Source organism: Paraflavitalea devenefica, assembly GCF_011759375.1.
Classification (GTDB): Bacteria; Bacteroidota; Bacteroidia; order Chitinophagales; family Chitinophagaceae; genus Paraflavitalea; species Paraflavitalea devenefica.
Genome location: NZ_JAARML010000007.1, coordinates 288,358 through 346,028 on the forward strand (window position 1 = coordinate 288,358; position 57,671 = coordinate 346,028).

45 protein-coding genes (2 of these 45 only partly in view) are annotated in these 57,671 nt (G+C 46.5%); 19 read left to right on the plus strand and 26 right to left on the minus strand.

Features of this window, described 5'->3' with window-relative positions:
• From HB364_RS30045 to HB364_RS30060, 4 genes are all read left to right on the plus strand, one after another.
• A protein-coding gene (locus tag HB364_RS30045) for a ligand-binding sensor domain-containing protein (protein WP_167292137.1) crosses the window boundary here: on the plus strand, positions 1 to 393 show its end. 588 nt of this gene lie to the left of the window's left edge; the window shows 393 of its 981 coding nt (coding positions 589-981); its start codon lies beyond the left edge, outside the window; its stop codon occupies positions 391 to 393.
• Between the two features lie 327 nt (positions 394 to 720).
• Positions 721 to 1,557: an AraC family transcriptional regulator gene (locus tag HB364_RS30050; protein ID WP_167292138.1), complete on the plus strand. Its 837-nt coding sequence runs from the start codon at positions 721 to 723 to the stop codon at positions 1,555 to 1,557.
• Positions 1,558 to 1,670: 113 nt separating this feature from the next.
• Complete coding sequence (locus HB364_RS30055; protein WP_167292139.1) at positions 1,671 to 3,332, plus strand: DUF4932 domain-containing protein; 1,662 nt, start codon at positions 1,671 to 1,673, stop codon at positions 3,330 to 3,332.
• Positions 3,333 to 3,453: 121 nt separating this feature from the next.
• Complete coding sequence (locus tag HB364_RS30060) at positions 3,454 to 4,566, plus strand: Fic family protein (RefSeq protein ID WP_208420146.1); 1,113 nt, start codon at positions 3,454 to 3,456, stop codon at positions 4,564 to 4,566.
• An 80-nt stretch (positions 4,567 to 4,646) separates the two neighbouring features.
• Here the strand turns inward: HB364_RS30060 and HB364_RS30065 are convergent, their stop codons facing one another.
• From HB364_RS30065 to HB364_RS30120, 12 genes are all read right to left on the minus strand, one after another.
• Positions 4,647 to 5,828: a hypothetical protein gene (locus tag HB364_RS30065; protein ID WP_167292140.1), complete on the minus strand. Its 1,182-nt coding sequence runs from the start codon at positions 5,826 to 5,828 to the stop codon at positions 4,647 to 4,649.
• A 128-nt stretch (positions 5,829 to 5,956) separates the two neighbouring features.
• Entirely contained in the window at positions 5,957 to 7,411 is a 1,455-nt protein-coding gene (locus HB364_RS30070; protein WP_167292141.1) for a Gfo/Idh/MocA family protein, read from the minus strand.
• A gap of 26 nt (positions 7,412 to 7,437) precedes the next feature.
• Entirely contained in the window at positions 7,438 to 8,118 is a 681-nt protein-coding gene (locus HB364_RS30075) for a 3-keto-disaccharide hydrolase (protein ID WP_167292142.1), read from the minus strand.
• A gap of 12 nt (positions 8,119 to 8,130) precedes the next feature.
• The gene (locus tag HB364_RS30080; RefSeq protein WP_167292143.1) at positions 8,131 to 8,463 is read right to left on the minus strand and encodes a hypothetical protein; all 333 of its coding nucleotides are present in this window, start codon (positions 8,461 to 8,463) and stop codon (positions 8,131 to 8,133) included.
• A gap of 22 nt (positions 8,464 to 8,485) precedes the next feature.
• Entirely contained in the window at positions 8,486 to 9,415 is a 930-nt protein-coding gene (locus HB364_RS30085) for a DUF6772 family protein (protein WP_167292144.1), read from the minus strand.
• Between the two features lies 1 nt (position 9,416).
• Positions 9,417 to 11,987: a sodium:solute symporter family transporter gene (locus tag HB364_RS30090; RefSeq protein WP_167292145.1), complete on the minus strand. Its 2,571-nt coding sequence runs from the start codon at positions 11,985 to 11,987 to the stop codon at positions 9,417 to 9,419.
• Between the two features lies 1 nt (position 11,988).
• A complete protein-coding gene (locus HB364_RS30095) occupies positions 11,989 to 13,092 on the minus strand; it encodes a sialidase family protein (protein WP_167292146.1) in 1,104 nt (367 codons plus the stop codon).
• A gap of 4 nt (positions 13,093 to 13,096) precedes the next feature.
• Entirely contained in the window at positions 13,097 to 15,262 is a 2,166-nt protein-coding gene (locus HB364_RS30100) for a beta-L-arabinofuranosidase domain-containing protein (RefSeq protein ID WP_167292147.1), read from the minus strand.
• Between the two features lie 7 nt (positions 15,263 to 15,269).
• Positions 15,270 to 16,433: a sialidase family protein gene (locus HB364_RS30105; protein ID WP_246228659.1), complete on the minus strand. Its 1,164-nt coding sequence runs from the start codon at positions 16,431 to 16,433 to the stop codon at positions 15,270 to 15,272.
• Between the two features lie 3 nt (positions 16,434 to 16,436).
• Positions 16,437 to 18,251 (minus strand): RagB/SusD family nutrient uptake outer membrane protein, encoded by a 1,815-nt coding sequence (locus HB364_RS30110; protein WP_167292148.1) that lies wholly within the window; start codon positions 18,249 to 18,251, stop codon positions 16,437 to 16,439.
• A gap of 23 nt (positions 18,252 to 18,274) precedes the next feature.
• The gene (locus tag HB364_RS30115; RefSeq protein WP_167292149.1) at positions 18,275 to 21,430 is read right to left on the minus strand and encodes a SusC/RagA family TonB-linked outer membrane protein; all 3,156 of its coding nucleotides are present in this window, start codon (positions 21,428 to 21,430) and stop codon (positions 18,275 to 18,277) included.
• Between the two features lie 338 nt (positions 21,431 to 21,768).
• Positions 21,769 to 22,446: a FadR/GntR family transcriptional regulator gene (locus HB364_RS30120; RefSeq protein ID WP_167292150.1), complete on the minus strand. Its 678-nt coding sequence runs from the start codon at positions 22,444 to 22,446 to the stop codon at positions 21,769 to 21,771.
• A gap of 217 nt (positions 22,447 to 22,663) precedes the next feature.
• On the opposite strand from HB364_RS30120, the gene HB364_RS30125 reads away from it, so the two are divergent.
• From HB364_RS30125 to HB364_RS30140, 4 genes are all read left to right on the plus strand, one after another.
• The gene (locus HB364_RS30125; RefSeq protein WP_167292151.1) at positions 22,664 to 26,953 is read left to right on the plus strand and encodes a T9SS type A sorting domain-containing protein; all 4,290 of its coding nucleotides are present in this window, start codon (positions 22,664 to 22,666) and stop codon (positions 26,951 to 26,953) included.
• A 102-nt stretch (positions 26,954 to 27,055) separates the two neighbouring features.
• The gene (locus HB364_RS30130) at positions 27,056 to 30,196 is read left to right on the plus strand and encodes a sensor histidine kinase (protein ID WP_167292152.1); all 3,141 of its coding nucleotides are present in this window, start codon (positions 27,056 to 27,058) and stop codon (positions 30,194 to 30,196) included.
• A 68-nt stretch (positions 30,197 to 30,264) separates the two neighbouring features.
• Complete coding sequence (locus HB364_RS30135) at positions 30,265 to 30,900, plus strand: response regulator (protein ID WP_167292153.1); 636 nt, start codon at positions 30,265 to 30,267, stop codon at positions 30,898 to 30,900.
• A 196-nt stretch (positions 30,901 to 31,096) separates the two neighbouring features.
• Positions 31,097 to 32,233 carry a hypothetical protein gene (locus tag HB364_RS30140; protein ID WP_167292154.1) on the plus strand — a complete coding sequence of 379 codons (1,137 nt, stop codon included), beginning with the start codon at positions 31,097 to 31,099 and terminating at the stop codon, positions 32,231 to 32,233.
• Positions 32,234 to 32,319: 86 nt separating this feature from the next.
• On the opposite strand, the gene HB364_RS30145 is transcribed toward HB364_RS30140, so the two are convergent.
• Both HB364_RS30145 and HB364_RS30150 read right to left on the minus strand, forming a co-directional pair.
• Positions 32,320 to 33,714: a sigma-54-dependent transcriptional regulator gene (locus HB364_RS30145; protein WP_167292155.1), complete on the minus strand. Its 1,395-nt coding sequence runs from the start codon at positions 33,712 to 33,714 to the stop codon at positions 32,320 to 32,322.
• Positions 33,711 to 36,236: a tetratricopeptide repeat-containing sensor histidine kinase gene (locus HB364_RS30150; RefSeq protein WP_167292156.1), complete on the minus strand. Its 2,526-nt coding sequence runs from the start codon at positions 36,234 to 36,236 to the stop codon at positions 33,711 to 33,713. Before HB364_RS30150 ends, HB364_RS30145 begins: the two co-directional genes overlap by 4 nt.
• Before the next feature lie 227 nt (positions 36,237 to 36,463).
• On the opposite strand from HB364_RS30150, the gene HB364_RS30155 reads away from it, so the two are divergent.
• The 5 genes from HB364_RS30155 (at position 36,464) to HB364_RS30175 (ending at position 41,940) form a co-directional block, all read left to right on the plus strand.
• Positions 36,464 to 37,825, plus strand: coding sequence for a TolC family protein (locus tag HB364_RS30155; protein ID WP_167292157.1), 1,362 nt, complete (start codon positions 36,464 to 36,466; stop codon positions 37,823 to 37,825).
• An 11-nt stretch (positions 37,826 to 37,836) separates the two neighbouring features.
• Positions 37,837 to 38,886, plus strand: coding sequence for an HlyD family secretion protein (locus HB364_RS30160; RefSeq protein WP_167292158.1), 1,050 nt, complete (start codon positions 37,837 to 37,839; stop codon positions 38,884 to 38,886).
• A 6-nt stretch (positions 38,887 to 38,892) separates the two neighbouring features.
• Positions 38,893 to 40,497: an MFS transporter gene (locus HB364_RS30165; RefSeq protein ID WP_167292159.1), complete on the plus strand. Its 1,605-nt coding sequence runs from the start codon at positions 38,893 to 38,895 to the stop codon at positions 40,495 to 40,497.
• Between the two features lie 60 nt (positions 40,498 to 40,557).
• A complete protein-coding gene (locus HB364_RS30170; protein WP_167292160.1) occupies positions 40,558 to 41,301 on the plus strand; it encodes a hypothetical protein in 744 nt (247 codons plus the stop codon).
• A gap of 105 nt (positions 41,302 to 41,406) precedes the next feature.
• Positions 41,407 to 41,940, plus strand: coding sequence for a hypothetical protein (locus HB364_RS30175; protein WP_167292161.1), 534 nt, complete (start codon positions 41,407 to 41,409; stop codon positions 41,938 to 41,940).
• Between the two features lie 11 nt (positions 41,941 to 41,951).
• Here the strand turns inward: HB364_RS30175 and HB364_RS30180 are convergent, their stop codons facing one another.
• The 3 genes from HB364_RS30180 to HB364_RS30190 are packed head-to-tail and all read right to left on the minus strand — an operon-like array spanning position 41,952 to position 44,397.
• Positions 41,952 to 42,131, minus strand: a complete 180-nt coding sequence (locus HB364_RS30180) for a hypothetical protein (protein WP_167292162.1) — start codon at positions 42,129 to 42,131, stop codon at positions 41,952 to 41,954.
• Between the two features lie 3 nt (positions 42,132 to 42,134).
• Complete coding sequence (locus tag HB364_RS30185; protein WP_167292163.1) at positions 42,135 to 42,815, minus strand: hypothetical protein; 681 nt, start codon at positions 42,813 to 42,815, stop codon at positions 42,135 to 42,137.
• A gap of 28 nt (positions 42,816 to 42,843) precedes the next feature.
• Complete coding sequence (locus HB364_RS30190; protein WP_167292164.1) at positions 42,844 to 44,397, minus strand: hypothetical protein; 1,554 nt, start codon at positions 44,395 to 44,397, stop codon at positions 42,844 to 42,846.
• A gap of 167 nt (positions 44,398 to 44,564) precedes the next feature.
• Here HB364_RS30190 and HB364_RS30195 point away from each other — a divergent pair, with 167 nt between their 5' ends.
• Positions 44,565 to 44,855, plus strand: coding sequence for a GlsB/YeaQ/YmgE family stress response membrane protein (locus HB364_RS30195; RefSeq protein WP_167292165.1), 291 nt, complete (start codon positions 44,565 to 44,567; stop codon positions 44,853 to 44,855).
• A gap of 26 nt (positions 44,856 to 44,881) precedes the next feature.
• On the opposite strand, the gene HB364_RS30200 is transcribed toward HB364_RS30195, so the two are convergent.
• On the minus strand, positions 44,882 to 45,238 hold the full coding sequence (locus HB364_RS30200) for a DUF6223 family protein (RefSeq protein ID WP_167292166.1): 357 nt from the start codon (positions 45,236 to 45,238) through the stop codon (positions 44,882 to 44,884).
• A 206-nt stretch (positions 45,239 to 45,444) separates the two neighbouring features.
• Here HB364_RS30200 and HB364_RS30205 point away from each other — a divergent pair, with 206 nt between their 5' ends.
• From HB364_RS30205 to HB364_RS30215, 3 genes are all read left to right on the plus strand, one after another.
• Entirely contained in the window at positions 45,445 to 46,461 is a 1,017-nt protein-coding gene (locus HB364_RS30205) for a sensor histidine kinase (protein WP_208420147.1), read from the plus strand.
• Positions 46,458 to 47,165: a LytR/AlgR family response regulator transcription factor gene (locus tag HB364_RS30210; RefSeq protein WP_167292168.1), complete on the plus strand. Its 708-nt coding sequence runs from the start codon at positions 46,458 to 46,460 to the stop codon at positions 47,163 to 47,165. Before HB364_RS30205 ends, HB364_RS30210 begins: the two co-directional genes overlap by 4 nt.
• A gap of 133 nt (positions 47,166 to 47,298) precedes the next feature.
• Positions 47,299 to 47,736, plus strand: coding sequence for a hypothetical protein (locus HB364_RS30215; protein ID WP_167292169.1), 438 nt, complete (start codon positions 47,299 to 47,301; stop codon positions 47,734 to 47,736).
• Between the two features lie 221 nt (positions 47,737 to 47,957).
• Here HB364_RS30215 and HB364_RS30220 read toward each other — a convergent pair whose 3' ends face one another.
• The 8 genes from HB364_RS30220 to HB364_RS30255 form a co-directional block, all read right to left on the minus strand.
• On the minus strand, positions 47,958 to 48,575 hold the full coding sequence (locus HB364_RS30220) for an Nmad2 family putative nucleotide modification protein (protein ID WP_167292170.1): 618 nt from the start codon (positions 48,573 to 48,575) through the stop codon (positions 47,958 to 47,960).
• Complete coding sequence (locus HB364_RS30225; RefSeq protein ID WP_167292171.1) at positions 48,576 to 49,064, minus strand: TIR domain-containing protein; 489 nt, start codon at positions 49,062 to 49,064, stop codon at positions 48,576 to 48,578. It abuts the gene before it with no gap.
• A complete protein-coding gene (locus HB364_RS30230) occupies positions 49,065 to 50,060 on the minus strand; it encodes a nucleotide kinase domain-containing protein (protein ID WP_167292172.1) in 996 nt (331 codons plus the stop codon).
• Between the two features lie 14 nt (positions 50,061 to 50,074).
• Positions 50,075 to 50,959: a nucleoside triphosphate pyrophosphohydrolase family protein gene (locus HB364_RS30235; RefSeq protein ID WP_167292173.1), complete on the minus strand. Its 885-nt coding sequence runs from the start codon at positions 50,957 to 50,959 to the stop codon at positions 50,075 to 50,077.
• An 89-nt stretch (positions 50,960 to 51,048) separates the two neighbouring features.
• Positions 51,049 to 51,549, minus strand: a complete 501-nt coding sequence (locus HB364_RS30240; protein WP_167292174.1) for a TIR domain-containing protein — start codon at positions 51,547 to 51,549, stop codon at positions 51,049 to 51,051.
• Between the two features lie 25 nt (positions 51,550 to 51,574).
• Entirely contained in the window at positions 51,575 to 52,171 is a 597-nt protein-coding gene (locus HB364_RS30245; RefSeq protein ID WP_167292175.1) for an SLOG domain-containing protein, read from the minus strand.
• Positions 52,153 to 53,334, minus strand: a complete 1,182-nt coding sequence (locus HB364_RS30250; protein WP_167292176.1) for a toll/interleukin-1 receptor domain-containing protein — start codon at positions 53,332 to 53,334, stop codon at positions 52,153 to 52,155. Before HB364_RS30250 ends, HB364_RS30245 begins: the two co-directional genes overlap by 19 nt.
• Positions 53,335 to 53,405: 71 nt before the next feature.
• Positions 53,406 to 53,948 carry a toll/interleukin-1 receptor domain-containing protein gene (locus tag HB364_RS30255; RefSeq protein WP_167292177.1) on the minus strand — a complete coding sequence of 181 codons (543 nt, stop codon included), beginning with the start codon at positions 53,946 to 53,948 and terminating at the stop codon, positions 53,406 to 53,408.
• A 1,695-nt stretch (positions 53,949 to 55,643) separates the two neighbouring features.
• Between HB364_RS30255 and HB364_RS30260 the strand changes: the two genes are divergently transcribed.
• Together HB364_RS30260 and HB364_RS30265 are read left to right on the plus strand one after the other, a co-directional pair.
• Complete coding sequence (locus tag HB364_RS30260) at positions 55,644 to 56,849, plus strand: leucine-rich repeat domain-containing protein (RefSeq protein ID WP_167292178.1); 1,206 nt, start codon at positions 55,644 to 55,646, stop codon at positions 56,847 to 56,849.
• A 200-nt stretch (positions 56,850 to 57,049) separates the two neighbouring features.
• Positions 57,050 to 57,671, plus strand: partial view of an alpha/beta fold hydrolase gene (locus HB364_RS30265; RefSeq protein ID WP_167292179.1) — the 5' portion only. It continues 377 nt past the right edge of the window; only the first 622 of its 999 coding nucleotides appear in the window; its start codon is at positions 57,050 to 57,052; the stop codon falls past the right edge of the window.

Sequence of the window (57,671 nt, forward strand, 5' to 3'; positions counted from 1 at the left end):
GACGGCAAAGCTTTTAAGAGCGTTTGGTCTATAATCGAAGATAAAAAAGGTAATATTTTGTTCGGTGACGATGATGGCCTTTGGCGCTACGACGGCAGTACCTTTACCAATTTTACGAAGAGGGGTGCTTTATCTATGATTGAAGACAAAAAGGGAAACGTCTGGACTGTTTCTGGATTACCTGGTAGCAGAAGTTGGGTACTTTCCCGTTATGATGCAAAGTCCTTGTCCAATGAAAAGCCCACTGTAACTAACGTAAAGTTAAGAGAAGACGCTTTTTTTACGGTTTTTGAAGCTTATGATGGTAGTATTTGGGTGGGCACTGGGGAGGGAGTGTATCGTTATGATGGAAAGACCTTTACAGACTTTAAAAGTAAAGAGGGTCAGAAATAACGTGTATAGCCGACAATTTTAAGATGGAATTATTCTTCAGGCAGTACATTTTTCAACATCGACTAGTGGCCGACATTTTTACTCGGTGGACTTTTAATCACTAATACATAATTTACTACATCGAGCCTGAAGGTCTTCGCGGTCTTCAGGCTTTTTTTATTCCTACATTTTTTCGTTTTACACTACTTCACATTTTTTTCTGTTCAAATATTTGTTTTTGACTTAGAATACGCTCCTTGGGAATCCTACGATCTTTCCCTATATTACAGGAGTAAAAAGAATCTAAAAACAGCTGCATGCTGGCAGGTTGACATCAACAAGGCTCCCATGAACATTTCCATCAAGTACCCGGCCGTCAAAGCACTACAGGAACTGGGCCTGTACTATATATTTTCTACACAAAAAGCTTCCGAAAACTTCCACTACCAATCATTACCCGCCACCAATCTCTGCTTATCTGTTTATAAGGCCAACACGATCTCAACGCAGCTCTCCCGCACCGAAAATCATTGCTTCATACAGGCCGGCAGCAAAGTGCATAGCCGGCTCTGGGGTTTTCACAAGAAGCCGTTTGATGTGGTCGTTGAGGGCGAAATGGACCAGGTATCGGTGATCATCCAGGCCGGTGGGCTCCGGCGTTTTACCCGCATACCCTATGCGGAACTGATGCCCGAAACCGATGTAATGGGGATACTGTTCGGACGTTTGGGCAGCGAGCTCACAGCCAGGCTTTTTTCCACGGACCGGCTGGCCGACCGCGTTCAATTATTGGACCAGTTTCTTTTGAACGCCCTGCAGGATAGCAATGGGCAGCACCCCATAGATCGTTTTTTGTTGCACCTCGGTGCGCAAAGCCCCTACTCCCGTGTAGTGTCGTTGGCCGCAACGGAAAACAAAGACACGTCAACGCTGTACCGGCATTTTAAACAGTATGTAGGCCAGTCACCCAAAGAATACCTGAAGGTGGTCAGGTTCCGGAAAGCGCTGCGCGCGTTGCAGCAAAAAAACTATCTAAGCCTTACCCACCTGGCGCACGATCTGGGCTATTACGATCAATCTCATTTTATCAGGGATTTTACGCTATTCGCCGATTACAACCCGGGCCTGATCCCTAAGATCGCCACCGTCATCCAGGAAGAATTGATCCTGATCCCCCGCGGGTAAAAATGCATGATTTTTACAATTCCTGCCCCTATCAATAGGTTACATTTGCGCCCGGTGTTCGGTTGACCGTACTCCCGGTGCCGGCACTTTTACCTATTCAAAAAAAGTTTAGCATGAATTACTTCAGGAAGCTGATGCCCATGATATGTTGTTTGGCTTTTTCCTTACAGGCATTTTCGAACCCAGGTCCGCGGGAACGATTCAAATCATTCAGGCTCGAGTATGGCGGCGTTGCCTTTAGTGTCGATCCGCGTATTGAGTTGTACCAGGCCGTAGTCCTTGCCTCGGGCATGCCGCTTACCAATTATGTGGATATAGACTATAAGGTGAAGGTCGATCAGGAGATGTCCAAATACAAAGCCCATCCCCTGTTCAGTTTTTCGCAACGCCAGCTTAAAACCGGCAACCTCTTCAATACGATCGACGGGCCCATCTGGTTCATATTACATCTCACGAATAATTTTGACTGGCGAACCGACCTTACTTATGAGCGGCGCAATGATACTAAGATCGATTCCTTTCGCTTGTTGTTAAAGCAATTTGTCGAAGAGACGGGCTATATCCGTTTTTTCAACAGCAATGAAGCGTTTTATACTATCTGCCTCAACAACCTGCAATTTAACCTGGAGGATTTCAAAGAAAAGGAACGGGTGCTCAACTATTATGGGGTAAAGCAACAAGAGCAGGTGCAATTCAACCTGATCCTGAATTTCTTTGGATGGGGCAATTTCGGTCCCAGGCTGCGTACTTCCAAAGGAAGGGAATTGTATGCAGTGATCGCACCACAGAAGAGTTACATACGTATACCTACCTTCGACCATGCCAGGCTGTACAACCTCATCTGGCACGAGTTTGGGCATTCCTTTGCCAATCCGGCTGCGGAGAAGCAGCCTTATGCCGACCAGTTGCAGGCCCTGTCGCATTTGCATGAACCGATAAAAGAATCGATGCGTGCACAAGCGTATGCAGAATGGAGTGCTGTAGTAAAAGAGCATTTAACGGAGGCCGTAGCTTGCCGGCTTGCTGCACAAAAGTTTGGCGAAGCCTTTGCCGAGCAGAATTATGTCAGGATCGACAAGGGACGAAAGTGGATCTATTTGTATCCCATGCTGGAGGCCTTGAAGGAATACGAAGCGAACCGGGCCACCTATCCTACCCTGGAAGATTTTATGCCACGTATCGTGGAATGCCTCCGGAAAGTGACGCCCGCCGATATCGCCCAGTGGCTGGCAGCGGTAGAAGCCATCCGTAAGCCTGATGTCGGCAAGATGCCGCAGATTGGCGACATATTCAGTAAGGACAGCGTATTGATCATTCTTTCTTCCCATGAAAGCGATACGGCCGCAGACGCCCGGCTCAAAACATTTATAAAAGGCTTCATCGGAAGGATCCCTGAACTGTCCAGGGGTACCACGATTACTGACGCCGAAGCAAAAAATTATGATCTGAGCCTGTACCATCTTTTTGTAGTGGGTACACCTTCCGGCAATGCTGTTATGGAAAAGGTATTACCGCAATTACCCGTTCAGCTCAGCGAACAGGGTGTCATCGGCGAAAAAATGTATGCCGGTAAGGGCTATGCCCTCCTCGCCGGCTGGGTGAACCCCTGGAACACCCAAAAGGTGATGACGGTGATAACGGCTTTGCACCCCGATGACCTGCTGAATTTCAACCGCGCGCCCTTTGGTGGATCGAACTATCATATCCTCAAAAATCTCATCACCTACAAAACAGGCGACTATAAACGGAGTGGGCTGATCTGGATGTGTGAGTAGCTGATGACAATACGTTTTGAATGGGAGGCAGCTTCTGTTGATGCGCCCATGAGCCGAATAATCACCATAATCGGCTCATTTTTTCACTATATTTGAGCCGAATAATCGTTATAATCGGCTCATGATACGCTATAATTGGCAACAAAAAGACTGGCCTAACTTTTCCTACAGCCTCGAAGCAGTTGAGGATGAACTCTTTATATTTTCTGAAAAAACAGGCCATATCACGGGTATACTAAAGGCTTTGCCAGAAGAAATGCAGCTGGAGGCCATTATTGACATGATGGTAACAGAAGCAATCAAAACTTCAGAAATAGAAGGCGAATACCTGAGCCGCAAAGATGTTCTTTCTTCTATCAGAAAAAACTTGGGCCTGGTGAGCAGCTCTGAATATATCAAGGATAGAAAAGCCGCAGGGATTGGAGAGCTTATGATTGATGTGCGTAATACCTATCAGGAAGAACTCACGCAAGAAAAGTTATTCGCCTGGCACAAGATGCTATTGCCTGTGAGTGAAGGAATGGAAGTAGGCACATGGCGTACGCACGAAGAACCCATGCAAGTTATTTCCGGGGCAATGGGTAAGCAAAAAGTCCATTACGAAGCGCCGCCTTCGGCACGCGTGCCAAAAGAAATGGAACAATTTATCACCTGGTTCAATGAAACCGCACCGGGTGGCAGGAAAGAAATCAAAAAAGCACCTGTACGTTCAGCTATTGCACATTTGTATTTTGAAACTATTCACCCGTTTGAAGATGGCAATGGCCGTATTGGCCGGGCCATTGCGGAGAAGGCTTTATCACAAGGTATAGGTCGCCCGGTCCTTCTCAGCTTGTCCCGCACAATAGAGGCAAACAAAAAGGCTTATTACGATGCCCTTCAGGAAGCGCAAGGGTCTAATGAGATCACAGCATGGATACATTACTTTATAAAGACCACACTGGATGCGCAGACAGAGGCAGAAGAACAAATTGATTTTACGCTAAGAAAAGTGAAGTTTTTTGATCGCTTCAGGAACCGGCTTAATAACCGGCAGTTTACGGTCACTAAAAGGATGCTGGAAGAAGGGCCAAAAGGCTTTGAAGGCGGTATGAATGCCAGTAAATACGGGTCTATTGCAAAAGTCTCCAAAGCAACAGCTACAAGGGATTTGCAAGAGCTTCTTGAAATAGGCGCTTTTGTACTGTTTGGAGAAAGCGGAGGCCGCAGTACCAAATACAAGGTCAATCTTTAATGGTAATAGTTACATTTTGCCGGCATATACCGCCAATACTTCGAGCAACATCAAGGCCGCACAGGTGGCAGCATTAGCCTTTATTTGCGATTGCGCAGCAGGCCATTGGGCTGCAGGTAAATAAAGCCTTCCCGGTTATCCAGTATCACATTGAAGTATTTTAAGAGTTGTATACCCAGTTGCTGATGGTAGCCTGAATTGGGATCAGGTGGGCGGACAAAGGCGGTAACATTATCAAATGTTATCCCGTTGATCGCTACTTGGGGCACCTCCACAGTGACACGCTTTCCCTGCCTGCCTTTTTTGAATTCACTGAGCCCGGTTTTCTTCATAAAGCCATCAGTCAGGCTGCAATAACCAAAATGACCGGTATCGAACATGAACCAGGCAGGATAGGTGCTGTCCTTTACGATCACTGCTGCCCGGATAAAAGGTATGATCCCATAGTCCAGGAATATCTCATGCCTGGTATAAGTAGTCGCAGTGGCCGGCAACTGGTCATGGATCACCAATACTTGCCGGTCGTAATTGATCTCTACAATTTTGCCCAGGAACAAACTATTCCCCACCAGGCCATCCTGTCTTCTTAAATTATTAGCTTCTGTAAACCGCAGACTGTCCCACTGCAGATGTCCAATTTGCAGGGTATTATACCGGCTGGCGGGGACCCGGTTGGTGCCATCGGAGTTGGTAAGGATGTCAACATCATCAAAGTTCATAGCAACTTTGTTGACACTTCCTTTATTTATAATATTCCCCATGCAACCCAGATCAAGCTGGTAATATAATGGGCGGGAGCCGTTGACGCTGGCATTAAAACGGATCTTATCATCACTGTCTATTGCGAAAGGTATGGTATCACTGGCGCCAATGCAGGGTGCACATAGCCGCTTATAATGCACCTGGTTCCGGTAAAGGGCATTGATGCGGGTATAACAACTGTCTTTATCGTTCAACAGAATAATAAAATCGTATTGCCTGCCGTATTGCACACGAAAGGAAATAGAATCCTTATCGGTAATAAAGCAAACTTCATGATCCTTTTCCGGCAACTCAACATAGTATACATCGGGCTTTTTGTCGGGCATGATATACCAATACCCTTTTTTATTATGTACACCATCTTTAATGGTGACTACTTTGGAACTGGCTTTAATAACAGGCAAAGATTGGGCGAAACCGGCTGCTCCTGGTAACAGCAGGTAAGCACAGAGCAACACGAAAATGGCCGGGCAAGGGGTTACTATTTTATTAGATTGCATGCCCCTTACTTTCTTAAACTATGCCAGCTTTCATTCTATTGTTTATTAGCCGGTTATTAAGAGAATACAAAATACATTTGTTCGAAAATGAACACCCTTTGTTCGCTTTTGAGTGATGCAGAGTCTCATCATACACCCAGCGACCATCCTTGACGGTATTGCCGTTTCACAAACTGGTTCACTTCATCGAAGTTCGTCACCCGCATGTTTTGGCTATCCCACAACAGTGTGATGTTACTGCCCGGGTAATCGAATCCTTTTCCATTGGCTTTGGGCACGCGGATACCAGCGCCACGGATGGCCAGGTTGGCCATCAAAAGCGCTTCCGTCAGCGGACCGGCTATTTCAAAAGGAGAACTTACCTCCTTCTTTCCAGGCCCTGCCAGGCAAGCCTCCACCCATTGGGCATAGTGCCCTTCAGCACCGTTGGGAACACGTTCCAATTTTTGCTTCACCTGCACCTGTTCGTTTCTTGATAAAGGCAACAAGCGGGGATTGGCCCCGTAGGTACCGGTCATCATTTTACCTTTTGTGCCGATATACAAAGTACCGTTGCCGCCATCGCCAAACAATTCACCGGGCGCCAGTTCATCCGGACGTTCAGGCCGGATACCACCATCCATCCAATGAACTTTAACCGGCCCTTTCGTTTTATCTGTTTTGGGGAAGGTTAAGGTAACATGACTGGAAGGGGGACAGCTTTCGGGAAAGTACCCGCGTTTAAATTCGTCCACATAAACGCTACCAACGCTACACTCCACATCGGTAGCATAACCCAGGTTCAGCATACGGAACGGAGCTTCCAGCAGGTGGCAACCCATATCGCCGAGGGCCCCGGTACCATAGTCCCACCAGCCACGCCAGTTGAAAGGCACCAGCTTATCTACATACTCCGTATAAGGCGCTGTTCCCAACCACAGATCCCAGTCAAGCTCCTGCGGAACAGGCGCTTTGGTTTGCGGCCATTGAATGCCTTGCGGCCACACAGGACGGTTTGTCCAGGCATACACGGTATGCACGTGACCAATCAAACCGGCATCATACCATTCCCGGAGCTGACGCACACCATCCCCGGAGGCACCCTGGTTGCCCATTTGCGTAACTACCTTATACCGCTTCGCTGCATCCGTAAGCACACGGGCTTCATAGATATCATGCGTCAATGGCTTCTGCACATATACGTGCTTCCCCAACTGCATCGCAGCCAGGGCCTGCACAGCGTGGTTATGATCGGGCGTAGAAACTGATACGGCATCAAAATGCTTGCCCTCCTTCTCCAATAGCTCCCGCCAGTCTTTATAATACTTTGCCTGGGGGAAGGCCTTTCGGGTAGCAGCAGCCCGGCGGTCATCTACATCGCACAAATAAGCAATGTCTGCTTTGCCGCTTTTATAAATACTGCTTATATCCGTCTCCCCTTTCCCGCCAATACCAATACCGGCCACCAGCAGGCGGTCACTGGGCGCCAGGAAACCTTTCCCGCCCAGCACATGCCGTGGTACGATCATAAAACCGGCAGCCGCCACAGCAGTATTCCTGATAAAATCCCTTCTGGAGTTTTTTGCTTTTATTTTTTCAGACATAGCGTTGAGTTTTGAAGTATGTAAGCTTATAATCTTCTGATCTTAATATTTCTGAACCATACCCTGTTGCCATGGTCTTGCAAAGCAATATGACCTGACTTGAATTGTCCGTAACCAGGCATGGCAGCGAATTTGCTTTTTGCTACCAGTTGTTTCCACGCAGTGCTTCCCAATTGATAATCCTGCACCTTCTTACCATTCAGCCAGTGTTGCACATGGCCATGCTGCACTTTTAGAACAAACCTGTTCCATTCACCCGCTGGTTTTACGGCAGCAACAAGCGGTGGTTGCAGATCGTAGTTGGCCCCTGCCTTATGGGTACCCTCCAGCCCTTTTACCGCATCAGGATGTCTTTCATCATCCAGTATCTGGCACTCAGGTCCTGTTTCATACACAGTTTTATAGGCAGCATCTTCCGATACATGAAAGAGCACACCACTGTTACCTGCTTCGGATATCTTCCAGTCGAGCTTTAATTCAAAATCCTCATACTCCTCTTTGGTGACGATATAACCACCACCCTTCTTTGTTAAAGTGAGGGTACCATTTTCGATGATCCATTCAGGGGGCAGATAATCTTTCTTATATCCACGCCAATGTGTTGTGGAAGTACCATCGAACAATACTTCCCACTTACCTTTTGGGGGGAGGAATGCAGTAGCTGTAAACAGCATTATACCCATGCTTAACACGGTTATTTTTTGCATAATTAAAGAACATTATGATTTAAGATGAAGTTGTACAGAAACCTTTATTTCAGCATCAGGGCCAACAATGTCGCCGTTCACGCGCAGCCAGTTACCGAAATGCTTCACCTTACAGAAATAGTGTCCCGGCCCGGTTATTTCGGGAAACGTGGCGCCTTCTTTTATCCAGTTAATACCGTCGGGCGAAATTTCCACGTGGGCTTTCAGCGTAGCTACCCCTTTTATGTCTTCCACGATCAGGAAGAAAATAGCCTCCGAAGCCCATCCCGCCTCCATGGGGTGCGATGTGATCTTTTCTTTAAAATAGAGTCTGCGCTCTACAGCAGATGCTTGAAAATGTCTCATAGTATCTTTTTCCTTTTTCTAATTATTCAGCAGAAACAACAATTGAATCAGCATACAAAAACACCCTTCTGTCGGTATCATTTTCTACCCAGATGCTGGGATTGAACAAACCCTTAATACGGGCATACGGTGCGGTGAGTGTAGGTTTCATTCCCCGCAGGTTGAATACCCTGCTGCCGGATTGCAGCTCTACGTATTCTCTCTTTTCGGTATCAATCAACAATCGCAGGTAACTCCAGTTGATCTTGTCATCACTTTCGTTATAACACAGGTCCTGGTAGCCGTCAGGGATAAATTCAAAACCATCCGTTGACCCATCCGGATAACGTTTTCCATACCACATCGCGTCAATACCCATCTTACACCAATCATTTTCCACGCCGTAAGCCCATTCCACATCGCTTACTTCCTTTGCTTTGAATACCTGCCAGCGGCGCACCATTTCACCATTGACAGCATTCACATAGCGGGCGCCAATAAAGTACCGGTAGTCATCATCCTGGATATCGAAGAAAATGCCAAAAGCGCGCATGGCCTGTTCACTGAGCCCCTGGCGGTCCTGCTCGGGCGTATAGGCGTACCACATTTCAAATTGCCGCAGCCCTTTCGGAAGATGGGTAGTAAGCCGCTTGATCCCATGCGACAAGCTGCCGGGAGCAGGTGCCTCGGTATAGGAATTGGCCACAGGCCGTGTAGATAGTTTCAGGGAATAAGTGCCATCCATAGATCCATGTGTTCCGGAAAACCGGAAGCTGGCGCTGCTCAGCATCAGTGGCCCCCACTGCGTTTTATCTACCTGACTATACCTTAAAGTATTGAAATCCTTGCCTACATAATTAGGATGGAGGTCCATCCAACCGTTCAGCCCTTTGTCAAAATCATCGTAACAAATTATCTTCTGCAAAGGCTGGTATTTACTAAGCCCCGCGTCAAGCGCAACGATACGTTCCATATTATTTATCTTTTAAATTGTCGTTCATGGTATAATAAGTAAGACCCTGAAGCCCTCTTCTGCCGGGAATAATACAACTGGCCAAATAACCGATCACATAACAGCTTAAGAAACCAACAGCGCTGTACAGCCAGAAATTCAGTGGCGTGAATGTTTTGACAAAATAGAGGATGATGCCGCTGCTGAAAGCACCGATCAGCACGCCGTTGGCGTTAGCCTTTTTGGTAAAAATGCCAAGCAGAAAGAGCGCTGTAGAAGCGCCGATAAACAGACCTGTAAGCTCCTGGAAAACATCCAGTATAGAATTGATATCCAGGAACACCAACGCGATGGAAAGTCCGGTGGCAAAAGCACCAAGAACAACCGTCGTTATTTTTGCCACGCGGGTAATTTGACTCGTTGTAAGATCCTTTCTGTACCTCGAATAAAAATCGGTGGTGAATATCGTGGCCACACTGTGCATGGAACCTTCGAGGGCCGACATGGAAGCTGCAAAAATAGCGGCAATGATCAATCCACTAAGCCCTGCGGGCGCTTGCTGTGCAATAAACATGGGCAGTATCCCATCCGTCGCAATAGATGGATTGAGTTTACCGGGATGCTGCTTATAAAATACATACAAGGCCGTTCCCAGGCTATAGATCACGATTGCCCAGGGTATCGAAACAGCCACATCGGCCCATACACTGCGCTGCGCCTGCTTAAGGCTGCGGGTTGTCATATAACGCTGTACCACGGCCTGATCACTGGTAAGATTGCCAAGGCGAATGAAAATATTCCCAATAAGGATAACGAATAAGGTTGACGAAGTAAAGCCCCAATCGGCCTGTCCCAGGCTAAACTTCTGATCGGCTATGCCGGATGAGAAAAAATCACTAATGCCGCCATTAAGATTCATTACAGCAAGGATAATACACACCACCGCTCCGCCAAACAGCAGGATGGCCTGCGCCACTTCTATCCATATTACCGCCTCTATCCCTCCCATCACGGTATAAACGGTACTCAGTACGCCCATGATCAGGATACAGGTGATCGTATCGAGCGGAGTAACCGCAGCCAACGCCAGTGCAGGCAAATACAATACAAGCCCCATTCTGGCGAGCTGAAACAGCACGAATACACAGGCAGCAAATAATCGTGCACCTGGACCGAACCGTGCTTCCAGGTAATGGTAAGCACTGGCAACATTCAATTTCCTGACAAAGGGGATATAAGCACGGGTAACGATAGGCACCGCAATGAACCAGGTAAATACGCCGGCAAAATAAGCCCAGTTCACCGCATAGGCTTTTGCAGGGATGCTCATAAAACCGATAGCACTCACCTGTGTAGCCATAATACTGATCCCTGCTGCCCAGAAAGGGATATTCTTGCTTCCAAGAAGATAGTCGCTTGATGCTTTCTTTTTTATAGAGAAAGAATAACTGATAAGGGCCAGGATCAACAGGTAAAGTACCAGCGTGCTATAATCTATCCACCCAAACTTGCTTTTTTGCTTCGCTGTTTGAATAGTAGCAACCTGGATCTGGGGCGTGCGAACGCCCGGTCTTAGTTCTCCACCCACCAGCATCAGCTTATTGTTCCAGCGTAGGGCGGTTGCTCCTGCCACACCTGTTGGCACATTGTCGGGCTTTATCCAGGTGTTGGTAATGGTATGATAGGCCAGCACATCTTTCACCATATGGTAATTGTCCTGCTGCGCGATAGCTATATCCGCATCATGTCCATCTGAACCACTAAAGAGTACAATATGGGTTTGCCCCAGCGCCATGGAAGCACTAAAAAAAGCAGGGCGTGGCAGGCTGTTAATTTCCTTCCATTGTTTCCTTTTTACATCAAATACAAAGGCGTCTTTCAGGTATCCTTCAGCGCCCTTGCCACCGGCGAGGTAAATGCAATCGTATTCACCGTTACTCTGTGCCACCATAGCGGCGCCAAATCTGGCGGCACCGGGCCAGGTGGGCATCACCTTCCAGGTACCAACGCCCCTGTTGCCTTCTTCTGCAAACTCCAGTGAATAAAACGCTTTTTGTGGCGTGTTATCAGTGAGCTGACCACCTCCCACAAAAATATTTTTTCCGCACCGGGCTGCTGATGGAGACGATAAAGGAACCGGCAGTTTCGGGAAGGATGAATCGATCTCCACCCTGTTGGTGTTCACATCCCAACTCATCAGGAACACCCGGTCGGTAGCTGTTACTCCATTGGTACCGCCGATCACCAATAAGCCATTGCCCCAGGGCACCACCGCAGCATTGCTCACCGGACAGGGTAACCGTCCCACTTCACGCCAGTTCATCCTATCGGGATCTGTAGCCACGTAAATTTTATCATTCACCAACTTCTTCCCGCCCTCCTGTATCCGCCGGTTAAAATGGCTACCGCCCGCTACCACGAGGGCGCCATTGCTGATGCCAGTGATCGCATGGCTCAGCCCCTGCTCAACAGGAAGCGCAGCCGGCTTGTCCCACAAGAACCAACGGTCACTGTTTTGAGCCAGCAGTTTCTTCGGACCGGCAATGAAAACCAGGCATACCAGGCAGGCGTATCTTATAAACTGTAAGGGCATGTTATTTAGTGTTGGTTTGAAGCCATGTAAGATTGAACCGGGCCAGAGACACGGCCTGGGGCATATGTTCTGTACCGCCATGCCCGTAAAGACATACAATCGTTTTATTCCGGAGCACTACAAGGTCTGAATAGGTGGCGCCACCCGCTTCCAGCAATCGGCTGATGGGCCATGTTTTTCCTCCATCCCGGCTCATCCTGATGGTAAGGTCCTTTCTTTTACCCGGGTCGGCAGGTTGTGAAACAAGCAGGATATCGGGACGGAAGGAATACCGTGCAAGGCCGATATCACACACCTTGCCGGTCAGGCCCGCTACATAATCAATAGGAGCCGACCAGTTGATGCCACCGTCTTTACTAACCACCGCTGCCTGCCACACACCATTAAGTCCTGAATAAGTACGGCCGATCAACAATACATCGCCATTCTTCTGTTCAACGATCTGCGACTCATTCAATTCACCCACCGGCGTATCCCCTCCTGCTTTCCAGGTTTTGCCGTGATCGTCGCTGTATAGACAGTTAACACCATATTTTCTTTCTTTGGCGGGGAAGGAGATAGATCTTCTATGCCATACCGGAACGATCAGCCGCTGGCTCCTTAACTGAATGCCGTGACCAGGCCCGGGTAGATGAAAAGTCCAGCCATGGGTATTTTTTTCGAAGAGATGGCTTAGCTCAATAGCCGGTGACCAGTTTAGGCCGTCGTCTTTACTACTGATATAAAATACCCGGGTACTGGCATTCTTATCATTCAGGGCATAGAACAGGAATATTTCTTTTGTTTGTTGATCTTCCACCACGGTAGGATTGGCCCAGCTCTCGCCATTTTTGCTCTCTACCAATATGACTGAGGCAGAAAAGCTGTTACCCTCATCGGTACTTCTCCGCATCACGATATGATGGGGGCCCTCGTCTGCACTATTGGAGATCCGGGCTTCGGCAAATGCCAGGATAGTGCCTTTCTGAGTAACAGTAAGGCCATATACGAAATAAGCAAAAATGCTATCCTCTCCTTGTTTCCAGACAGGTGTTTTACTTACTACCTGGCTACTGCCTGCACAAGGCAGACACAAAAGCAATAGCAACTTTAAAAAATTACTCATGAGGTCATTTCTCTGATGAATACATATACTTTTCAGGATCGGGAATAGCTGTCCAGTAACGGGCATCCTTACGTTCACTGATTACCGGCAATACCGTTAAGCGGAGATGCGAACACCCCATCGGGATCAGCTCTATCATTTCAACGGGCGCATCAGAACGTACCGGGCTTTCACGAACAGCATCCACCGTATGGTTGATGGAGGCGCCCCAGTGGGGAATTCGCTTCGCAGGCACACGCAGCACAACAGGTGCATTGGCCGCTGTCCAGGGTTGGGCTGCAACAGCTATTGATAATTCCACCTTAACCGAGCGTTGAAAAGAATCAGGCTCAATAGCCAATCCATAATTCCAGGGCGATGCAGGCGCAACGCTCCACCTGGGCCATTGAGGGGTACCTCCTGGTTCTTCCTTCCATTCCTGTTTTATACTCACAGAAAAAGTTAACGGTCCTCTATCCACAGAAACTGCTCCATTGCGTGGCCATTGGGTAACGCCTACATCCATCCTGAATCTGATCGCAACAACGTCCCCGCCCTTCCACCTTCTTTTGATCTTCACCAATTTCCCAGCTTGCTGCGGGAAGGTCATGGTTTGTTCTCCTACCCTCACCTGCGCTTCCTTACACCAGCCTGGTATCCTGAAATACAGCGGGAAATCATCCGTACCGTTCATGGACAATTTAAACGATACAGCATCGGTAAAGGGGTATTGGGTTTCCGTATTAATATTTACAAGCGTGCCTTTTTTACCAACCCGGGCGCTCACTTCATTAGGGCCATACAACCAGGCCATCAAACCATTATCGGGTGTGGCCTGCCAAAGATGAGCTACATACTGGGGCCAGCCGGAAGCACTGTTGTGCTGGCAGCACCGGTGAAGGTCGGCCGCAAACAACGGTTGTAATGCTTTATTGCGAAAATCCATACCAGGCACCGAATAAACCATATTACAGGCCGTTAAATACCGGAGGGATTTATGGTCCGGTGCATGCGACACCGGCAAATGGTTGAAGGTGATATCTTCAATACGGTCAGCATAGGTAGTATTACCAGTGATGCCACTTAAAATATAATGGCTATTGTTCAATTCTATCATGGAGCAGGTTTCAATCGCCTGCCGGGGATCCAGCTTGCCCATTCTGATACGTTCGTCGGCAGCATAAGCGCCCCGTGGCATCTGCCCCCATACATCTATAAAGGTTTTATAAAATAGGTCGGTCTTATGCAAGTACCGCGCATCACCTGTTATCGGATACAGTTGGGCAGGATAACGAAAACGCTGCGCAAAATTAACCGTATGGCGGTCTATCCATTCATTCATTTCCGGCAGCGTTTTATGATAGATCTTTACTGCCAGATCAAGTAACCAGGGCTCACCGGTATGATTATAGAGCCATACCAGTTGGGGAACAAACTCGCCCGCGCGCTTATTTTGAATGAAAGGCGCGAAACTGGTGAAATAAACTGGCTTCTCACTGTAGAAATCAAAATCGTTCCAGCTAACGGACCGTAAAAAAAGACTGTCCGGCAGATCCCGGCAAAAGCTAAAAAAGCGGGTTAACAGGGGAATAATGCGCTTATCCTTAGTGGCCTCATAGTGACTGATCAACGCATCATTCATAGGCATATGCGGCCAGACATCAACGAATGCAGCGCCCGTCTTTTTATCCTTTACAAGGCGATTGAAGGTACTTCCATAATAACCATCGGCTTGTTGCGACTTAATAATAGCGTCAATCCATTTAAAAGCAATTCTCCTGAGACGTACACTATCGGCTGAAATTTGCGCCAACGCATAAAAGCCCCGTAACCAATAGGCAGCTTCTTCCCATCCCTTATCCGGTCCTCCCAACCAGCCGCTGGTAGAATCTAAATACTTGCTGATCTCATTAAGATGCCCGATCATGCCGTCAGACATCAGGTTGATCTGTGTGTTTAGCCACCCTTTTGCTTTGATGGAACCTAAAGGCAATTGGAGCAGTGGATTGGGCACCAGCGGCTGTTTATTGCCTACATAAAAGGAATTGTTGACCGAAACATCAACCGATGCTACGCATGTTATCGCAACATCTCGCCGTATAGCACTGTTCCCGGACTGAGCATTGGCGCCCGGCAACAAACAGGTAAACAGCAGCAAACAAAAAAATACTGGCTGAATAAAATCTTTCATAGCTATATTATAAGTCGGATAATTTAAATCGTACGCTGACTACTGAATTTTTCTCAGCGCCCTCCCGGTACTTTATATAAGTAGTAGCCACCAATGTATGATCAGGAAGCACCTCTAATCCCGCATAGCCGCAGTCTCCCCCTTTAAAACTGTGCAGCAGTTTAATCCTGAGCTGCCCTTTTCTGTTTTGTACAATATCATCGTAAGTACCCACCCAGGCCACAAAATGATTCCGCGTCGGGCTGCCTTTTCCGGTATCTCTGAAAACAATAACCAGCCTGCCATCGGCTGTATATTTGGCCTGGTGCCGGTCGCCGGATAATCCAAACAACACGGGTTTGGGCTCCGACCAGGTTAACCCTTCATCGTCGCTCGTCATGTACAAGGATGTTCTTTGGGCATTTTCCCTGATCAGACATAGCAATTGCTTCCCGTTGGGTGAGCGTATAATTTGTGGCTCACATACTTTCAAACCGGGCATATCTAATACCACTTTCCAGGGGCTCCAGGTAAAGCCGCCATCACCGGATTCGCTTTTAACAATGATGCACGACTTCTTTTCTACCGTCTCGTTGGGCCGCCTGATATTGGTCATAGCGATCAGTTTTTTGCCCCCATTTACTGGTACGATGGTACAAAAGGGCATCGAGGCAGGGCCAAGACCGTTAGGCTTCATAGGCGACCAGGTTACGCCCAGGTCAGTAGAGTAAGATTGATGCATCTGGTTAACAGTCGCACCTGCACCTGCAAAAACAAACAATGTCTTTTTACCGGAAGGTGATGGAAGCTCATAAATGGCAGGGCAATTCTTAACCGTTCTCCAGCTTTCGGGCACGGGCAGCAAGTCGCTCCAGGTTGCACCACCATCATCACTTCGTTTCATGGGCCCGCAAAAGCCTGCATGATTAATCGTCCAGACAGCGAGTATGCTTTTCCCATTGGGCAATAACACGGTAGTCGGATGCCCCTGGTAAATGGAGTCTGTGCCACGGGCCACAACAGTCTGCCGGGTGGTGTCCTGCGACAGATCAATGGTGGGGGCCATCATTACCCGCTTGGCCGAAATCTCCTGGTCCTGGCGTTCAATCGCCTTCAGCAGGTTTTTATAATCCTGCCCAAAAGAAGATAGGGTAATCATTACAAAGGCGGCGGCTATGCAGTATACTTTCATAGGTTACCAGTCAGCATTTTGAGTTAATAAGCGGTTTAGTGACAATTCGTAAGTAGGGATCGGGAACAGCAAATACTTTTTTTCAAATGCAGCTGCGTTCGCTCCCGTATTGGCGGCATATTTAAAGGCAGCCGGGGCATTGGCAGTAATATCCTGCGACAGCGCCTTCATGGTCGGCAGGAAAATATTCCAGCGGATAAGGTCCATCTTGCGCAATGCCTCAAAACATAATTCGCGGGAGCGCTCATTTTGCAAAAAGCCGAGAAAACTTTCTTTGCTTGCTATATCCGCAGGCGTAAGATCGGCATCATCGGGCAAGCTGATAGTGGCGGTGGCAGTAGCCCCGCTTCCGGCGCCGGTTATGGTGACAGAGGGAGCCGATGTGTATTGCTGACCGATATTAGTAATGGTAATGGCCGTAATTTTACCGGAGCTGATGGTGGGTACGGCTGTAGCGCCAGAGCCGCCACCGCCGGTTATCGTTACAGTGGTGGCGGCCGTGTATCCGGTGCCCTGGGTATTTACAGTAATGGTTTTCACTCCTTCGCCATACAATGTTTTCCCATACCCTCTCCTCCGCACTAAATTCACCGCGTCAATAGCTGCCTGCGTAGGACCGTCGTTGATCTCATTCTCCGCTTCTGCAAACATCAGGAGCACATCTGAAAACCTTAGCACAGGAAAATTGAAGGGGGTGAAGTTGGTGTTCCTGGGAAGCAACGTCTCGTAATAGCGCCTGTATTTGCCACAATTCCGGTTCCATATCTGGGCAGGCGTCCAGGCAACCCTGGCCGTTTTACCGGCTACCGTACCAAACGAAAAGGGGGCAATATTCCAATCCCTGCGACGATCATTCACTTCATACTTATAGAAGAAATTGGCAAAAGTGTTGATACGGCCCGGACTATAACCCGAATCAACATCCGTGCAGCGAATGCCGTTCCTTGATCCCAATCTGCCGGTTTCGGTATACGCATCCATATTATTGCCCCAGAACTCTACTTCCCATATACTTTCTTTGATATCATATTTATCCTGCGCAAGGTTAATAAACACCTGGCTGTAAGAATCATTCAGTGCATGCCCGCCTTCCTCCATCACCTTTTTGGCCCAATCCCTGGCGGCTGTATACTTCGAGTGATCGTTTACGGGGTAACCGGCCATATACAAACATACCCTCGCCAAAATACCTCTCACCGCCGATTGGCTAACCCGGCCGCTAAAATTCAAAGTTTGTATGGGCAACACCAGGGCTTCTGCTGCTGTCATGTCTTTTATGATCTGCTCATAAATGTCTTTTGAAGCAGTTTCACCTACCTGCGCTTCGGCAGAAGTCTTGATCGTTTTTAAGATCAGTGGCACGTCGCCCCAGTGTTGTACCAATAGAAAATAAAAATAGGCTCTCAGGAACAACGCTTCGCCACGAATGGCAGAGCGTTTTGTTTCATCCAGCTGCACGTTATCAATATTCTCCAGCAACAGATTGGCACGGCTAATGCCATTGTACAGGTTCTGCCAGGTTGAGGTGATGTTTGGATCGGATGCAAAGTAGTTGTGCAACTGGGGACCTGTCAATAAGGTGTTCAACGAGTAAAAGCCTTCATCAGCAATATCGTACTGGTAATACAAGTAATCACTGTATAGGCTTCCATCGCCCAATACCTCATATACGGCTGTTAAGGCCCGGTTCAGGTCCTCTTCGGTATTAAAGGAATTGACCGGCGATAAAAAATCCAACGGTTCTTTATCCAATATTTTGTTACAGGATATACTGCTGAATAAGAAAAGAACAGCGATAAAAAGTTTTATTGTTTTCATCTTATTGCTTATAAAATGATTGATCAAAAAGTTGCTTTAAGGCCAACAACCAGGGTTTTTGCCTGTGGGTAGGCAGAAAAATCAAAGCCCGGTGTAAGCGTGGAGTTACGCACCGATACTTCCGGGTCCATACCCGAATAGTTGGTCCACGTATATATGTTCTGTGCTGTTACACTCAAACGCAGGTCCTTGAAAGAAGCCTTCTTCACCAGCTTTTGTGGCAATGCATAACTCAGGGAAATTGTTTTCAGGCGGAGATACGAACCATCTTCCAGGTAGTAATCCGAATAATAACCATTAGGCCCCTGGCCGCCGGCCCTGAACATCCTGCTTCCCTGGTTGTCCATGGTCCACCTGTTGGTGTAAGTTGCGTATTGGTTCAAGCTGTTTTTGGCACTCATGTTACCTTCAAACATCATTCTGTTGGCATTATAAATATCATTGCCGTAAGACCACTGAAAAAATACGTTCAGGGTAAAATTCCCATAAGTAAAATTGTTATTGAAACCGCCTATAAACCTGGGTATCCCGTTCCCAATAACAACTTTGTCGCTTTCATTAACCACACTATCACCGGTTAGATCTTTGTATTTCATATCCCCTGGTTGAATGCTCGCCCGGCTGGTGCCATTGGAGGGAACAGACGGTTTCAGGGTATATACACCACTGCCCGATACATCAAAATCAGCTAGCTGATACAAACCATCGGAAAGAAAGCCATAAAACCGGCCGGCAGGTTGATTCAGCTCAGCGATATACAGGGGAACCGTATTGAAAGCAGCTTCCCAACTTACTGCGCTGCGCAGGTCCTTCTGGTTATCGGTAAGCTCCAATACCTTATTCCGGTTAAAGCTGATATTAAAGCTGCTTTCCCAGGTAAATGAACGGGATTGTATATTGGTGCTGTTCAGGGAGATCTCTAAACCGCGGTTCCTGATCTTCCCTATATTTTTTACAATACTGTTGAATCCGGACAAGTACGGCAATGATGCATTTAATAATAGGTTGGACGTTGTCTTTTCATATACCTCCACTGTGAGAGACAATCTATTCTCAAACAACCCTACATCCAAACCCAGATCAATTTGCGACGTAGTTTCCCATTTCAAAGCCTCATTGCCCATAGAGGACTGGATCATTCCTGGTGAAGGAGAACCATTATTGAATGAATAAGATACTTCAAGCGGAGAAGACAGACTGGGGTATCTTGCAAAGTCGCCTACCCTGTTATTGCCGGTAACACCATAACTGGTGCGTAATTTTGCTTCAGAGATGGCTTTTATTTTACTCATCCAGGGCTCCTCACTGATTCGCCACGCAAAGGCAGCAGAAGGGAAATATCCCCACCTGTTTTCCGGTGCAAACTTGGAAGAGGCATCGGCCCTGAAACTGGCCGTAAATAAATACTTTGACTTAAACCCATAATTTACCCGGCTTAAAAAAGACACCAGGGAAGATTCCGATGCTGAACTGGTATTGGTCAAAGGGGTGCCGCTGCCTAGATCATAAATCCCAAGCTGCCCGTTGGGCACCTGCTGGGCAGTAAATCCAAAGCTCTCGGCTTTTGATCCCTGCACGGTTGCCCCGGCCAACAGATCAAGCTTGTGTTTCTGATGTATAAGCTTCGTCCATGTCAGCGTATTTTCATTCAGCCAGGTGCTCCTTTCGCTATAGGTTACATTGCCAAACTGGCCATACTTGTTTACCGGTAAATCAGGATTGCCCCTGGACGTTAGCGAATTATAGAAATAAGCACTGCGCTGTAAACGGGAATCTATCCCACCGGTGATCCTAAGTTTTAAATTGTCGGCAAGCGCTACGGTTATATAAGCGTTCCCCACCAGGTTGGATATCTTATTCCTGCGGTACTCGTTCTTAACAGAAATAATAGGATTTACCCGGTAGTCGGAAGTATGATTAATATCATCATCGATCAACTCGCCCTCCAGGTCATCCACATCATCCAGCGCCTGCCTGTTAATGGGGCGGTAACCCCAGGTAGCATACATTAAATAACTGCTGGCGCCATTTCCGGCATTGGTATTGGCGGCAATCTGGCCATAATAACCAGTCTTGCTGTAATTGAAATTGATACCTGCACTTATTTTATTGCTGATCTTTTGGTCCAGGGCTACCCTGGCCTGGTAACGGCTTTGCCCGGTATTAATAATGACGCCTTCCTGGTCATAAACAGACCCTGATATGGAATATTTGGTATCATTGTTTCCTCCCCGTAAGGCGATGTTGTGGATCTGCATCGTAGATCGGCGGAACAACAGGTCCTGCCAGTTGGTGCCTTCCACATTCCGGTAGTCTTCCAGTGTTTTTCCACCGCTTAAATACAGATCTGTGGAAGCGGTAGGATTTCTTTCCAGTTCGTACTTTACAAACTCATAAGGGCTCATGACAGGGATTGTTTTACCTACCTGTTGAAAACCAAAAGATCCGCTATAAGTAACTTCCGGCTTTCCGCTGCTGCCTCTTTTGGTTTCAATCACAATAACGCCATTGGCGCCTCTGGCGCCATAAATGGCTGTGGCGGAAGCATCCTTTAAAACATTGATGCTTTTGATATCCTCGGGATTAATGGCTGATAGCTGGAGATATTCAGTGGGGAAACCATCAATTACATACAAGGGCGCATTACTTTGGGTTAAAGAATTGGCGCCCCTGATCACAATATTGAAACCTTCTGAGCCGGGTTGCCCGTCTTCAGAAGAAACCTGCACACCCGCTACCCGGCCGGCAAGTGCCTGATCGAAAGAGATCACCGGCGCTTTCTGGAGATCGGTTACGCCTACCTGGCCAACCGCACCGGTTAAATCTTTTTTGGTAGTGGTACCATAACCTATCACCACTACCCCGTCCATGGACAATACCAGGGGCTCCAGCACCACAGCTATTGTTGTCCGGCCTTTTAATCCGATCTCTTTTGTCTGGTAACCCACGTGGGATATCGATAAAATACTGTTGGAGTCAGCAACCCGGATGGTAAAACCTCCGTTGGCATTTGCTTTGGTGGTGTTATCCTTTCCTTTTTCACGTATACTGGCCCCGGCCAGCGTTAGGACATTGCCGGTAGAGGACACGGTGCCTGTCACCACTACTCCTCCGCCCTGACCTTGCGCGGAATGAATAACCAAACCAAAAAACAGCAGCAGGTAACATAAAACTTTCATATGGCTAATATTTGGTTAAACGTTAGTCTTAAACATAGCAAGCCCGGTCGCGTGCTTTACAGCAATCGTTCATCTGTTTTAGCAGATGCTCTTACATCTGTTACCGGATAAAATGGATCAGAAAGTACCAGGTCGGGCCAACCAATCTCCCTTATTCCAGGGTAGTTTGGTTAGCCACCCAAATGTAGAATATGTCCTACATATAAGCGAATATACAGCGTGTTTTTTATTTCCCTGCAATTTTTTTAACCAGATCCTGAAATCAAGGGTGAATAATAAAAAAATGCCCCGGCATAGGTGGCCGGGGCAGGATATACTTTCGGAAAAAACGGGCCTGTTTACTTCAAGCGATCGAAATGCGGTTTGAGGTGTTCGTACATCCCCTTTTTAAATTCCTCCTTGGATCCTTTTTTGAGGATATTGACCAGGCCTTTATGGTCCACCTTGCCACTGATATGTTTGTCTACATGAGTAGTAACATGGGCGAATACCGGCAGCAGCATGATCTGAAAACGCTTGAGCGTAGCATTTCCGGTCATGTCATATAACTTACCATGGAAGGCGATCTCATTCTTTACCTGGAATGATTTATGGGTTACTTCCTGCTCAGCTATTGTCTCAAGTTCCTCTATATCAGCAGGTTTCATACGGGTAAACAGGAGGTCGGCCAATCCCATCTCAATAACCAGCCGCAGCTCAAAGATATCCTCCAGCGTGGCGTCATCTATAATGGGTGGATCCAATACCCGTTCAAAAGCCTGCAAAATATCCGGGCTCACCAGCACCATGCCCCTGCGCTTACGGGTCTCAATCATGCCCAACATGCGCAAGCGGCTTAATGCTTCCCGCACAACATTTCTGCTTACGCCCAATGCATCGGCGAGTTCAGTTTCCTTGGGCAGGGAATCCCCGGGCTTAAACGACATCTTTTTTAAATAGGCCCGTAATTGCGCCTCCACAGCGTCTGCCATCGTATTCGTCTTTACTGTCCCGAGATTTTTGACCAGGTCATTCATGATGATAGTAAGTTGATAAGTCCAATATGTCCTACAAATATAGCACAATGCGACGTAGTCTTTCATTCGTTTTTTGAGGCAGCTCAGGCAGCCCTTCAACCCCGCCCATTTACCCTCGTCTTGTACAATTAATTCTACAAGCGTTTTCCGTTTCCTGTACAAGCCATGTTTTCCTTCGGCTATACCTTCAATTTATTTTAATTCATCAATCATCCCAATGAAAAAAGCTTTACTTATCCTGGCCCTCTTATTTTCCTGCCAACTCTACGCGTTAGACTACTACTGGGTAGGCGGCGGCGGCAACTGGAGCGAACTGAGCCATTGGCGGCTGGGCAGCCCTGCCGGGGCTATCCCCAGCATCATACCATCTTCAGCCGACAACGTGTTTTTCGATGCCAACAGCGGTTTTGATACGGCCACCGTCAAAACCGTTACCCTCGATGCCAACGGGTTCTGTAACAATATGACCTGGGGCAATGTGACTAACAACCCCTCCTTCATTACGGCCAACGCTGCTTTTACCGTGCAGATCTCAGGCAACTTGTCGCTTTCCCCCACTACGACCTACCGGGTCATTGCGGCATTTAAAGGAGCCGCTCCGGCCACCCTCACCACCAATGGTACCGTACTGGGCCCGTTCGGTGTGGAGATCGACAAGCCGGGCAGCAGCCTCACAGTGACCGATAGCCTGATCGTACCGTCAAACATCTCTACTACCGGCACTAATGTAGTCATCCTCACATCGGGCACTTTCAACATAAGCGGTAAAAAAGTTACTATTTACCAGTTTTCGACCAACAACACCAATGTGCGCACGCTGGACATGGCCAATGCCAATTTCACTGCCAATCTTTCTTTCCAGTTTTATGGTTCCAACAAAACCCTTAACGCGGCAGGCTCTACGCTGAAAACTTTTTACTACTATTCTGATGGCGGTACTTATAATAAGGTGACCGTGACTTCCGCAACCGGACCTAATGTGATTATCATAAACAACTCGACTTTTTCGGCGCTGACATTTTCGCCGGCTGCCAGCGCTATCTACTCAGACATTGGGAATGGGAATACCGTAGATACCCTTATTTTTAATGCACAGGGCTCCATTGGCAGCAACAATACCGTGGGGAGTGTTCTTTTTGGCGTGGCCGGTTCAATGGACGGCACAGGCAATGTGATTCGCAAAATTACATCCCTTGACAATTTCGCGGTGTCCGGCAATTACACCAATACGGTGGATAGTGTGGTACTGGCCTCTAACCGTACCACTCAATTCTGGGGCACTTTCAATATTAATAAATACCTCTATGTAGCGGGAGCGCCCTGTGAGGCCTTTACCGAGATCAATGGTGATTCAACGGCCGGCACCGTCAATTTTGCAGCAGGCGCTGTGGTAGACATCAGCAACGTGATCCTGACCGGTGTCAAGGCCACGGGCCCCGGTACTCCTTTTGCGGTGAACGGGATCGATGGAACAGGCAATGCCGGCTTTACGATCACCGAGCCCGGCACCACTGGCACCACCTTGTATTGGGTAGGCGGAGCTGGCGACTGGAACAACCGTGCTCACTGGAGCACCACCAGCGGCGGCCCCGGCGGGGCCTGTGTACCGTTTACCAGCGACAATGTGGTCTTCGATGCAAACAGCGGCCTGACGGCCGGCGGTACGGTTACCACCAGCAGCAGTTCTTTCTGTAAAGACATGACCTGGGCTGCCGGTGTGGGCACAGTGACCTTCAATGAATCTGCTACCGCCTCATTCCGGGTGTATGGATCCGTGGTGCTGCAACCAACCGTTACCCTGAACGCACAAATAGAATTCTGGGGCAGCAGTGCAGCTACCCTTAGTATGAATGGCGGCGGAATGGGCACTGTTCAACTCTCGATCTATAAAACCGGCAGCGGTTCGCTGACCCTGCTGGACAATTGGAGCAACCTGTCTGCCGGTTGTGGCATATTTTTTATGAGTGGTAACCTGAATATGGCTGGGCGCACTGTTTCATTCTATAGCTTCATCAGCAATAATAACCTGGTCAGAAACCTCGATATCAGCAATGCAACTATTACAACCACTTCAAGGTGGATATACCAGGGAGCCAATAAATCCATAACATCTACAGGATCGCACATTACTGCCGATTGGTTTTTCCAGGTCAATGCCCCTGGCAGTACTTATCCCTGGGTGGACCTCACCTATTCGGGCACTGATGTTACCATTTATAGCATCGGCGGTACTACATTCGGGCAACTCACCTTTACTTCTGCCTCGGCCACCAGTATAGCAAGAATTGTAAGCGGCAATACGATTCGCCGGCTGGAGTACAAAGGCGCCGGCTATACAGGCGGCAGCAACACTATTGATTCATTGATCCTGGCCGGTTCACGGAACTACCTCTTTTCAGGAACCAACACTATTAACAAATACTTTAAAGCAGAAGCAACCACCTGCAGCGGACTTACCGAAATACGGGGCTACCCCACAGCAGGCGCCCTGGCGTTTGCAGGAGCCGCGGAATTGCATATTGCCAATGTGTACATGCAAGGCATGACAGCTACCGGGCCACTTACACCCATTGCCTTTAACGGCGCCAACGCAGGGGGCAATACCGGATGGACCATTAATTCCGCTGCAGGGGCCGCCCGCTATTGGGTGGGAGGCGCCGGCGACTGGAACGAGTCGATCCATTGGAGCACCACCAGCGGGGGAGCGCCAGGCGCTTGTATCCCTACCGTGTACGACGATGTGTATTTCGACGCAGGAAGCGGATTTACGGCCGGCAACAAAACGGTTACCGTGAACAACGGGAATGCTTATGCCCGTAATGTGAACTGGACAGGCGCCGCCAATGCGCCCATCTGGAATAAATCTGCCACCTGGAACATGGAGATCTGGGGCGATAGCATCATCCTCAATCCTGCTGCTACTTTTAATGCATTGGTGACTGCCAAAGGAGCCACTCCTGCCTTCCTGAAAGGCAATGTATTGGGCAACTTCGATTTTAATATCGACAAACCGGGCAGCAGTCTCACTGTGTTGAACGACTACAACAATCCTCAAACCAATATCGGGTTATACAACGGCGCGCTGAATGCTTCAGGGCTCAGGCTTACGGTACAGCAGGTCGACAATTCGGCAGCAACCGGCAATGTGTTCGCCATCGATATCCATAATTCCACCGTTATTGCGCCCACCGGCTGGCGCTTCCAGGGCACCATTGCCAACCACACCCTGAATGCCGCCAATTCTATTATTACTACCGGCGACTTCAAGGCTGAGGGGATGCAGTACGATACCGTAATGGTAACCGGCAATGTTACTACAGCCGTTGCCATGAATTCCACTACCATCAACAGGCTCACCTTTACAGATCCCAGCACCACCTCAACAGTGGGAATTACCGGAAGCAACAATACCCTCGGCAGGGTGGAATACAAAGGCAGCGGTACAATTACCGGCACCAACAACGTGATGGACACCCTGATATTCTTCCCCGGCAACAGGTACACCTTAACCGCCGGCACCAATAATACCGTCAACGATGCCTGGTATGGCAGTGGTACACCCTGCAGACCTACAGAGATCGTTAGCTCCAGCACCAGCAATGCCACCCTTACGAAGAATGGCGATCCCGTAAGCTTCGATTATGTACGCTTACAAAGAATAACTGCAGCGGGAAGTGCAGCGCCTTTCGAAGCTCAATCGCACAGCACCAATCTCGGCAACAACGTGAACTGGAATATTGCACCGTACAACGGGGCAGCGCCCATCCTTGGCCTGGGACCTGATACGGCCGTTCTACCCGCTAATTTTCCGATCACACTGCATACCGATGGGTTCTTTGGCGCCCCCGGCTCCCAATATACCTGGAACGACAACAGCAAGGCTGATACCCTGCTGGTTGCCGGCCCGGGTACTTATAGCGTAAACGTGAGCTTCCCGGATGGTTGCGCTATCAACGATCAGATAGTAGTAACCCAAGCCTCCACCCTGCCGGTTACCCTCCTCAGCTTCACCGGCAAGCAGGTGGATTGCCAGCCACGCCTCGACTGGAAAGTGGCGGATGCCATCAACTTCAGCCGGTTTGAAGTAGAGAAAAGCAAAGACGGACATACCTATGCCAAAGTCGCTGAACTTCCCTATACAGGTGCTTTTGAGTATACCTGGAGCGATCCCGCAGCGGATAACCCAACCAGCTATTACCGCCTGAAAATGGTAGATATAGATGAGGAATACACCTACAGCAACATTATACCTGTAAAGAACAATTGTCTGGGACAAATAAAAGTATACCCGACAGTAACCGACAACAAGGTACAGGTCACCCTGCCTGTAGGATATGAGCGCGCCACCATACAGGTATACAATGCCTGGGGACAGCGGATGAACCCGCTTGTTACAGGAACCGGATCAGGCCGCACCGTACACCTGCAGCGCTTCCCGAAAGCAACGTACATATTGCAGGTGATCAACGGTACAGAACGAAAAAGCTTTACCATCATAAAGCCATAAACCCTGCACCTTACTCCGTGTAGCAACACTTGCAGGATATTAGGTACATACTCCGGCCATTTCCATGGCCGGAGTTTTTGTAAATTGCCATTATTCCGTATCATGACAAACAGCACATTGACAAGATTACCCACCCTCCTGACCGTACTAATGGTGTGGCTGTTCCAGCCCCTTTACCTTCCTGCACAGAACAACTATATCATTAAACATTATACCAACGAAAACGGCCTGCCGGCCAATGGCATTAAAGGCATTGAACTCGATCAAAAGAACGGTTTCTTATGGGTAGGAACCCAGGGAGGGCTGGTCCGTTTCGATGGAAAACATTTCACCGGCTTTGCAGCCAGTAAAGAAGTACTGATCAACTCCCGCATTGCCCTCATTGCCCGCAACAGGGAAGGAACGGTCTTTTTTGGAGATGATAATTTCTCCGTGAACCGGATCAATGGTGATCGGGCTGTGTTCGTCCTGACCGACACTTTTTTTATACCGCCACCCTTCCGGCCAAGTGCGGGGGGATATGACATGCAGTCGCCGGAAAAAGTGGTGGAAAAACTCCGCAGCCTGAAGCCTTCCTCCTTTCTGCCTCCCTGGGTGGTATTTCACGATGAGGCCGGTGACAGCAGCAGCTTTTCATTTATCCATTTCAAACAGGCGTATCATTACCAGGCAGCCCGGAACAGGTTGCTGGATTTTCCGGGCTTCGATATGGTAGTGAAGCTGAATGCAGCCACCTATTTTGTCCGTTCGGCCCTGGAACTCTCGTGGTATAACGATAGCCTGGGAAAATTACAGCCCGTCCGCATTCACGGCCTGCCCCGCAACAACAGTTGGGAGAAAGAGAAACCCCGCCTCATTTGGATGCCAGGTATGGAGGCGCCGCTTATCATTAATGGGCAGGATCTCTGGAAGCTAACGGGTCAGCGCGACAGCCTTCACCTGCAGCCCGTGTGCCGGGAATGCTGTCCGCAAAACGGCAACATCACCTGCGCCCGCCTGTGGGAAGAACAAGGACTCTTTTTTTTAGGCAGCGAAACCAACGGCCTCTACGTTGTCAGAACACCGTTTATACACCCGGTGCGGGCAGATCCCACCATCGAGGCAGGCAGGGAAGAATATGCCCAGGTGGAAGTCACACCCGGAACCGTTACTACCGCTTCCGGACTTACATTTACATCCCGGGGAGAGCTGATCAGGGCAAAATCAGGCTTCCGGTTTCCCCGCACTAATATTTATCAGGACAGGCAGGGCGATTGCTGGTTCTCTGTGGTAGATACCATCTTTCACTACCATCACCGGGATGGCCGGGTTACAAAAATGCTCATTAACAACTGGGCGGCCAAGACGGTATTTGCGGAAATGGACGGCCATATGTACGTTATTTTCGACCTGGCGATAGCCGAAATCACCGGCGACCGCTACCGGGTGCTTTATCAATTGCCCGGCAGCGTCAACAACGTGAAGGACTTCCTGTCTGCCGATGCAGCAGTCGAATGGAAACCAGGCACGCTGGCCATTGCAACAAACAAGCTGTTGCTATTTCACCGGAACAGACCGGCGGTCCTCGACACCATTCCTATTCCCGGGCTTACGACGAAAATACGCGCCTTATGTAAACATGGCGATTACCTGCTGATCGGCACCTATGGGCAGGGATTCTATATGTATAAGAACGGAGTCGTAAAAAAAATGCCCCTCGACAAGAACGGGTATCTCTCCCACGCGCATTGCTTTATGCCCGATGAAAAAGGATACTGCTGGATCAGCACCAACCGCGGGCTGTTTAAGGCAAGCTGGCAGGCATTGACAACAGCCTGGGAAAAAGACCTGCCTGAAATATACTACCACTACTTTGGAAAAGAAGATGGCGTTTTTAATACAGAATTCAATGGCGGCTGCCAGCCCTGCGCCATCAGGTTGAGCAATGACTGGCTCTCATTTCCTACCATGAATGGAGTAGCGATCCTTGATCCGCTCCGGCCCCATAGCCCTCCACCCGCAGGACAGATCTTTATTGATGAAGTACGGACAGATGCTGCCTTGCACCAGGCAAATGATGATTACCTGCAGGCGCTGCCCTACCCTGCCCGCAACCTGCGTTTCAGGCTGACCATGCCTCACTTTGGCAATCCGGAGAATATCTATTTCTCCTATAAGCTGGAACCCTATCATGAGGAATGGGAAACACAGGATATTATTCAAAACAATACCATCCAGTTCGGCGGACTACAACCAGGCAGCTACACCTTATACCTGCGGGTAAGAAATGGATTTGAGCCTAACCAGTTCGGGACTACAGTGATCGGGTTCCGTATATTGAAACCCTGGTACCAGGCCTGGTGGTTTTATGTGTTGTGTGCGTTGGGCTTTATAGCCTTGATGGGAGGAGTGATAAAATGGCGAACCGCGAGGATTGCGAAGCGAAAAGAAGAACTGCAGGAACTGGTAAACTTGCAAACCCGGGATTTAGAACAACAAAGTAAACAGCTCGAAAGCCAGCTCTCACAATTGCAAAACCAGCAGGTACGGCTGGAAGAAGACAATAACATCAAAGCAAGACTGATCGGCATCATCAGCCATGATATGATCAGCCCGCTTAAATTCATGGGGTATATGAGCAAAAGGCTGCGGGAGGCTTTCCCGGAGTCGGATGCTTCCTATCATACAGCCACCTTCATTGCCAATGTGGCGCAGGAACTGGAATCACTTTCCGTGAACATCCTGAACTGGATCAAATTCCATCACCAGTCCGTAAAGATGAAACCGGAAAGATTTGATCTGCATGCATTGATAACAGCATCAGTTGAAATACCAGCTACCCTGGCCAAAGAAAAAGGACTGTCATTTCAGATCGATGTTCCTGAACACACCGAAATGATCCAATACCGGCAGGCCATGGGCGTTATTCTATATAACCTTTCCATGAATGCCATGAAATATACCGGAAAGGGGGACATCAGTATCAAAAGCGAAAACACAGCAGACGGGGTGCTATTGACTGTTAGGGATACCGGTGCCGGTATGCCACCGGAATTAGTCTGGAAACTAAACAATACAGAATCCTTTGTGGCCGGTTATTCCATTGGGGAAACCTCAAAATACCAGTTTGGATATGTCATTATAAAAGACCTGCTACGCCTGGTCGATGCCCATATGAAAGTGGAAAGCGCGTTGAACGAGGGAACAACAGTCATTCTTCAATTCAGAAAGATAACAGATACCAGTAATATGATGCATGGTTAACTGAAAGTGGTACAAATGATCTAAATTGCGGGCGCCCAACCAATTGTACCACCAATCTTGCGTATCCCATGGAAACCGTTTTGATTGCTGATGACCATGAAATAGTACGGCGTGGAATCAGGATGCTGATAGAGAGCTTTCCCGAAAAATACCATTGCATAGAAGCAAATTCCTGTACAGCAGTAGCACAAATACTTTCCCGCGAACGGATACACTATGCCATTCTTGATATGGTATTGGCCGATGGGAATATCTTCTCCATCATCCAGCCAATCGAAGCCTGCAGCCACCACACCAGCATCCTGGTTTATTCTATGAATGCGGAAAGAATTTATGCCAGGCGGTTCATTGAAAAAGGGGTCCGCGGCTTCCTGTCCAAGCAAACCTCCATCGAAGAACTCGAAAAGGCGATCCGCAGCATTTTTAAAGGCGAAGTCTATTTAAGTGAGGAACTGAAAGAATCGCTGTTAAACAAGTCCCCCACCAACCTTTCCCAAAACCCTGTCGACCGGTTGTCCGACAGAGAACTGGAAGTAGTGGAATATGTTGTCATAGGAATGGGCACCAAAGAAATAGCGCAGAAAATGAACCTCGACATAACAACCATCAGCACCTACCGCAGACGGGCTTTTGAAAAACTGGAGGTACAGAATACAATTGAGCTGAAAGAAAAATTCTTATTATACAAAACACAGGCCGGCTGAATCCGGTTAGCTGTCTGCTAATGATAAAGCCTGTAATCATTGATTGCAGGCTTTATTATTGTTGAATAGCCATATACCGTTGTGAGTTATTTACCCGGAGCCGCCAGTTATTAACCGGTGGTTCCTGGTAGGTAAAGAGGAGGATAATTTTGATGCGTCATTGAATCAATCCTTCTCAAACAATAAATCATTGCATATGCAACGGCATCTTGTACGCTTTGTTTTCCTATTATTAATCTGTTCATTTGGCAGGACCGGTTTTGGGCAGGCGCCCCAGCAATTCAATTACCAGGCAGTATTGCGGGATGAACATGGACAACCCATGGCCAACAAAACAGTGTCATTGCGTTTACGTATCCGCCATGGCGGTCCTAATGGCGCTGCTAACTATACCGAAGTACGTACGGTAACCACCAATCAGTTTGGACTGGTAACAGTAGCTGTAAACGGGCCTGGTGCAGATGCTCAACAGGGCAGTATTAACCTGGTAGACTGGGCCAATGGAACCAAGTTTTTGCAGGTAGAGGTAGATCATGACAAGGACGGAACTTATACCGACATGGGCGCTACACAGATATTGAGTGCGCCATACGCTATGTATGCCAGGCCTCAGGGCGATGCAGGTGGCGACCTCGGCGGTAAATACCCCAACCCTACACTTACTAAAATCCAGGGAAAAGAAGTTGACCTGTCGGGTACGCTCTATCATGGCTACACATTAAAGTGGGACCAGGCGAACAATAAATGGGTACCCGGCAAAGACGAAGATGGCGGCCCTGATTATTATTTTAGAGCCACAAGAGGCCTCAATGAAGACACTTATTTTACCACCGTCTACCAGAATTTTTTCTGGCCATTACTGAGCCAGGCTGGCACGAAATGGAATTATCCTTATACCAATCTCCTGCGTTTTCCCCTTGAAGAAGCAGACCCTTACGGAGTTTTCAAGGACAGCGTATTTACTGCACCGGTAGACGGGCACTATGAATTTGAAGTGTTTCTTTGGTTCCCAAGGTTTTTTCAAACGCCCACCCAACCACCTATTGGTTTTATCATGCTGTGTATGGAAAAGAACGATACCACAAAGTTGGTCTTCTCCATGGACTACTATAAGAATGTAGACGAGGCCGACTCCAAACCGGCCCGGTTAAAAAGGGTAGTTTACCTGCAGGCTGGCGATAAACTGAAGTTCAAAATGGCCAATTCCAGTATAGAGGATAATCCTCCACAGGTAGTGCTGGGACATACGACAACTGTAGTCCATCCCAACGCGACTCAATACTGGCAAATGAACAAGGAGTGCCTGACTATATCAGGCCGTAGGCTACGATGACGCCGGATGGCAGTTTTTTTTGAGAGCTGACGTAAAGGGCTGGAAGCATGCGAGCGTTGCAAAGAATAGTAGCAGACCAGCCATCATTAAGCTTCGCCTTTGCGGGCGCTGACCTTCTTTTCTATGCCCAGTTTCTTCAACCGTGAGAAAAGCGTATTGGCATTGATAGCGAGGAGTTCCGCGGCCCCTCCTTTGCCGGAGATCTTCCAGTTGCATTGTTCAAGTACAGCTATGATATGGTCTCTTTCATTGTCTGCCATGGTCTTGGTCTTCTTCGTATCGGTGGTGGTGGCGGCACTGCCGGCCGGAAGGGATCCCGCTTTCAGGAGAAGGTGATCGATCTCCGTACCTTCTGCCAGCAAAACGGTTCGCTCCACGATGTTCTGCAATTCGCGCACATTGCCGGGCCAGTTATACTGTAGAAGGGTATGAATAACTGCTGAAGAAAAGCCGCTGATGATTTTTCCTGCTTCCCGGGCATGGATGGCCAAAAAATGAAGGGCGAGCGGCAAAATATCGTCCTTCCGTTCACGCAAGGGAAGCAGGTGCAGGGGAAATACATTGAGGCGGTAATAAAGATCCACCCGGAAACGGCAGGCTGCTACCTCCTGTTCCAGGTCGCGGTTGGTGGCGGCGATGATGCGCACATTGATCTTTTTAACCCGGCCGCCAATGCTTTCTATTTCTCTTTCCTGGAGCACACGCAGGAACTTCACCTGTGCATCAAGGGGGAGTTCCCCTACTTCATCCAGGAAAATAGTTCCACCGTCGGCCTGTTCAAACTTCCCGATGCGTTGATGGAGGGCGCCCGTGAAGGCGCCTTTTTCATGACCAAACAATTCCGACTCGATCAGGTTGGCGGGTAAAGCGCCGCAGTTCACTACCACGAACGGCTTCGTGCTGCGCGGAGAGGACTGGTGAATGGCCTGTGCCACCCGTTCCTTGCCGGTGCCATTTTCTCCCAGGATGAGCACGGAAGTATTGGAAGGGGCCACGATCCTGATATGCTTCAATAACTCCTGGTGGGCAGGGCCACTGCCTATAATGCCGCCGGTGGCTGCATCAGCGGGTGGACCGGGTGCTGGCCTGTTGGCTTTCCTGCTCGCTTCCTTTTCCTGGTGGAGGTACCACGCCACATCGAGCATCACCAGCACATCGCTTTTCCGGAATGGCTTCACCAGGAAACCGTATGGTTTGGTGCTTTTGGCAGCATCCAGCACCTCTTTATTCGAGTTGGCCGAAAGATATACAAAGGGGATATGCTGTTTCTCCAGGGTCCTGGCGAGATCGATGCCGGTAAGCGGTCCCTGCAAAAAAATGTCGAGTAGTACAAGGTGGGGCTTTTCCTTTTCAAGAATGGTGAGGGCAATAGGCACAGACCGGGCAATGGAACATACCTCGTATCCGGCTCCCAGCAACGTGTGCTTTAAGTTATTGGCTTCGATGAACTGATCTTCCACTATCAATATCCGGATGTTCATACCGATACCTCCTTTTCTTTTTCAGACTGAAAGGTAGGATAGAATAGAGAATTGGGGGTAAATCTGACGGTGATCTTTGTTCCTCCATCGCTGACAAATTCAATCTGTCCATTGATCTCTTCACTTAATCCTTTCATCAGCTCCACGCCCAGCGAATTAAGGGTTTTGTCTTTGATGTCCTCATCGATACCGATGCCATCGTCGGCCACCTCCAGCACTGCTTCGCCTGCCGTCTGGTACATGTACACCTGTATAGTGCCCTTGCGATCGCCTGGGAACGCATATTTGATGGAGTTGGTAACGGCTTCGTTAACAATGAGCGCGATGGGAATGGCGACGCATACATCAAGCCGCAGCGGCTCAACCTCGGTCTGGAAAAGGATCTTATTCGTATTTCCAAAACTTTGCTTGAGGTATTGGATGAACTCAGGCAAATAGTTACTCATTTCAATGCTCTTCATATTGTCAACCTGGTAAAGTTTCTGGTGTATCAGCGACATGGCATAGATCCTGTGCTGGCTGCTTTCAATGGCTTTGAGTGCATCGTTCTCCAGGAATACCGCCTGCGATTCCAGCAGGCAGATGATCGTTTGAAGGTTGTTCTTCACGCGGTGGTGCACCTCCTTCAGCAACCAGTCTTTTTCTTTCAGCAGGTGTTGCAATTGATCATTCTGTGTAGTCACCAGTTGGTTGGCACGTTGTTTCTGCCGGTACTGCCTGTAAAATAGTACCGCCAGTAACAGGAATACGAGGGTGGCGGCGATGCTGATATTGCGAATGAAACGTGCCTGCTTCAGGTTATCCAGCCGCAGTTGACTGGTTTCGTTCGCTGACTTTATCTCTGTATCCTTTTGGCGGATGATCAATTCCTTTTTCTCCGTTTCGTACTCCACCTGGAGGCGGTTCAGACGACGGGTTTTGGCAACATCAGCTATAGAATCATTAAGTAGAGTATATTGAAGATGATGCTCCAGCGCAGCCTGGTAATTACCGGCGGCCGAGTCTATCTTGTACTGCAGCCGGCGGATATCACGCAGGTTGCTCACCATATAAAACAGGTTGGGCGAGTTCGCATTCATCCTGGCGGCTATGGCCAGGTAAGGCGCCGCTTCTGTAAAACGCTGCTGATGCACATAGAAGCGGGCCATTTTATAATTAACCTCTGCGCCGGTTACAGTGAAGTACATCGGCATAATCTCACGGGCCTTGAATTGCCGGGCCGGCTTGTCAAGCGCCATCATCTCCCGGTAATATTGTCCGGCCAGCGCCGGCTTATTGAGCGCAGCATAAACATCGCCTTTGGCAGCAGCAATAGATTGCTCCTGGTGCGGGTTCTTCGGCGGCTTTTGGGCTTCCATCTCCTGCAGGTAGGCCAGCGCCTTATCCGGTTGTCCCAACTGGATATATTCGTCTGTTACCCGCTGTGCAATAAAGTAAGGCAGGAATCTGACAGCGTCCTTGCAGTCGAGGAAATAAGACAGGGCCTTTAGGTGTTGCCCGTCCTCTGCATAAATGAGGCCCAGGAGCGCCTTGTTATAAGCACTCGGCGGGTCTCCAAGTTCCTGCTCGTTCTTTTCTGTGATCAGTGCCCACTCCAGCGCCGCTTCAAGGTTACCGGTAGCAAAGCTCAGCCAGCCAAGCGCCCGGGTAGCGGGATATAGCTTTTTCCTGCCGAGTTGCTTACGCCATTCCAATGCTTGCAGGAACTGGGCTTTGGCCGTATCGAACCGGTAATGGAACATATTCACGGCGGCCATATCTTCCATCACAGAATAAAGGTTCGCGGTGTCTTTCAACCGGCGGTACAATTGCAGCGCTGTTCCGTGGGCCCACATGACGTCCCGGTAACTACTGTCCGTGTCCGGCATGTATTTACCCAGTTCCGACCAGATATGCGCTTCCCTGGAAAGCTCTTTACTTTGTTGCAGATCACGGATAATTTCGAGAAAAGCATCCTTCCCTTTTTGCAATTGTTCCGATGAAAAATAATACTTGCCCAGCGCAATAAGGCTTTCGTGTTTCCATTCAACCGATCCAATGGCCCGGGCAGTTTGCAGCGCCCGGGTAAAATACGTCAAAGCAGTATCCAGTGCAGGCTTTTTCAACCCGGGACTGAACAGAAATCCTTCGCCGATACGGATCAGTAAACGTACCTGCTGCTCCTTACTTACCTGGGGCAGCAGGCTTCTGGCATTATCGTACTTGTCTTTCTTTGTATAGGCTATACACAGGAGATTGGCGCTCTCATTAATGCCCGGTTCATACTTCAATTGTTTGGCCAGGGCCAGAGAACGGCTGCCATAACTGATCATACTGTCAAGGCTATATTCCTTGCGCCAGTGAAAATCAGCCAGGGCAAACAACGCATGTACCCTGCCTGTATCCGGCCTGGTCAGGGCCAGGCGCTCCAATAAGGCAGCTTTTTGTGGGGAAACAGGTGACTTGGCCGGGTCTGTTTGTCTTGCGGTAACCGTGGCATGGAATGCCAGCAAAACAGTCAGCAGAAGTAGGTGTCGGTTCATCGTTGCGCTGTTTATGTGCCGTAGAGAATGAATGACATACTAAAAATAAACAATTGTCAAGTGTTCACGCACCAAAAGATCAGTTTTTGAATATACACAAACCGGTTTGTGATATTTCGTGAATCCACAGTCAGTTCGTAAGGGATGGCCGTAATATCCCAGCATGGATAAGGCAAATGCGCATTGGCATAATAAATGTAAGGGTTGTTGAAAGAGGAAAAATGTATATGAACAGCAAGACGATGAAACTATGCAGCATTGGAAAACTACTAAAGCAAGGTATGTATCCCCTCTTTTTTAGTGTATCGGTTTGTAGCCTCCAGGGACAGACAGTAAATAGTACAACTATTAAACTTTCCCTCCTGGAGGCTATCCGGTATGCAAAAGGATCCAACAAACTGATTGATGTATTGAAAACCGAGGAAAGTGCCACAAAATTAGATATAGAAGATGCCAAAATGGGCGTACTACCCCGTATTCAAAGCAATGCTGTTTATCAGCGTTACACCAAAGCAACGCTATTCGATGGCGTGCTGGGCGATCCGCATCAGATCCCCAAACCACCAGATCCAAACGCCGGAGCCCTCGCCTTGGAATCATCTTTTAATGTATACGCAGGTGGCAGACAAAGATCGGTGATTACAGACCTGGAGCGCAAAAATGAACTGGCTTCTATTAACACCAGGGAACAGGAAGCGAATATCGGATTACAGGTAGCGCTGCAATACCTGGATATGATCAGGCTTTACTTCCAGGAACGTCTTATAAAAGATCAGCTAGCCAGGGCGTATACACGCCTGAAGAACATTAACACCTTTTATGCCAACGGCAAAGTAACCAAAAGCGATGTCTTAAGAGCAGAGGTGGTATTATCCAATGTACTGTTAAGTGAAACCGCCAATAAAAATGACTACCTGATCAGCAATCAAAAGCTGAATACACTATTAAACCTGGACGGGTTTACAACAATCATCCCTGTAGATACCACCTCATTGATCCTGTACGACAGTTTGCTATTAGAAGAATTACTACAGGATTATGGAGGCTCCTATGCCATTTTAAAAGCGCAGAAGTATATTGAGCTCCAGGAAAACCGGACAAGGTTGGTGAAGTCATTCAATCTTCCGGCTGTAGCCATATTTGGCGGTTATGGCTTCAACTATCCAAACACCTTGCTTTTTCCGGCTGTTGCACAAACATTGGGGGTGGGCACAGCCGGCATCCGGGTTACCTATGAACTATCGTCACTATACCAGAACAAAGACAAGGTCAGATCCTCCCGCCTGCGGGAGACAGCATTAAAAGACCAGAAACGATGGATAGCCGGCAATGTGCAGCAAGAGACCAAAGCATTGGCCATTAAATACCATGAAGCAGTTACCCGCATGCAGGTCATTATAAAATCCATTGAACAGGCGGAAACAAACTTCAACATACAAAACACCAAATACCTTAACCAGCTCACCTTATTAACCGATCTCCTGGAAGCCGACAATCTTTACCAGGAGTCCAGGTTCAACTACATACAGGCCAATATTGCCGCCTTATCCATATACTACCGTTTACTTTTTATAACCGGCAAACTTTAAAGCAAAACAAAATGGAAACAAAAAATAATAAAGCATCGCGCTTTGTGAATATGCTCATCAAAGCGATCGCTGTATCGGTAGTCATAATAGGACTTATTTATTTTGTCCGGTATCTTGTATACATAGACGAATACGAAGACACCAATGATGCACAGGTCGATTCCTTCATCAATCCTGTTTCTGCACGGGCCGGCGGCTTTATCAGGGAAGTGTTATTTGAGGAGCACCAGCCAGTAAAACAAGGAGACACACTGGTTATCCTCGACAACAGGGAATACCTGCAGAAAGTAAAAGAAGCCGGGGCCTTGCTGGAAGATACCAGGGCGCAGCAGGAAATACTGGACGCAGCCATAAGATCAGCCCAAACCGCCACACTGGTCAACAGAGATCAGATCAATGCTGCCCAGGCAAGACGCTGGCAACAGGAACAGGACATAAAAAGATTCAGGAACCTGTTGAATGAAGAAGCCGTTACACTCTCAGATTTCGAACAGGTTCAAACAAGATATGATATAACAAACAGTGATTACAGCGCTGCTATCAATAGCTTAAAAACCGGAGACAGCAAGGTACGCGAGTTGCAAGCCAGGTACAATGCGCTGTTTGCAGCCCGGAAACGGGCCGAAGCAGTACTGGATCTGGCAAAGCTTAACCTGAGTTATACGGTCATCACTTCACCCTATAATGGTTATACCGGAAGGAAAACCATCCTGGAAGGACAGCAGGTACAGGCAGGACAGCCACTGGTGTCCGTAGTCAATACAAATGACAAATGGGTGATTGCAAACTTTAAAGAAACCCAGGTTCACGGCATGTATATAGGACAACCCGTTGAGATAGAGGCCGACGCCATCCCCGGCAGCACATTTCAGGGAAAAATAGAAGCTATATCCGCATCCACCGGATCAAAGTTCTCTTTGCTGCCGGCAGATAATTCAACCGGCAATTTTGTAAAGATCGTACAGCGGGTTCCGGTTAAGATAATATTTAATGAAGGCGACGTGGAAGCACTCAAAGCAGGAATGAACGTAAAGATCAAGGTGAAGAAAGCTACAAAATAAAGCAGGATGGAGCAGACAATCTATTTTAATAACCGGATCGGCCGGCACCTGGGCTTGGTCAGGATATTGCTACTGCTGGTACTATTTGCCGCAATAGCGCAGTTTGCTTCATTCGGCATCATCCAGGCCCATGTCGTTTCCTTCTATGGTGCACAATCCGAAGATATTACCTTTGTCTTTCAGATCGCCTATGTGGGCATCATTGCCACCTTGCCCATCATGTTCAGGATGGTCAGGTTCTTTAATACCCGGAGCTATCTGCTAACTGCTTTTTTGATAGGGATCCTGCTCAATATTGGATGCTTATTCGTTCACGACCTCGTTGTATTTTCAGTTTTACGATTTTTCATTGGCATCATTACTGCCCTCATCGCGGGCTGTATGCTCATCGTTATCTTTTCTACGCTGCCGGCAGCAAAAAGCACGCTGGTGGGCGTTTCCCTGTTCTTTTCATTGATCCTTACCGGCGGGCTCATCATTGGCATAGGAGCGTCGCGGGTGGTGCCTGGCACAGACTGGACAGCATTATACGATATCCTGATAAGCTTACAGGTAATAGCCGTACTGCTTTGCCTCCTGATCTTTAAACCCAAACCCGCCAGGAAACCCTACCCATTATACCAGATCGATTGGTTTGGCTATTGCTTGTTCATCTTCGGAGTGGCAGCCGCTGCATTCGTCATGATATACGGGCCGAAGCGCTACTGGCTGGCCGATCCTGACATCAGGAATGCAATGATCTTCGCTATCATAATGATCACACTTTTTCTCTACCGGCAGACAATGCTCAAAAGGCCGCTCATCGACCTGAGTGTGTTCGGGTCGGGTAAATTTATTGTTGGAATAATACTGATGCTGGTTTTCTTTGGCATTAAGGATACCATAAACTTTATCTATGGGTATTCAGCTTCCGTACTCGGCTGGAGCTCAAAAGATGTAGTCAATGCGGGGTTGTTTAATGTAGCTGGCGTAATAATCGCAACATTCATCGTAGTAAAGGTGATCCTGGCAAAAAAACAAAACCTGCCCAAACTACTATTAGCCGGATTTGCCATCATGTTCATTTATCATGCGTGGGGATACCTGTACCTTACGCCCGACCTGTCCTTTGCAGAAATTTGTATCCCTGTCTTCTTGCAGGGTTTTGCCTCCGGATTATTGTTTGTGCCCATCAGCATCCTTTGTTTGGCGTCTATTCCACAAAACAGCACAACGACAGGCATTACCGTCCTTACCTATGCCCGCTTTACTGCCACGCTCAACTCCATTGCCGGATTCTATACCCTGCAGCTACATTACAACCAGCAATACAAAGAAAGCTTTCTGGGCAAGCTGGTCCCTGGAAGTGAAATCCTTTCGCAGCGGCAGGAACTATACAAAGTTTTTTTGGCATCCAGGGGATTTACCCCGGGTGAAGCTACAGGCATCTCCAATATGCTGATAGCAAAAACGCTAGGCATACAAAGCCAGCTATTGACCATCAGGGCTATTTTTTTAATGGGTGCAATCATCACGGCTACAGCTTTCGTCATCCTTATCATTTTTGCAGTGATCAATAAAATAAAGGCGGCAAGAGCATCCTCCCCCACCCTTTCAGGCAGCATCCGCTAATTTTCCTGATTTTGACCGTATTTTGTATAAATTCGTCATAAACAGAAGACAGCATAGTATATGAAAAGAAACATTGTATTGCTTTTTTTACTCGTTTCATGGGCGGGCTATGGCCAGAATACCATCAACAATTACAAATACGTATTGGTACCTGAAAAATTCGACTTCTCCAGGGAGGCTAACCAGTATGGCTTGAACTTCCTGGCCAAATCCCTCCTGGAGAATAAAGGGTTTTCCGCTTATTTTGATAACCAGGATATACCAAAAGACCTGGCGGGCGACAGGTGCAATGCGCTAAAAGCCGAAGTAACGCAGAGAAAAGCAATCTTTGCCACCAATCTTACACTGGTATTAAAGGACTGTCAGGGTAACATCGTATTTAAAAGTAAAGAAGGCAAAAGCAGGGAAAAGGATTACGGTGCCGCCTATGAAGAGGCCTTAAAAGATGCGTTCAAGTCGCTGAATGACGTACCGTATACTTACACTGGCACCACCAATGCGCGTCCCCGGCAAACGGTTGACACAACGACTGCCCCCTCCCCTGTTCCTGCCACAACACCGGTAGCAGCAGAGCAAAGGGAACCTGCCGGAACATTATATGCACAGGCAACAGCCAATGGATTTCAGTTAATAGATACCACGCCGAAAATAGTTTTAACGCTACTTAAAACTTCAGCACCCGATTATTTCATTGCCAGCAAAGGAACTACCAATGGCATAGTATTTAAAAAGACCGGGGAATGGTTTTTTGAATACTATAGCGACGGTAAACTTATTTCAGAAAAACTATTGATCAAATTTTAGCAAACTTCCGGCAGCTACCAATTACTTCACATATTATTACTGATAATGCCCCAAACCTCCTACCCCCGAAAGGCCTGCTTTCAGGCTTCTATCCTCCTGTGTTGTTTGCTTGCAGTCATATCTCCTTATACTGGCTATTCCCAGGAAAACGCTGTATGGAAAGATTACAAGGTAGATCATGTTGTTACGCTGACGCTTCCCGTTAAAATAGATACTTCAACCGTGTATGAAAGATGCACTATAGGTCAATTTGAGTATGAAAACCTTGCATTCATATATTCAAAAATCGATGTTATTGACTCTGTTCCCTGGCCCAGGGACACATTAAGCATACGAAATGGATATGACAAGTTAATTAAAGGGTTTTTAAGTCAAAATCCCGGAACTGTTCTTGAAAAAAGAGAAATAGTAGAAGGTCAAGTGTTCGGAGTATATGCAAAAATGAAAGCAACCGTATCAGGAGCTGATGCAATAGTAAACCTGAAAGCGTTCTTTATCAATGGCGATACCTATGGCATTATGACTCTTACTGAAGCAGGATTGGCTGAAAAAACAAAAGATGTAAGTGAAAAGCTTATGAGATCAATAAAAATTTCCCCTCTTGCAAAGCAATTTCAACACGACAATCCTTTGAATTAGGGTTTCTCTTCTTACCTGCCGCCAACGGCTACCGTGTGAAAGCAGTTGGTATCCCAACGAATAATGCCATAAAGCTGTGAGGCACCCTGCTTAAAGCCAGTATCTTCTATCGTATTAAATTGATCTATAACCACTCCGTATTCATCGTCCAGGAATACTTTCATAAAGGGATAAAAGTCGTTGCTTTTCATATATTACTCGTTAAAAGTTAGTATCTCATTAACCATCCACTCAGACAAATCGGTATCAATTGGCTCCAACCATTTACCAGGTAATAAAAAATCTTTTGGTGACATTATTTCTTTTGACATGGCTGTACCGGTACATCCATAATATTCATCAATTAAGTCTCGTAATACTCCCGAATCACTATTACTAATCTTTTTTGATACAACTATTCCCATTGCCCTGTCAGGCATGACAACCATGTAACCTTCGGGGAACCCCTGACTTAATTCATGAGACAATAAAATTCTGCTGGAACCAATCCCATCCTCGTTTGAGAAAATGATAAAGGCAAGAGACCGACCATCTTCAGCAGTACGATAATTGGTATAAAAATTCCCGGATCCCAGGGAATTACGCAGGTTTTCGAAAGCGGCTTGTTGCCAGCCTTCATGATTCTTGTTTAAAGCATCATAATCTTCCCGCATAATGTAAGACATCGAACTTTCCGATGAAAAAAACACCCATGTTAAAATGTATTCGCTATTGGGAAAAGCATGATGGGGCAGGTCCCAAACTCCGCGGGTAAGGTATCGACTGGGTACAATTAATGGATAAAGGCTGTCCAGGCCTCTATCACCATCCGGCACATTGGCTTTCGTTTCCGGAGCAACTTTTGCTCTTCTGAATAACCATCTAAAAAGAGTCATTAGTCTTTATTGAAGTCGACCAGACAGGTTAGTTAAATTTTAAAACCCATCCGTCGCCATAACCGTTTAAGCCAACCACATCTCCATTACTACTGAAAGTGGTACCTACCAGCACATATTTTCCTTTGGAAGGTTCTAAGATAAAGTCTCCCCATTCTTCATCATTGCCACCCGGATTTTTTGTCCAGATCATGCTTCCATTTTCATCCAGCTTTACCACCCATGCATCCCTTACTCCTTTCAAATTGGTTATATCACCGTCTTTGCTTCTGGAAGAACCGGACAACAGAAACCCGCCGCCTTGCGCGGGTGTTATATAGGTAAATTTATCATCCTGGGTTCCGCCAAACACTTTAGACCATAGCTTATTGCCATTAACATCAAGCTTTATCACCCAGGCATCAGTTGCATCATTAACATATCCAGATGAGTTTCCATGATGGCCGCTAATATCCCCATCATTACTTACGGCACCACCAACAACAACATACCCTCCATCCTGTGCTTTGGTTATTGAGTAGCAATATTCATAAGCAGTACCGCCATAACTCTTTTCCCACACTAAATTGCCATTTTGATCGACCTTTATTATCCAAAAGTCACCGAGTCCCTTGTTGCCGCTTATATGGCCGTTTTGGCTATCAGAGTACCCGGCAACAATATATCCATTGTCTGACGCTTCAACTACAGAACTCGCCCATTCATAGCCAGATCCTCCATATGTCTTCTGCCACAATACGGTAAGATTCTCATCGGTTTTTGTTACAGAAAAGTCATTGGCTGATTCTCCTACAAAAACATAACCTCCTCCTGTTGCCGGAGTGATGGAATAAACCTCCCCAGGGACGCTTTTCTTCAACAAAATATTGCCATTCCCATCTATTTTAAAAATTTTGCTGTCGTCTATCCACCCAACACCAGCAAAATCTCCGTCTATGCTACCTCCTGCTGCTATTAAAAAATTCCCATCGGCTGTTGGAACGATATAGGATACTACATCACGGTCAGAACCGCCCAGTGTTTTCTGCCAAACCTTATCTCCTTTGGCATCTATTTTTATCACCCAACCATCTTCCTGGCCCTTATTGCCGCTTACATCACCGTTGTCGCTCGTTGATCTGCCAACAGCTATTATTCCTCCGTCGCTGGTAGCTACTGCACAAAAGAATTCTTCCATCTCAGTTCCACCATATGCATTCCTAGTTTTTACAGCCGGCTTGTTTTGGGAAACGGAAATGGAGATCGGCTTAACAGTAATGTTATTGACAGGGCTGATTAAAATAGTAGCTTCCTGTATCGTATCGCTGACATTATCCTTTGCAACAGACACGAATACCCGGAGAGTACCTTTCCCGGTAGTTATGCTGGTAGTAAGCCAGTCTGCAGTGGCCGGCAATACAGTAATCTGCCACTGAATATTTGACTTAACCTGGAACGAGTCTTTACCTCCTGCCCCTTCTGGCAGCAATAAAGTGGTACTATCTGTTTTTAAGTAGGGGACTAACGATTCTTCACTAAGTTCTTTCTGACAGGATGTGCATAGCGCTAATAACAAGACAAATAACAATAAAACCTTATTCATTACTACGTTTTTGGGAAGGGGAAACAAAAGGCGGGATATTAAACTTTAAGGAGCCGCAAATTTATACATTTTATGGCATTTTTCAAATCAAATACATACCCCTTTGCGAAGTAACACCCTGAAAGGTCGGCATTCAAATTGCATCAAGGGCAGAAAGACATTTTACCATGACACTCATCGAATTTTTGATCCTTTTGATCATTGCCGCCATTTGCGGAGGGGTCGGACAAGCGCTGGCTGGCTTCAGCCTGGGCGGCTGCTTTGTTTCCATTATAGTCGGATTTATAGGCGCTTATATCGGTCTTTGGATAGCAGGCAAATTGGGATTGCCCGAGTTCTTTGCCATTACAGTCGGAGGAAAGACATTTCCTATAGTATGGGCTGTAATAGGCTCTGCCGTACTGACGCTGATCATAGCATTGATCCGCCGGGCTATTTATGGCGGAAACAGGTTATAAACCGCTTAACAATGGCAGGAGGCTCACTACTGCTGCCCCTTAACGATCCTCCGGTAACGGGCCAGTGCCTGCCCGCCCAGGACCATGCCAATCAATCCCACCACCAGGCCTACGATGGCGCCGGCCCGCCCACTGCCAGTGCCAAAACCACCGGTAGTACGCGCCAGGTGCAGTCCGCTGAGCACCATGCCGGTTAGTCCCACCACCAGCGCCACAATGGCCATGATCCGCCCCGAATCAATACGACGGGCAGACCGGACCAGCGCCCACCAACCAATGGCCACACTGATTAGCCCTACCACCCCAGCCAGGAGGGACGCAGCCCGCCCGGGCGTGATGCTGCTAACCTGTAAGAACAGGTTGACCTCAAACAAACTTTGCATATTCAATGTTTTATTCAAAACTAACAGCAGCCATCATAACTTTTCCGGCAAGTAGACAACAGTGGCAAAAGTTGCGACAATGTCATCATATCTGGCGCAGAAAATGCCCTTTTTATGGCGAAAATGATCCTATTGGTATATTCATTACCTTTTATTTCAGGTAGATTTCTTTCATTGCAGGAAACAAGGCAGTGTGTCGCTAAATGATGAAAATAGTTAAATACAGGTATTTTAATGTACTACTCCATGCGCTGATATGGAGTATCGTGCTCTCTTTCCCCTATTTCATTTCCAGTGCCGGTAACCAATACAAAATAGGTCCGCTTCCGGGCTTCTACTTTACATTATCAGGCATTATCCACATGATCATTTTTTATGGAAATGCCTTTTTGCTCTACCCAAAACTTTTTAACAGGACTTACTGGTTCTTATACATGATCTCCGTCATAGTACTCATTATTTTCTCCTTCTGGGTGAAATTCTACCTACTGGAGAGATGGTTTCCCGATGATTTGCAGGGCGCAAGGTCCCATATACTCTTTCCTTCTCTGCTGGTATTTATTGTCAGCACTTTCTACAGCATAGCGGTCGACAGGATGCGTGCCGAAAAACTACAGCAGGAAAATAAGACCATGCAACTGGGCATGGAACTCAGGTTCCTCCGTTCCCAGATCAGCCCGCATTTCCTGTTCAATGTATTAACAAGTCTTGTTTCCCTCGCCAGAAAGAAGTCCGATCATCTCGAAACATCACTGTTAATGCTTTCCCGTCTAATGCGCTACATGTTGTATGATGCGGCTAAAAAAATATCCCTGCAACAGGAAGTGGAATACCTGGAAAGCTATATAGCCTTGCAACAATTAAGGTTCGGGCGCGATGTAAATATTATATCCAACATTGAGTTACTGCCGGAAGAAAAAAACTTTCCTATTGAACCCATGCTCCTGATCCCTTTTGTGGAAAATGCATTTAAACATGGAACGGGTTACGAAGACCGGCCGGAGATAGACATCAACCTGACCGTGAAGCAGGGCGTACTGGTCTTCCAGGTAAAGAACAAATTTGATTGGGAAACAGACACCAGCAAAGACGAAAGTCCGGGTATTGGATTGAGCAACGTCCGCTCAAGATTAACGCTACTCTATCCAGGCAGGCATAACCTGGTCATACAAACAAACAATAGCCTGTTCAGTATTCATTTAACGCTGAAACTATTACTATGATGCGCTGTATTATTGTGGATGATGAGCCCCTGGTTCGTGAATTACTGGAAGATAATTTGAGCCAGGTTCCTTTCCTGGAACTGGTAAAATCATGTAAAACTGCTCTGGAAGCGTTGAAGACCTTGCAGGAAGAGCAGGTTGACCTAATTTTCCTGGACATCCAGATGCCCCGGCTCAACGGTCTGCAGTTCCTGCAATCACTGGATCATCCGCCGCTGGTCATTATAGTGACGGCTTATGAAGAATATGCAGTGGAAAGTTTTAACCTGCAGGTGGCTGATTATATACTAAAGCCGTTCGGTTTTGACCGGGTACTAAAAGCCTGTAACCGGGCTGCGGAATTGTTCCGCATGAAGAACGCTGTAGTATCTTCAGAAACAGTAAAAAGCCACGACTTCTTTGTAAATGTTGAATACACGCTCGTAAAAATTATTGTGGCTGATATCGAGTACATAGAAGGCGTTAAAGATTACATTAAAATCTACCTTTCCTCCAGGACTAAACCGGTTCTTACCCGCCTATCATTAAAGGCCATTGAGGCAAAACTCCCTGTCGGCGCCTTTATACGTACGCACAAGTCCTTCCTGGTGGCCATATCCAGGATCACCACCATCAAACGGTCCTTTGTCTGCATCGGTACAAAAGAGATCCCCGTAAGCGAAACTTTCCGGGAAAACATTAACAAGGTGCTGAAAGCTGATTGAAGCGACATAGTGTTATCTCATGTACCTTTTCCGTAAGGTGAATCCCGCTATCCGTTAAGTCGGCAGTCCTCTCCTTCCCTTTCTTCGCCATCTTTACGCTGCATTCAAAAAAATAACATCAAAAAACAACCTTATGCAAAAAGTAACATTCATCCTTACGCTGTTACTGATCGCAGGTATCAGTAATGCAGGGGCGCAAACTCCAGACGTAACAACGATCTCCTCACTTAAACTGACGGAAGGGAAAAATACTGTTCGACTACCGGATGGCTCCGGCAGCTTTGAATTTGTTAAACGCGGCGATACATTTTCCGACGTAGTGTTCATTAGGAGGGGCACCACTAATAACCTAAAACAAATAGGATTAGCAGCAAAAAACACCAATGGCAAGCTGCCCACTCCCTGCCAGTATCCCATACCTGATGCTTGTTTCGGAATCCCCAATAGTTCAGAGGTCGCCATGTGTTTTTGCAAGCCCACCAACCTGTCGGGCGGCGAATACACGGTAACCTTTGTGAAGGCGGTACTCTATGGCCGTAAAGCGGATGATGATAGAAGGCAGGATTATTAAAGGTTGCTTTACTACCTCATACGAAAAATGCCCCTGCTGGGGTATTTTTCGTTTCTATTGTTCAGCGGAGAGAGGAATTCGCCCCCGGCGCAGCTTCCCTCACTCCGCATTTCGGGTGCAGCCCGCTGGAAGTGACGAATAGCTAATATTAAATCAGTAATCTTGGTCTCTTGCCTGGGGGATGTATTCTATGTGGGGAACGATGAAGCCATTTATTGGCTTCAAACCGATTGATTTAAATCTTTCCAATTAATAGGGTCTCCGTGTAGACCAATCTTATTGCTTTCGGTCAACCATTTTACAAACTTATCTGCTACCTCTGTAGGAATCGAATTGCTTTTAATATTTCTACCCTGATTACAGATGTCTTGAAATCTGTCAGGTATTTTGAAGGCGTTTTCGCCAAAATAATAAAAGGTCTGAGAAATCAATACGAACATTCCTCCTGTATCTGTTTGAAGATGTTCTTTATTTACAATGCCGTCTGCTAAGGAATGGGCAGAATCCTCTTGTATCCATTCATTTGTTTTAGCATTTCGATGGTAGAAGTTGTCTCCATACATTTGAACCAGACTTCCATTGATAACTGGCTTTTTGTATTGAAACCTTGGATCATCCCAATACTGCTCCAAGGTAATTTTTTGCTCAACCTGCATGGCGTATATCAGGTAGCCTAAGTTTCTCAACTTAGCACTTCCCGTACCAAATATCCAATCCCCTATTTGCAACTTCCTATTTTTTCGAATGTCCGATTTACACACAGCTAGTGTGCAGTATCCTCCGAAAGGATTTGGCGCCAAACCAAAATCGTGTTCTATTTTATATGAATAGTATCCCATTTAACCAGAACATTTTACTCGTGTAATTGTCGCGATAGGTGGCCGTGGTGTGCCATCTGCGTTTTCTGCAGGCATATTATTGCCTTCAATAGCATCGCCCAACTTGTCCAGCGAATTCCAACCTAAAGGCGTGCCGCCATACTTCTTAAACGCATCAGGCAGTTCTACATTATTTGCTGATCCATGGGCATAGATACCTACTATTCTTTTGCCTTGTTCATGAGCGTACTTAATTTCTTCATTGACATATTTGCTATTGTGCGTATCCGGCCCTATTAGACATATCAAGGTGCTTGACCAACTTACTCTCATTCTCAGTAGACGAGAAATTACGGCATCAGATGGCCTTCTACCATCTTTATGATTGGTGCTATCGACCGAGAAATTTCGAACATTATAGCCCTTCTCTCGAAGCCTGGATTTTAAATCTTGGACCTGGGCATCATTCTCTCCTTTATGACTAATAAAGATGTTGTATAAATCTGCCATTTAATAGGATTTTGATAATTGAATGTGATCTATATTCCATTTTAGGGGAAAGCTATAGTCAATTTTGTTTAGGCTCGTAGGTCTAAATTTCTGTTTGATACGTGTGCGGTTAGATATTCCACGAATATCAGGATGAGCTAAACGAGCATACTTATCCACCTCGCAAAAAAGATTTTGACAATCAATTAGCTGTAATGGTCTCCCCCATAAGTCCTTAAAGACAATTTCAAGGCGGTAAAATTCTAGTTCCTGGCGATCAGTCATATACTTAATTACATCTTCTTCAGACAACTCTCCGAGATCAATGAAGCATTTCCGGATACCATCTTTTGCTCCGGGACCGGCCTTGACAAACTCCATTTCTGAAAAATTTGTCAATGTGCTGTAATTGACATCAATTGCATATTGATAAGCTAAAAAAGAACCAATTGATGGCAATTCTTTGAGTGTTGTGTAGAGCTGCTCCAACGACCTTGCTTGAATAATTTTATTAAATATGCTTTTTTGAAGTATTAGTTCAAGTAATTTGAGATGGTTCTGGTGCTTGAAATCAAAGCCAAAAGTGCTTTTGGCAGAAGCCATAATATACGCGCCAGAATAAATAGCATCGCCCCTGCCTTTTATTGAAGAAAGCGCTTGATCATAGGCTGGAAAGTTATAGGCTTCAAAGCTAATATCTCCAAGGCATTCTTTCAGATGCTGCCAGGTTTCGATTTTATTAAAGAGTTTAAATAAGATGATCCTAAAAATAAGTTCCTCGGCTTTTTGATTGCCTTTATTAATGACCTCCTTAATTAAAAATTGGCTCACTCGATCCGTTGCGCGGTACGCATTTGTGAATTTATGAAGTTGAAGTATCGGATCATTGCTCCATGGGGGCAAAGTTTCCTGCAAACGATTAAAAAAGATATTCTGACGCTCAGCCGCAAAGCGCCAATAGGTGTCAAAAATTGAAGACGGTTTTGGTTTTCTTAGTTTATTGATTATTGTGGCCATCATTGATACTTTTATTAACGGGTGCCCAAATAAATTAATGACCGATTTTTCCTGCTAACCAATACTCGGCCACCATCGTTTTTTCTAAGCCTATTAAACACCTCGTAAGAATTCAATATGGCTTTTTCCCATTGCTTTCCAGTACAGTCTTTTACTTCTGTGTTCTTGACCAGATTTTGAACTTGCTTTATCACTCCTGAGTCAACACTCGTGCCATATTGTAATAAATTATGATCTAAAGCGTGGTGATAAATGTAAAGAGATACGAGCTCCTCGGTAATCTGTGATCGTGCACCATCTTCATTTTCATCCACTACCGGATCGCTTTTCCTCTTCAACTTTAACAACTTTCTCAATACGGGAGACCAGCCTAATACGGCTAGGTATCCATAATGAAATATATCATGAAAACGGTATCCGTCTTCTTCGTGTGTATTGTCTGTTAAAGGATCTCCGATCATTTCTCCTGTAGCCTTATCAATAATTTTAAGTTTATTTTTAGCATCCTCTTTATATGAAATAAATTGAATTTCGAATTCTGCGGGAAACTTTTCATGGTCAGGGAATGGTTCGTCAAAATCGGTAAATCTTTCTGATTCATCACTTAAAAAGCGATCTCTGATTTTATCAAGATTTCTCGCAGCAACCTCTTCCAAGGTCAAATCATTTTGAGTGGCTATCGTAGATAAATACCATAGCACATCGCCGAGTTCTTCACCAAGTTTTGCTTTATACGCGATGTATGAATCTCCGACTCTTAATTTGATTTTTAATTGGGTTACTACTGAACCTATTTCTCCAATAATTCCTAAAAATGGAACCATCTCTGTATTGTCTCCTTTGGAGTAGTTCTTTTGGATAGTTTTTTTTGCCTCTTCTTGATAGGCGTTAAATTCCATGGATTTAAAGTTTTAGTAACTAAGCTGGCCTATTTCTGCACGTGCGTGTATGTCGGCTCGCCTTTACCTTTTGTCTTAGATTTGATTATTTACTGCCGCGCATTAATAGCTGCTTCAATCCAAGAGTTGAGGTTTTGGGCAATGTCATTATAGGCATCATTCACATCTGGATTGTAACACTGGACATAATCAGAAAGCTTTCCGCCATTACTCATGCTGATTTGTTGAAATGGATTAGCGCCTTTCGCGCAAGTGCCACTTTTTCCAGATCTAACTTCAATGGCACACTTGATATTATGAATATATATTCCCAAAGCGGCTTTTCCATCATTCCATCCTTTTCTAATTTCGTAATCAACCCAAGGTCGATTGGCAGTATCCGAGCCAATTAGAACAACTACGCATTGTTTATACTTCATATTGTCATCAATCCACTTTTTAATAGATGTGTCCCCCTTCTTCTTTACTTCTTCCCAGTCATTTTTTGAAACGGGCTCATTGCCTTCAATTACACCGATGTTTCTAATTTGCTGAACTCTCATTACATCGTTATCGAAATGGAAACTATAAAAGACCTGTCTCTTTGTCATAATTTGTTTTTTATAAACTATTAATTCAGATTTTCTCCATCAAGAGAGTTTTGAATAAAGACATATATCCATAATCTTTCTCCAATCTTTCGTTTTTATACATGTCTGGCAATAACTTATCATAAATAATTTTGCTGGCAGCGCCTGTACTGGCAATTGGTAGCAACAAAGCGTCTGGATGCATTTCTCGAAACATCATGAACTCTGTTTCAATTCCTTCCATGCCTCCGAGAAAAATCGCCGCCGAAAATTTGTTTTCAGAAAGCATTCTTCTGCGCATTTCTTGAATGCTTGCGTGAATGTCTCCCAGTTTTTTTGTAATAATTACATTTTCAAACTTGTTGTTGTCTTCAGGAAATATATGTTCGAAAAATTGGGACTGATATAGCGTCACATGTTCTTGAATATTTACTTTTAGCTTGTCCATTACATAGTAGATTAATGGCGTAATTGAAGGGTGTCCGCCCCAGACAATCCTATGCAGTGGTAATACCACTGTAGCCAACGCGATTACTGCATCGCGAATAGCAACGATATCTGCAGTGTCAACAAATTTTTGATCTCTACCTGGAATCGGAATGCTTGCAGATAAGAAGACATTTTTTAATTCTGACTTAGCCATGATTCAAATTCTTGCTTTTTCAATGTTTTAATATCTTTCCTAAAATTATCATTTAACCAATCTAAATGCTTTAGCCATTTATCTCTTATTCTTAAGTCATCGTAAATTAGGCGAATAGAAACATCTTTATAACCTAACAGCTCTTTTCTTATCTCAGCTGATTGGCAGCTCGAAGATTGAGGTATTCCAATGGTTGGAATATAAATTCTTCTTCCTCCGTTAGGCAAATCCTCTGTAAGAAATTTCTCTGGTTGAACTGTGACTTGTTTTCCAACTTTTAGAGCAATGTTTCTAAAATCGGTTATTAAATTATCCTGCCTTGCAGCTAGGTTTCTGGCCCTTACAGATTCAACCTCTTTAATGATCTCTGCAACGAACTCGGGCTTTAATTTCGATTTATCTTTATTATTATAAATACCGTCTATAAAATTGTACTCATGCAATTGTTTGGGGTAACTTAAATGAGATGTAGTGTCTTTTTTTACATCATGATTTGGCCAAACTAATTGAACAATTCCAATTTGTTTAGCTCCAGCTTCTGCAAACTCTTCTTTACACCAATGGCTTTCTAAAAATCCTGGCGTATTCAATAATAAAATCACATCGCAATCTGTCATTCTATGCCACAACTCATCCTGAAATGGCGCAGCTTTCGGTATTGAATGAGTATCCAAAAAAGTATCAAAGTTATGGTGTTCTAATGCTTCATACAATTGAATTGCGATGGATGTGGATTCGTTTCGTTTATAGCTTATAAAAATTTTCCTGGTGTTTCTTAGTAATTCAAACGCTTCAAGAGTAATGTTTGCAATCCTTTCTTTTTCAATTTCCTTGTATAGAATCCCATTCTGGTTTTCTAAAATCTTGGGAATCTCTTTTGAGAAATGATCTTCAGTAAAATAGATTGGCAAAATCATGGTGCCATCTTTTAGTAGCTTCTGGGTAATGTCTAAATGATTGAAGTTACCGTTAATGTCACCAATATAATAAACAAAGGAAGGCTGGTTACCCATATAATCTGAACCAAAATTATTATGGTCGATGATTTTCACCATCGTTCTACTTATTCCCAAATCCTCTATTTTTTCGCCTAACATAGTTACGAGCTCATCTTTTACTGATGTTTGGCTGCCAAGGATAATTAGTTGATATTTATAACTCATTAACACTTGTTTTTAATTGCAAGTTCACTTCTAACTATAATGTATTCTTGCGCGGTGATATTATTTATATGTTATAGCTTGAACCATTCAGCTACGGAAATTTCTTTTCCATCTGGATATATTACTTTATAGTACTCACTGGTATAATTGCTTTCTTCAATCCTTGGATATATTCTAAGATACTCTGCCCCATTCCAATTTCCAGAGTTTTCTGAAAGAGGAAACAATGCAATCTTATTAATATATTTTTGAGCGTCGCCAAATCCTAGTTCCCAATTGCACCACTTAGAGGAAATTGCATTATTAGTGGCGAGCAGTATAAACTTGTTGCACTCCTTTATTTTATTCTTAATTTTCTCTGCTGTTTCAGCATTAGTAAATGGAGGCATAGCAGAATCCAGCCAATCTATATATACTAGGATGCCTATACTTCGCAGGAAGACCACGGCCTTTTTTACCTCATCCTTATCATCATGACTGTGCGAGAGGAAAATGGTGGAGGTTGCAGAATACCTACTTTGACTTTTTGCTTCCATGAGTTTATCACTAAATAACCTATACCCCAATTTTGTTTCGGTTAAGGCAGATAGCCTTCCTTTTGAAATTAGTCCCATGTGATTCGTCTTTAGTTTTAGGGCCTCTTATATGTTATAAAAATAATAGAATGAACGCTTATTCATCGGCTTACCTTCATGAAATATTGTAACTTTACGTAAAACTACGTTTATACAGTGTCCGAGTTTGAAGTGATTGATTTCGATCATGTTTTTTGACCTTCCATTGTGTCCAAAATACACCTCCACTGTTTTTTTGCGGATACATGGGTTTTATCAATTACAGAATATGCATTCGCCGTTTCAGGTTACGCAACGTAAGATGGCGACGGAATACTGGCGCCGCCGCGTATTAACAAGTTTTTCGGCGATACTAACGGGAAGATTGGTGGCTTCGACGCAGGTTGTTTCCGACTAGAACCTGGTCTTACCCTCACTGGTTTCGTAGGGGATGCTTTTCTAACGCTAACAGGCCTTATATATTATCCGGCTTATAAGTTTACCTTCGTCCCATACCAGACACGGTCATAGCGAAACTAAATGACCAAATGGAGAAGATAATACGGGAACCCGTAAAACGATGCAAGGCAATGAACAAACTTCTGGCACTATATTAAATCCTAGTTCTTCCGCAATTCTTTCAAGTTTCTGAATGCTATATTTTAAGCAACTTTTATCTTTCCGGCTTCTTTCGTAGTCGCTTGCTTAAAGACGTTGAGCTAGGCTAGGTACATCCTGCATTTTCAAGTAGATCCGAGATCAAATTCATAGGATGATTTCGGGATATTTGACTTGTTCGGAGCTTTTTTTGACATCTCCTGACACTTTCTTCGCTTGTTCTTCGCTTCCGCTTCGCTATTCCTTCGGTACATGTTCGCTTCTGAGCGAAGCCAAGCGAAGAAATAGCGAACATGGTACGAAGCAATCAATAGAGAAAAGCGAAGCAATCGCCGCCGGGCGTAAAATTTATACCCGTATCCAGTCAAGCAACGAGCTCTATCGCGTATCATCTACACGAAACAGGATAGCCTCAAACCCTTTCGAATACATCAGCAATACCACAACGAATTACAGCCTCATAATGGGCTTCTCTCATCCGCCAACAATCTTTTCTTACCTAAAGCCAACCCGGCCGTATAGGAGCTTTAAAATGCGTTTAAACAACATTGTAATCACCGGCAGGTAGGCCGACTTGTGCCCTACCGGGAGTGAAGTGTGCTGAACATAGCCAGGGAATGCTATAAAAAGCGCACTGGAGTGCACTAAATAAGGGCTGTCTCATAGTGTACCAGTGCAAGGTTCAGGCAATACCCTGAGCAGTCCGGTACCATAATCAGGCAAGTAGCCGCCCATTCCGGCCTCTGTTTGAAAATGGCTGGTCGCACAGCAACTGATCCATCCGGAAAGATCAGCCGGGGATCAGCAATAGATCCAGGCGGGATGTACCGCAGGTCAGCCTACCTGGTCGCAAGCCAGAGACAAGCCAGTAGTAAGACAATAGCAAGACAGTAGCAAGAAAACAAGCCTAAAATGCAGGCTGGACGCGGAAATATGTGCAGAGGCAGTTGAATACCAGTAGGTAGGAATGAAACAGAAAGGTAATATAAGCCGCTGTTATTCATATAATTGTAAGTTACAAAAACTACTATTAAAAAACTAAAAAACCGGCTGTTAATTTTACAAAACGATCCTCTTCGCCAAAGGAGTCCTTTGAGGAGAAACTAAGACACTAATTTAAATCAACCACCCGAACCCATGAAGTACCTTTTAACCCTTATCGTTGCCACCACCCTACTCGCAGGCTGCTCAAAAGACAAAGATGATCCCGATGCTCCACCTGCCAATACCAAAGGGGAAATGACCGTTTTATTGAAGCCCTCATTATCGGCTAACATCATACTGACCGGGAAAAATATCGTCATTAATTGGGGAGACGGCAAGGAGGAAAAGTTTCCCGATCTGGATTTTAAAGTAACAGGCCATACCTACGATCAGTCGGTCAGCCATCGCATAAAGATCACCGGGGAGGATGTAAGCAGCTTTTCCTGCATGGCCCAGGAGGTGACGGAAATCGATGTACGGGAAAACCCAGCCCTGCAGGCGCTTGATTGCAGCACCAACGAGATCAGCAGCCTCGACCTGTCAAAGAATAGCTACCTGCTTTATGTACGTTGTGACGACAACAAGCTGACCCAACTGGGTCTATCTAAAAACACGGTGTTAGAATCGCTGAACTGCGACCGGAATGACATAGCAACATTGAACGTTTCTGCCAATACGAAATTGAAATCCTTGTCGTGCAGGTATACCAAACTAACAACCTTGGATATCTCGCACAATACGGCCCTCATTTCACTCGATGGCGACAACAACGAGCTGTCCGCATTGGACCTTACCCACAACCCGGAACTGCAACGCCTGGCGGTCAACGACTGCCGGTTGACCCAATTAAACATTGCCGGCAACAAACAGCTCAATGCCCTGGAATGCTCCGGCAACCAGTTGACAGCACTGGACATAAAGGCCAACAGCAAGATCAGCTTCCTCCTATTCGGCGCCAACCAGATCAAAACAATCGACCTCTCCAACCAACCGGCCCTGGAATACCTGGGCTGTGCCCTAAACCAGCTCACTGCTCTCGATGTAACAAACAATCCCAAACTCATTAACCTCGACTGTTGGGAGAACGATATCTCAAACCTGGACGTCTCCAAAAACACGGCGCTGACCTACCTCAACTTCCGCACGAACAATTTAACAACGATCGATCTCTCCAAAAACACAGCATTGAGCGACCTGCGCTGCAGAAGCAACAACTTCAGCGCGGAATCATTGAACAGCCTATTCAACACCTTACACCAAAATCCCGGCACCAAATACATCGATTACTACGACAACCCCGGCACCAACACCTGCAACTCCGCCATTGCCACCGGTAAAGGCTGGACAATCAGGTTCTGACAGGCAAGCATCCGCTTCTCCGGAATCTCCCGTAAGGGTACGCAGCCTTGATGTATCGAAACCGATCACCCCGATGTACCAAAAACGCACAGGGTAGCCTGTGATAGTAACACAAGTAGTTTGTTTATACGCCTTTATAAACTGGCACCGCGTTGGCCCCTGTCCGGGCAAAACCATTCTCCCGGCAAAACACCAACACCATGGCTACTTTATCCCGGCTCCTGGCAACCATTATTGGTTCTTATATCGCAATGATGGCGCAAGGACAGACAATCAAAAAAGCCCCATCACCCCAACAAAGCAAGCCGCCCGTCGTGAAAGACTGGTTCCTGGCTACGGGCAACTGGCACAACGATCCCCAATTATATGTATGTGAATTCGGTACAGGCGCCGATACGGTGGTCATGCTGCATGGTGGCTGGGGCGGCGACCACAGCGGCCTGCTAACAGCCGTAGCTAACCTTGGCAATCAGTTTCATTTTATATGCTATGATCAGCGCGGCTCATTGCGCTCGCCCTTTCCCGATTCACTCATCACCTTTAATGAACATATTGAAGACGTAGAACGCCTCCGGAAGGAACTGAACATAGATAAATTAAACCTCGTGGGACATTCTATGGGAGCTGTGCTGGCAAGCGCTTATGCCACCAGGTACCCGCAGTATATACGGCGTCTTATTTTATTATCGCCGGCGGCGCTGAAAAATCCCCTGCCACCCGGTGAAAAAGAACTACAGGATAAAAGTACCCCGGCGTTCCAGGCATTTCTGAACCGCCCGGAAGTGACGCAGTTGTTGGAAAAGTATAACCTCCACCGTAAGC

Coding starts and splice junctions, on each gene's coding strand:
- HB364_RS30090 (WP_167292145.1), bottom strand. CDS start 11,987: ATGCCCTTACAGTTTATAAGATACGCCTGCCTGGTATGCCTGGTTTTC.
- HB364_RS30225 (WP_167292171.1), bottom strand. CDS start 49,064: ATGGCAGATTTATACAACATCTTTATTAGTCATAAAGGAGAGAATGAT.
- HB364_RS30250 (WP_167292176.1), bottom strand. CDS start 53,334: ATGAGTTATAAATATCAACTAATTATCCTTGGCAGCCAAACATCAGTA.
- HB364_RS30130 (WP_167292152.1), top strand. CDS start 27,056: ATGACAAACAGCACATTGACAAGATTACCCACCCTCCTGACCGTACTA.
- HB364_RS30160 (WP_167292158.1), top strand. CDS start 37,837: ATGGAAACAAAAAATAATAAAGCATCGCGCTTTGTGAATATGCTCATC.
- HB364_RS30095 (WP_167292146.1), bottom strand. CDS start 13,092: ATGAGTAATTTTTTAAAGTTGCTATTGCTTTTGTGTCTGCCTTGTGCA.
- HB364_RS30260 (WP_167292178.1), top strand. CDS start 55,644: ATGAAGTACCTTTTAACCCTTATCGTTGCCACCACCCTACTCGCAGGC.
- HB364_RS30215 (WP_167292169.1), top strand. CDS start 47,299: ATGCAAAAAGTAACATTCATCCTTACGCTGTTACTGATCGCAGGTATC.
- HB364_RS30190 (WP_167292164.1), bottom strand. CDS start 44,397: ATGAATAAGGTTTTATTGTTATTTGTCTTGTTATTAGCGCTATGCACA.
- HB364_RS30110 (WP_167292148.1), bottom strand. CDS start 18,251: ATGAAAACAATAAAACTTTTTATCGCTGTTCTTTTCTTATTCAGCAGT.
- HB364_RS30185 (WP_167292163.1), bottom strand. CDS start 42,815: ATGACTCTTTTTAGATGGTTATTCAGAAGAGCAAAAGTTGCTCCGGAA.
- HB364_RS30180 (WP_167292162.1), bottom strand. CDS start 42,131: ATGAAAAGCAACGACTTTTATCCCTTTATGAAAGTATTCCTGGACGAT.
- HB364_RS30125 (WP_167292151.1), top strand. CDS start 22,664: ATGAAAAAAGCTTTACTTATCCTGGCCCTCTTATTTTCCTGCCAACTC.
- HB364_RS30200 (WP_167292166.1), bottom strand. CDS start 45,238: ATGCAAAGTTTGTTTGAGGTCAACCTGTTCTTACAGGTTAGCAGCATC.
- HB364_RS30100 (WP_167292147.1), bottom strand. CDS start 15,262: ATGAAAGATTTTATTCAGCCAGTATTTTTTTGTTTGCTGCTGTTTACC.
- HB364_RS30230 (WP_167292172.1), bottom strand. CDS start 50,060: ATGGCCACAATAATCAATAAACTAAGAAAACCAAAACCGTCTTCAATT.
- HB364_RS30115 (WP_167292149.1), bottom strand. CDS start 21,430: ATGAAAGTTTTATGTTACCTGCTGCTGTTTTTTGGTTTGGTTATTCAT.
- HB364_RS30195 (WP_167292165.1), top strand. CDS start 44,565: ATGACACTCATCGAATTTTTGATCCTTTTGATCATTGCCGCCATTTGC.
- HB364_RS30060 (WP_208420146.1), top strand. CDS start 3,454: ATGATACGCTATAATTGGCAACAAAAAGACTGGCCTAACTTTTCCTAC.
- HB364_RS30205 (WP_208420147.1), top strand. CDS start 45,445: ATGAAAATAGTTAAATACAGGTATTTTAATGTACTACTCCATGCGCTG.
- HB364_RS30085 (WP_167292144.1), bottom strand. CDS start 9,415: ATGGAACGTATCGTTGCGCTTGACGCGGGGCTTAGTAAATACCAGCCT.
- HB364_RS30055 (WP_167292139.1), top strand. CDS start 1,671: ATGAATTACTTCAGGAAGCTGATGCCCATGATATGTTGTTTGGCTTTT.
- HB364_RS30235 (WP_167292173.1), bottom strand. CDS start 50,959: ATGGAATTTAACGCCTATCAAGAAGAGGCAAAAAAAACTATCCAAAAG.
- HB364_RS30140 (WP_167292154.1), top strand. CDS start 31,097: ATGCAACGGCATCTTGTACGCTTTGTTTTCCTATTATTAATCTGTTCA.
- HB364_RS30210 (WP_167292168.1), top strand. CDS start 46,458: ATGATGCGCTGTATTATTGTGGATGATGAGCCCCTGGTTCGTGAATTA.
- HB364_RS30165 (WP_167292159.1), top strand. CDS start 38,893: ATGGAGCAGACAATCTATTTTAATAACCGGATCGGCCGGCACCTGGGC.
- HB364_RS30245 (WP_167292175.1), bottom strand. CDS start 52,171: ATGGCTAAGTCAGAATTAAAAAATGTCTTCTTATCTGCAAGCATTCCG.
- HB364_RS30120 (WP_167292150.1), bottom strand. CDS start 22,446: ATGAATGACCTGGTCAAAAATCTCGGGACAGTAAAGACGAATACGATG.
- HB364_RS30070 (WP_167292141.1), bottom strand. CDS start 7,411: ATGTCTGAAAAAATAAAAGCAAAAAACTCCAGAAGGGATTTTATCAGG.
- HB364_RS30065 (WP_167292140.1), bottom strand. CDS start 5,828: ATGCAATCTAATAAAATAGTAACCCCTTGCCCGGCCATTTTCGTGTTG.
- HB364_RS30080 (WP_167292143.1), bottom strand. CDS start 8,463: ATGAGACATTTTCAAGCATCTGCTGTAGAGCGCAGACTCTATTTTAAA.
- HB364_RS30155 (WP_167292157.1), top strand. CDS start 36,464: ATGAACAGCAAGACGATGAAACTATGCAGCATTGGAAAACTACTAAAG.
- HB364_RS30255 (WP_167292177.1), bottom strand. CDS start 53,948: ATGGGACTAATTTCAAAAGGAAGGCTATCTGCCTTAACCGAAACAAAA.
- HB364_RS30135 (WP_167292153.1), top strand. CDS start 30,265: ATGGAAACCGTTTTGATTGCTGATGACCATGAAATAGTACGGCGTGGA.
- HB364_RS30145 (WP_167292155.1), bottom strand. CDS start 33,714: ATGAACATCCGGATATTGATAGTGGAAGATCAGTTCATCGAAGCCAAT.
- HB364_RS30220 (WP_167292170.1), bottom strand. CDS start 48,575: ATGGGATACTATTCATATAAAATAGAACACGATTTTGGTTTGGCGCCA.
- HB364_RS30150 (WP_167292156.1), bottom strand. CDS start 36,236: ATGAACCGACACCTACTTCTGCTGACTGTTTTGCTGGCATTCCATGCC.
- HB364_RS30105 (WP_246228659.1), bottom strand. CDS start 16,433: ATGAAAGTATACTGCATAGCCGCCGCCTTTGTAATGATTACCCTATCT.
- HB364_RS30075 (WP_167292142.1), bottom strand. CDS start 8,118: ATGCAAAAAATAACCGTGTTAAGCATGGGTATAATGCTGTTTACAGCT.
- HB364_RS30240 (WP_167292174.1), bottom strand. CDS start 51,549: ATGACAAAGAGACAGGTCTTTTATAGTTTCCATTTCGATAACGATGTA.
- HB364_RS30170 (WP_167292160.1), top strand. CDS start 40,558: ATGAAAAGAAACATTGTATTGCTTTTTTTACTCGTTTCATGGGCGGGC.
- HB364_RS30050 (WP_167292138.1), top strand. CDS start 721: ATGAACATTTCCATCAAGTACCCGGCCGTCAAAGCACTACAGGAACTG.